Genomic DNA, 57,671 nt, shown 5'->3' with positions numbered 1-57,671 from the left:
GTCGTCGTTCGGGTCCAGCTGCCCGGTGACGAACTTCGAGAACGACAGGTTCACCTCGCTCTTCAAGTTCGTCTTCAGCTCCGCCTCCTGCGCCGCCTGGTCCTGGTCCAGCGTGACCGGCGGGAACTGCATCTCCTGCGGCTGCTTGTAGGGGAAGTAGTTCTCCAGCGTCTGCTGGTACAGCGGCTGCTCGAAGGTCAGGTCCTTCGGGTTGACCCGCTCGGCCAGCCGGAAGTCCTGCGACCGGTACATCGTGTTGTCCTGGTCCCAGGTGAGGTTCTTCTCGGTGTTCCAGGTCGCCGAGAAACCGTAGATCGCCTGCTTGCCGTTGATCCCGACCTCACCCTTCTTGGCCCACTCGAACTTCGGGCCGCCGTACCCGCGCAGGATCGCCTCCAGCTCCATCTGCGCATCGGCCCACTGGACCAGGAGCTCGGGCCGCTGGCATTTCTTGGTGATCACCAGCTTGGCCACCTCTACCCCCACGCCGAGGTAGTTCCAGGCGGCGTACTGGACTCCGTTCGGCCCCTTCAGCGGCGGGATCGCGAGGTACTTGCGCCAGCGGGCGTTCGGGTCCTTCTGGTCGATGTCGAGGAAGCCGCCCCAGTAATAGGAGCGGGCGCCGCCGATGATCGGTTTGCCGGGCGCGTTGCCGTAGCGGAGCATCTGGTCCTGGTCGGCGGTGAACACGTCCTTGTTGATCAGTCCCTCGGCGTACATGCCGTGGATGAACTTCAGGCCATCCCGCCACTCGTCCTTGGTGAAGGTGACGTCGACCTTGCCGTCGTCGACGAACAACCACGGGTCGCCCGGGTTGTAGAGGAAGGAGTTCATGAAAAACGTGTCGAACGGCGCGTCCTTGTACCCGGCGAACGGGATGGTCCGGCCGTTGCCGCCCAGATCGGCCTTCTTGAACGCCCGCAGCACCTCGACGAACTCGTCGGTGGTCTTCGGGATGTCCAGGCCGACCTGCTCGATCCAGTCCGTGTTGAGAAACGTGCGGCCGTTGCTGGCCCGGCAGTGGTAGCAGTCGTTGATGTTCGGGAACGAGTAGATCTTCTTGTCCGGCGCCTGCACCAGCTTGCGCGCGTCCGGGTAGTCCTTCATCGCCTGCTGCAGGTTCAGCGCGTACCCGTCGATGTACTGGCCGACGTCGGTGAACAGGCCCTGCTGGCCGTACAGGAACAGCTGCGAGCGGGTGAACGCGACGCCCATGAACGCGTCCGGGATGTCGCCGGCGGCGATCATCGCGTTCACCTTGGTCATGATGTCGTCGTCGGTGCCGCCGACCTGGTTCCACTCGATGTGGATGTTGGTCTTCGACTCCAGCCACTTGGTGAAGGCGTTGGTCTTCCAGTCGCCGATCGTCACGTTCTGCGGGACCACGATCTTGAAGGTGACCTTCTCGTTCGTGATCGGCTTCAGCTCCCGGGCCACCGGGCCGACGTACCCCTCCGGGTACTGCACCCCGGCCAGCTTCGGGCCGAGCGTGACACTGGGTGCGGCCTGACCCGTGCCTCCCCCGCCTGCGCCGCTCGCGGTACTGGAGCCGCTGCAGCCGCTCAGCAGACCTCCCCCGGCTGTTGCGGCGGTCAGTCCGAGCGCCCCCGCGATGAGTGATCGACGGCTGACTCCCGTCGGCCGGGCAGCATTGTTCGGCATGAGTTCCTCCAAGGCGGTATAGGACGGAACGAGACGAAATATCCGATAGGATCTCGGATCTTTCGCCGGAGAATGGCACAGATCCGATGACTTCGGAAGGGGTCGGCGGTAACTTGGCGGGGTCAGTCCGTCACTGTCGGCATCTTGCAAGGGAAGCGTTTGCTGCTTGCTGGACCGGCGCTAAATTTCTTGCGGAAACTAAAGGACTTCCCTGTTTCTATAGGGTTCACACCATGGCGACGCCGAAATTCATCCTCGACCTGCGCGAGAAGATCGGACACGACCTGCTGTGGCTGACCGGCATCACCGGGGTGGTGCTGAACGACGCCGACCAGGTATTGCTGGTAAGGCGCGCGGACGACGGGCGATGGAGTCTGGTCGCCGGAATCCTCGAGCCCGGTGAGCAGCCGGCCGTCGCCCTGGTCCGCGAGATCGAGGAGGAGACCGCGGTCGTGGTCGAGGTCGAACGGCTGGTCAGCATGGAGGCGCTGCCGCCGTCCACCTATCCGAACGGCGACGAGGTGCAGTTCCTCGACCTCTGCTTCCGGTGCCGCCCGCTACACGGCGAACCCCGCGTCAACGACGACGAGTCCCTCGAGGTCGCCTGGTTCCCGCTCTCGGACCTCCCACCGCTGTCCACCCGCGAACAGGAGTCCATCACCAACGCCCTCTCCCCCGACCCCACTCCCCTCTTCACCCGCCCCTGACCGAAGGCGCGAACTGACCAGGCCCCCGACCGACAGGCCGGGGGCAGGTGGGGGGTACGGGTCAGTGGGCGGCTTCGTGCCAGGTGCGGCCTATGCCTACGGAGACGTCGAGGGGGACGGCCATCTCCACGGCGCGGCCCATGTCGCGGCGGACGAGTTCCTCGAGGGCCTCGCATTCGCCGGGAGCGATCTCGAAGACGAGTTCGTCGTGCACCTGGAGCAGCATCCGCGACTTCAGCCCGGACTCGCGCAGCGACCGGTCGACCTTCAGCATCGCCATCTTGATCACGTCCGCGGCCGACCCCTGGATCGGTGCGTTGAGCGCCATCCGCTCGGCCATCTCACGCCGCTGCCGGTTGTCGCTGGTCAGGTCCGGCAGGTAGCGCCGGCGCCCGAGGATCGTCTCGGTGTACCCGCTCTTGCCGGCGTCGATCACGATCGACCGCAGGTAGTCGCGGACCCCACCGAAGCGCTCGAAGTACTCGTCCATCAGCCCGCGGGCCTCGTCCACGCCGATCTTCAGCTGCTGGCTCAGCCCGTACGCCGACAGGCCGTACGCCAGGCCGTAGTTCATCGCCTTGATCTTCGCCCGCTGCTCCTGCGTCACCGCCGACGGCTCGACCGAGAACACCCGGGACGCGGTCACCGAGTGGAAGTCCATCCCGGAGTTGAACGCCGAGATCAGCCCCTCGTCACCGGAGACGTGCGCCATGATCCGCATCTCGATCTGGCTGTAGTCGGCCGACATCAGCGACTCGTTGCCCTCGCCGACGACGAACGCCTGCCGGATCCGGCGGCCCTCCTCGGTCCGGATCGGGATGTTCTGCAGGTTCGGGTCGGTCGAGCTGAGCCGGCCGGTCGCCGCGATGGTCTGGTTGAACGTGGTGTGGATCCGGCCGTCCTTCGGGCTGATCGTCTTCAACAGCCCCTCGACGGTCTGGCGCAGCCGGCTCGCGTCCCGGTGCGCCAGCAGGTACGCCAGGAACGGGTGCTCGGTCTTCTCGAACAGCGCCTGCAACGAGTCCGCGTCGGTGGTGTAGCCGGTCTTGGTCCGCTTCGTCTTCGGCATCTGCAGCTCGTCGAACAGCACCACCTGCAACTGCTTCGGCGACCCGAGGTTGATCTCCTTGCCGATCACCTCGCACGCCGCCGTGGCGGCGTCCCGCACACCGGTGGCGAACCGCTCCTCGAGCTCCTCCAGGTACGGCCGGTCGACGGCGATACCGTCCCGCTCCATGCCGGCGATGACGTCGATCAGCGGCAGTTCCACGTCGGCCAGCAACGTGGTCCCGGCCTGCTTCTCCAGCTCCGCGTCCAGCGTGTCGGCGAGGTCGGCGATCGCACGGGCACGCAGCATGGTCGCGTCCGCGGCCGGACCGCCCTCGACGTCGTCGAAGCTCAGCTGCCCGTTGTCGGCCTCCTCGTTGCGCAGCTCGCGCTTGAGGTACCGCACGGTCAGGTCGGCCAGGTCGTACGACCGCTGGTCAGGGCGCACCAGGTACGCGCTCAGCTGGGTGTCCGAGCTCAACCCGGCCAGCGTCCAGCCGCGCTCGAGGAAGCCGAGCAGCGGGCCCTTCGCGTCGTGCAGCGCCTTCGGCTGCTTCGGGTCGGCGAGCCAGGCCTGCCAGGCCGCGTCGTCGTCCGGCGTCAGCGTGGTCGGGTCGAACCACGCCGCCGCGCCCGAGGCGTTCGCCAGCGCCAGGCCGGTGATCTCGCCGGTGCCGCGGCCCCAGCTGCCCTGCACCGCGACGCCCACCCGCTCGCCGCTGCTGACGTGCTCCTTGATCCAGGCCGCCACCTCACCCGGCTTCAGTTGTACGCCGTCCAGCTCGAAGCCGTGGTCGACGGTCGCGTCGACCTCCTCGTGCTCGGCGACCAGCCGCTCCCGCAGCACCCGGAACTCCAGGCTGTCGAACAGCGTGTGCACCTTCTCCCGGTCCCACGGCTGCCGGACCAGGTCGTCCACCGTGACGTCCAGGGTCAGGTCGCGGACCAGTTCGTTGATCTGCCGGTTCCGGATCACCGAAGCCAGGTGTTCGCGCAGCGACTCACCGGCCTTGCCCTTGATCTCGTTCACCCGGTCGACCACGTCGTTCAGCGAGCCGAACTGGTTCAGCCACTTGGCGGCCGTCTTCGGCCCGACCCCGGGCACACCGGGCAGGTTGTCGCTCGACTCCCCCACCAGCGCCGCGAGATCCGGGTAGAGCCGCGGCGTCACGCCGTACTTCTCCTCGACCGCGGCCGGGTCCATCCGGGCGATCTCGGACACGCCGCGCTTCGGGTACAGCACGGTGATGTCGTCGCTGACCAGCTGGAACGCGTCCCGGTCACCGCTGCTGATCAGCACCTCGAAGCCCTGCTCGGCCGCCTGGGTGGCGAGCGTGGCGATGATGTCGTCGGCCTCCCACCCGTCGATCTCGGTGGTCGGGATCCGGAGCGCCTCCAGCACCTCCTTGACCAGCGAGATCTGCCCGCTGAACTCGTCCGGCGACTTCGACCGGCCGGCCTTGTACTCCGCGTACTGCTCGGAGCGGAAGGTCTTGCGGGACACGTCGAACGCGACGCAGACATGGGTCGGCTGCTCGTCCCGGAGCATGTTGATCAGCATCGAGGTGAACCCGTACACCGCGTTGGTGTGCTGCCCGGTGGTGGTGGAGAAGTTCTCCACCGGCAGCGCGTAGAACGCCCGGTACGCCAGCGAGTGCCCGTCCAGCAGCAGGATCCGCGGCCGGCCGGCGCCCGGCTGCGGAGTGTCCTTGGTCATCGTCGAGGTGTTGGTTTCTGGAGCCACACACCGACTCTAGTGGTTCCCGCCGACACTTTTCCCTTCCCCGCCCCGCCGCCCCGGACAGGCCGTTCCGACCCGCCCGCGTAGTCTGCTTGCGTGACTGACCAGATGAATCTCGGACCGGGCATGGGCGTAGAGGGAACTCTCCTGCAGCTCATGGGAATTGTTGTCACGGAGGCGACCCCGGAGCGGGTCGTCGCGACCATGCCGGTCAAGGGCAACACCCAGCCGTACGGGCTGCTGCACGGCGGCGCGTCCTGCGTGCTCGCCGAGAGCCTCGGCTCGATCGGCTCCGCCCTGCACGCGGCGACGTGCGACAAGGTCGCGGTCGGCGTCGACATCAACGCCACCCACCACCGCGCGGTCCGCGACGGCGTGGTGACCGGCGTCGCCACACCGATCTACCTGGGCCGTACGACGACGTCGTACGAGGTGGTCGTCACCGACGAGCGCGACAAGCGGGTCTGCACCGCCCGGATCACGTGCCAGCTGATCCAGGCGCCGCCGGGTAGCTGACGTCGTCCGGGGTCGCGGTCGGCACCGCGCGGGCGGCTGACTGGGCACGGCGGGCGATCACGGACCGTCGCGACGACAGCAGGGCCAGCAGGTTCGGCGCGTGCTCGGCGGCCAGCCGGCGGCGGACGGTGTGGGTGGCGGCGAACCGCAGTACGCCGGCCTGCCCGAGCCCCAGCCGGGCGAGGAACCGGTTCGCCTCGCGGGCGACCGCGGGCGCGACCGCGGCCAGGTGAGTACAGCTCTCGTGCTCGGCCCAGGCGACCGCCTCCGCGATCAGCGCCTTGCCGAGACCGTGCCGGCGGGCGGTGTCGCTGACGTGCAGGTACTCCACCGTGACCGTGAAGTCGTCGTGCAGCGGGCTGACCGCCGTACGGCGTAGATAGGCCATCCCGTGGACCGCGCCGTCCAGCTCGCCGACCAGCAGCCGGCCGAACGGGTCGTCGAGGTGTTTGCTCACGGCAACCTCGACCGCGGCCACCGTCGGCGTCGCCGGCAACCGCGGCGGGTGACCGGAACCGGTGGACAGCTCACGCCACAACGCGACCAAGGCACCGGCGTCGCCCCGCTGGGCGTCCCTCACCCCGATGGCTGCTGCCACAGCGACCTCCTGGTCTGGTCCACCCCCGAGGTGAACGGGACGTGCGGATACGCTCGTCCTCGCGCAACAGTAGGCCCTTGGGGGTCACTTGCAAAGCTGCCCCCCGGGCTGATCGGAGACCAGGTTTGTTCATCGGAATCGGTACTGTCGTGAACGTCGCGACGGTTCTGCTCGGATCGACACTCGGCGTACTCATCGGCCATCGGCTCAGTCACCGCACCCGTGACCTCGTCACCGACGCTCTCGGCCTGGTCACGCTGCTGATCGCGATCACGTCGGCACTCACCGTCGGCGACCAGGTGCTCAGCGACGCGGTCGGCGACAGCGCTCCGGTGCTGATCGTGCTCGGCGCCATGCTGATCGGCGGGATCGCCGGATCGCTGCTGCGGATCGAGGAGCGGCTCGAGGGCTTCGGGGCCTGGATGCAGCGCCGGTTCGACCGTGGCGAAGGGCAGAGCACGTTCGTCGAGGGGTTCGTGACCGCGTCGATGGTGTTCTGCGTCGGGCCGCTGACGTTCCTGGGCGCACTGTCCGACGGACTCGGTCGCGGCGCCGACCAGTTGTTCCTCAAGTCCGTCCTGGACGGGTTCGCGTCGATCGCCTTCGCCGCGTCGTTCGGCTGGGGCGTGACCGCCTCCGCCCTCGTCGTTCTCGTCGTCCAGGGCCTGATGACCGCGGTCGGTGCGGTGCTCGGCGACGTACTCCCGGAGGCCCATGTGACCGCGCTGGGGGCGACCGGCGGCGTGATGCTGATCGGCGTCGCGCTGCGGCTGCTGAAGCTCAAGCAGATCTCGGTGGCCGACCTGCTGCCCGCCCTGATCGTCGCGCCGCTGCTGGTGCAACTCCTGGTCGTCGTCCGGACCTGACGAGAGCCCCGGTCCCGCCGAGGGGACCAGGGCTCTCGCGGCAACTCCTGCTGCTCAGTCCTCGCCGAGGTAGGCCTTGCGGACCTCGTCGTTGACGAGCAGGTCGTTTCCGGTGCCGGACAACACGATCTTGCCGACCTCGAGCACATACCCGTAGTCGGCCCGCTTCAGCGCCGCCTGGGCGTTCTGCTCCACCAGCAGGATCGTCGTACCCTGCTGCTGCAACTCGGTCACCGTCGACATGATCCGCTTCATCATGATCGGCGACAGACCCATCGACGGCTCGTCGAGCATCAGCAGCTTCGGCCGGCTCATCATCGCCCGGCCCATCGCCAGCATCTGCTGCTCACCACCGGAGAACGTCCCGGCCGGCTGCTTGCGCCGCTCCCCCAGGATCGGGAACAGGTCGTACGCCGCGTCCAGGTCGGCCCGGATCCCGGCCGCGTCCTTGCGGGCGAACGCGCCGAGCAGCAGGTTTTCCTCGACCGACAGCCGGGGGAAGATCCGCCGCCCTTCCGGCGAGTGCGCCAGCCCTCTGGCCACGATGTCGTGCGCGGCGACGTGGTGGATCGGCTCGCCCTGGAACAGGATCTCGCCCGACACCGGCCGGAGCAGACCCGAGATCGTCCGCAGCGTGGTGGTCTTGCCGGCGCCGTTGGTGCCGATCAGCGTCACCACCTGGCCCTGCTCCACGCTGAAGCTGATCTTCTTCACCGCGACGATCTTGCCGTAGGCAACTTCCAGGTCACGCACCTCGAGCATTGCCGTCATGGCAGCCTCTCCTCCCCGCGGGCGTCCTGCGGCCGCTGGTCGTCCGCCTCGTCCTCCTCGCCGGTGCCGATGTAGGCCTCGATCACTCGCGGATCGGACTGCACCTCCTCGGGCGTGCCCTCGATCAGCGCCTCGCCGCGGACCAGGCAGAGCACCCGGTCGCAGAGGTTGAAGATGAACCGCATGTCGTGCTCGATCACCACGACCGACAGACCGGAGTCCCGGATCTTGAAGATCAGGTCCATCGCCTGCCGGGTCTCCAGCGGGTTCATCCCGGCCGTCGGCTCGTCCAGCAGGATGAGCTTCGGGTCGGTGGCCAGTGCGCGGGCGATCTCGAGCCGCCGCTGGTCGCCGTACGGCATGTTCCTGGCCAGGTGCTCGGTCGACCGGCCGAGGCCGACGAACTCGAGCAACTCCTGGGCCCGGGCCCGGGTGGCCGCCTCCTCGTGCCGGTACTTCGGCCCGCGCAGGACCGAGGTGAGCGCGCCCGAACTGGTCCGGCTGTAGCGGCCGACCATGACGTTCTCCAGCGCGGTCATGTTCGCGAACAACCGGATGTTCTGGAACGTCCTGGCCATTCCGGCCCGGACGACCGCCCGCGGCTTCGGCGGCAACGGGGTGAGCGCGCCCAGCGGTTGCACCGGTACCGCCTCCGCCGACTCGCGCTGCTGGCGCTTCGGCGCCTTCGGCTTCCGCGGCGCGCCGGCGAACCGGACCGCGCCGCTGGTCGGCTTGTAGAGCCCCGTGAGGCAGTTGAAGAACGTTGTCTTACCGGCCCCGTTCGGGCCGATCAGACCGACGATCTCGCCCTCCCGCACGGTCAGGTCCACGTTGTTGACCGCCAGCAGACCACCGAACCGCATGGTCACCCCGGAGGCCTCCAGCACCGGCTGCCCGATCGGCCGGGTCGTCGTCGACGGCGTATCGGTGACGGTCATTTCGCCTCCTCGACGATCAGGCGTTCTTCCTCGACCGCGACGGCGAGGTCCTCGTCCTCTTCGTGGAACTCCAGCATCCGCCGCCGGTTCGCGACCAGGCCCTCCGGCCGGAACCGCATCATCAGCACCAGGGTCAGACCGAACAGCAGCAGCCGGTACTCCGAGAAGAACCGCAGCTTCTCCGGCAGCAGCTTCAGAATCGTTGCTCCGAGCAACACACCGGCGATGGTGCCCATACCGCCCAGCACGATCGCCGCGAGCAGGAACGCCGACTCGAGGAAGATGTACTGGTCGGGGCTGACGGCGACGTCCTGGTGCGCCTTGATGGTGCCGGCCAGACCGGCCAGGAACGCGCCGATCGCGAACGCCAGCAGCTTCAGGCCGAAGACGTTCACGCCCATCGCCTCGGCGGCCTTCTCGTCCTCCCGGATCGCGACCCAGCCGCGGCCGATCCGGCTGTCGTTGAGCCGGGCGAAGACCAGGATGACGAAGGCGATCAGGATCAGCAGCAGGAAGTAGTAGTTCGAGAAGCGGCCCAGCTCCAGCCCGGCGACCGTGTGCTCGTCACCGAAGTTGAAGTTGCCGATCTGCAGCTCCGGGATACCGGGGATGCCGTTCGGGCCGTTGGTCAGCAGCGGGCCGTTGATGCCGTCCAGGTTGAACATCGCCAGCCGGAAGATCTCACCGAAGCCCAGCGTCACGATGGCCAGATAGTCACCCGAGACCCGCAGGGTCGGTGACCCGATGATGAGACCGAACGTCGCCGCCACACAGGCGCCGATCAGCACCACGACCGGGAACGGCGGGTGCCAGTCGATCGTCGCGAACGCCGACTCCGACAGCATCGCGGCCACGTAGGCGCCGGACCCGAGGAAGGCGATGTAGCCGAGGTCCAGCAGGCCGGCCAGGCCGACCACGATGTTCAGCCCCATCGCGGTGGCCGCGAAGATCAGCACCTGGGTCGCGATCGACATGTTCGCGTCCGACCCCTTCTGGGTGAAGGGGAAGAAGAACGCGACCACGAAGGCCGCCAGTGTCAGCACGTGCTTGTGCCGCTGGCCGACGTGGCCGAACCAGCTGATCACGCCGGTCCGGAACAGTGCCAGGATCACGGTGGCGATGAAGAGCAGGCACAGGATGAACGACGCCGCGTCCGTCAGGCCCAGCGCGTACGCCGAGCCGAACAGGATCGCCGCCATCGTCACGGCGATGGCGAGGATCTCCGACCAGCCCGGCAGCCTCGCCTGGCTCAGGTCACGCAGCTGCCGCAACGGCAGCATCCGCGACGAGACCAGAAGCAGAGCGGCGCCGGCCAGCGAGATGTAGGCGCCCGGGTTGACGTTGATCAGACCGTCGGACTCGACCGTGATCGCGACGACGATCCCCACCATGTACAGCGTCAGGCCGAGACCCAGCGCCCGCAGGCCGAGGGTCGCGTCCAGCCAGGTGCCCAGCGTCGTCAGCGGCCCCCGCTCCGCGAGCAGCAGGACCAGTGCGAGCACAGCCCCGATGATCGCGAGGATCTGCAGGCCGCCCGGGTAGAAGTTGATCGACAGATTGTTCAGGATCGAGCGGTCGTAGCTCCAGGACAGGAAGGAGCCGGCGATCACCAGCGCCGCGCCGGCCACGCCGGCCGGCCACGCGATCGGTTTCGCCGGCGGCTGGACGACCGCCTCCGGAGTCTCCGGAGTCGTCTTCACGTGACTCATGCCCGGTCCACCACCCTCGCTCCGAGCAGGCCCTGCGGCCTGAAGACCAGTACCAGGATCAGGATGACGAACGCCCAGACGTCCTTCCAGGAACCGCCACCGAACTGACCCGGCACGTACTGCGTGGCCAACGCCTCGACCAGTCCGAGGACCAAGCCACCGACGACGGCGCCGTAGATGTTGCCGATACCACCGAGCACAGCCGCGGTGAACGCCTTCAGACCCGCCAGGAAGCCCATCCGGAACTCGATGTTGTTGTTCTGCAGGCCCTGCGAGACACCCGCGACGGCGGCCAGTACGGCGCCGAGCGCGAACGCGACCACGATGATCCGGTCGACGTTGATACCCATCAACCGGGCGGTGTCCGGGTCCTGCGAGACCGCCTGCATCCCGCGGCCGAGCCGGGTCCGGTTGATGAAGAACCACAGCAGTACGGCGCACACCGCCAGCGCCGCGACGGTGAAGATCGCGGACCGCTGGATCGTCACGCCGCTGACGTCCAGCGCGCTGCCGGTCACCAGTTCGATCTGCGGGAACGGGATGCGCTGCTTGGCGCTCGGCCACTCGATGCTGCTGATGATCGTCCTGAAGATCACCCAGCCCAGTTCCGCGGCCGCGACCGCGATGGCCGCGGCCTGGACGACCGCGACCGTGCCGGTCTCGGTGCGCGCCCTGCCCCGTACGGCGATGGACAGCAGCCAGCCGGCCGCCGCACCGACCGCGGCGCCGACGATGATGACGCCGGGCACCAGGACGACGGACAGATCCCGGTCGATCAGCCGGGCCACGACCCAGAGCGCGACCGCGCCGGTCGCGGCGCCGAGCAGCGGGGCGCGGTCGTACCACTTGGTCACCGGGTTGTCGAGCTCGGCCTTCGACAGCAGCGCGGCGACGAAGTACCCGAGCGCGATCGCCAGCATCGCGAACACCACGACGGTCCAGCCCGGCCGCTCGTAGAACAACCGGATGAACTCCTGCAGGAAGACGGAGATGCCGATCGCGGTGATCAGCGGTGCGAGTCGTGGCGCGTGCCGCAGGGGACGGTACGCGACACGTTCCATCAGCACCGCCGTGCCGACCGACGCGACGATGGCACCGACGATCATGATCGGCAGGATCCACACGCCGGTCTGACCGTCGAAGAACAACAAGTACGTGGTCAGTGCGCCGAACGCACCGATCATGAACACCTCGCCGTGGGCGAAGTTGATGAGCTGCACGATGCCGTAGACGACGGTGTACCCGACCGCGATCAGGGCGTACAGCGATCCCAGCGTCAGCCCGTTTACGAGCTGCTGGAAGAACTGGTCCACGTCGACCTCCCAACTGCCTCGGTTCCGACATGCCGCGGGGGCGGGAGGATCAGCTCCCACCCCCGAGGCATGAGGTCGACCTGCTTACTCGGACTTGAATTCCTTGGTCTCGACGGTGGACCACTTACCGCCGGAGACCTTGTACACGGTCAGCACCTTCGAGGTGGTGTCGCCGTACTGGTCGAACGCCACCTTGCCGGTCACGCCGTCGAAGGAGACCTTGCTCATCGCCTCCACGGTCTTCGGGCGGGCGGACTCGACGTCGGACGCGTCCTTCAGCGACTCCTTCAGCGCGTTGATGATCGCGTTGGCCGCGTCGTAGGAGTAACCGCCGTACGCCGCGTACGGGTCCTTGAACCCGGCCGCGTTGTAGTCCTCGACGAACTTCTTCGCCGACTCCAGCTGGTCGATCGGGGCGCCGACCGAGGTGGCCAGGTCGTTCTCACTCGTCTTGCCGGCCAGACTGATGAACTTCGGGTCGTAGATGCCGTCGCCACCCATCAGCGGGACGTTGAGGCCGGCGGCCTTCATCTGCTGCGACAGCGGACCGGCCTGCGGGTACTCACCGCCGTAGTACACGGCCTGCGGCGCGGACGGCTTGATCGCCGAGATCACGGCCTGGTAGTTGGAGTCGTCCGGGTTGATGGTCTGGGCCGCGACGACCTGACCGCCCAGCTTCTTGAACTCCTCGGTGAAGGTGCCGACCAGGCCCTGGCCGTACGCCTTCTTGTCGTGGATCGTCGCGACCTTGGTGATCTTCGCCGTCTCGTACAGGTAGCGAGCCGCGAAGGGACCCTGGACCGCGTCGGTCGTGCAGGTGCGGAAGTAGTGGGGGTACGGCCGCTTCGGGTCCGTCTGCCAGTTGGCGCCCTGGGTCAGGCCCGGCCCGGTGTTGGCCGGCGAGACCTGGACGATGTTCTTCGGAGCGAGGACGGGCTGGACCTGCTGGCTGACGCTGGTGTTCAGCGTGCCCACCACGCCGATCACGTCGGCGTCACCGGCGAGCGCGGTGGCCGCGTTCTTGCCCGGCTCCGGCTTGCCCTCGTCGTCCTTCGGCACGACCTCGAGCTTCCAGCCCGGGATCGCGTTGGATTCGTTCGCCTGCTTCACGGCCAGCTCGACCGAGTGCTGGATACCCAGACCCAGCGCCGACAGGTCTCCCGACAGAGGCGCGATCACGCCGATCTTGGCGGTCTTCGTCGCTTCTCCGGAGCCCCCGCCAGAGTCGTCGCCACTGCGTGAACCGCAGGCAGTCAGGGCCAACGACGCAACGATCAGCGACGCGCCGACCCGTACTACGGAACGCTGCTGCACTGTTCCTCCCATGTCTGGATAGTCCGGCAGATCCCCGGACTCCCGCGAATGCCGCGAGCACCCGCAGGTTAGACCTCTGGCGGCTTCCGCGGCGACGTCACCGAGCGTGTGTTGTGAGGTCGTTACAGCGGTAAGCAGCGTGGGAGGTTGTGATTGCTGTACGCCCGCTCAGCGCCGCATGCGGAGAGTGAGTCAGTCCTTACCGCCCGCCTCGTCAACGACCAACTCCGCGACCTGACGCATGGAAACTCTTTTGTCCATGGCGGTTTTCTGGATCCACCGGAACGAGTCCGGCTCGGACAATCCGAACTTCGTCTGCAGGATCGACTTGGCCCGGTCGACCAGTTTGCGGGTCTCCAGCCGCTCGGCCAGGTCGGCGACCTCACGCTCCAGCTCGGCCAGTTCGACGTACCGGGACGCGGCGATCTCGATCGCGGGCAGCAGGTCGGCCTTGGAGAACGGTTTCACCAGGTACGCCATGGCGCCGGCGTCGCGGGCCCGCTCGACCAGCTCGCGCTGCGAGAACGCGGTCAGCATCAGCACCGGCGCGATCCGCTCGCCGGCGATCTTCTCCGCGGCGCTCAGCCCGTCCAGCTTCGGCATCTTGACGTCGAGGATCACCAGGTCGGGCCGATGCTCGGTCGCCAGCCGGATGGCCTCTTCCCCGTCCCCGGCCTGCCCGACGACGTCGTACCCCTCCTCGGCCAGCATCTCGGCCAGATCCATCCGGATCAACGCCTCGTCCTCAGCGATCACCACACGCTTAGCAGTCACGCCCACACCTTATCGACCCTCCACCTGCCGGCGGGCAGGGTGATCACGACACGGCAACGCGCCGAAGACCGGAGGGCCGCAAGGCCAGCAGATCAATGCGGTCGACGATCCACCCGCGAATGCGCCCGGTGCTCCGCGTGCCCCCGCCATGGCCGGCCCGATCGATGAGCTAGGATTCCTGGCGCAACGCCCTGGTAATCCAATCGGCAGAGATAGTGGTCTCAAACACCATACAGTGTGGGTTCGAGTCCCACCCAGGGCACAGAATCTGTCGGCGGCGTCCGCGAAGCTTCCGTCATGTACGGCGATCAGACGCGAGAGATCGCGCGTACGGCGATGGGTGCGGGCGAGAGTCTCAACTCGATCAGCAAGCGGCTCAAGGTAAGCCGGGCCGCGCTCCGTGACTGGCGTGATCGACCGGATCGTCGGTCCTACCTGAGCGCCTGCCCCCTGTGTGCCAACGGGAAGCTGACGCGTTCGCCGTACGCGTATCTGCTCGGCCTGTATCTCGGCGACGGATGCCTGTCGAAGCACCGCAGGGATGTCTACGCCCTACGCATCGCCTGCGACGACAGGTACCCCCGTCTCATCGACGAAGCGGAGTCTGCGATCGCGGCGGTCCATATGAGCCGACCGGTGTACCGGGTCCAGGCTGTTGGCTACACGTCCGTTGTTGCTTACTGGAAGCACTGGCCGTGTCTGTTCCCTCAGCACGGCCCCGGGCGGAAGCACCAGCGCACGATCGCGCTTGTGGGCTGGCAGCGGGAGGTTGTAGTCGAGTACCCCGCACAGTTCCTGCGCGGCCTGTTCAACTCCGACGGCTGCCGAGTCATGAACTGGACGACCCGAACGGTCGACGGCCGACTGAAGCGGTACGAATACCCGCGCTACCTGTTCTCCAACCAGTCCGCTGACATCATGCGCCTGTGCCAGTGGGCGCTGGACCTGCTCGACATCCCCTGGCGGATGCCCCGACCGAATGCCTTGTCCGTCGCCCGGCGCGATGCGGTCGCCAGACTGGACGCGTTGATCGGCCCGAAGTCCTAGTCCGCACACATGAAGAGGCGGGCAGCTCGCCGGCTGCCCGCCTCTTCATGTGCGGTTCGGTTACGGGTTGCGGTAGGCGGGGGCTATGCCTTGGATGGCGTCGCCCATGCGGTGGACCCGGAGGGCGTTGGTGGAGCCGGGGATGCTGGGTGGGGAGCCGGCGACGATGACGACCAGGTCGCCCTTGTTGAGTTTGCCGAGTTCGAGCAGGCGCTGGTCGACCTGGCGGACCATCTCGTCGGTGTGGTCGACGGTGGGGACGATGTGCGTCTCGATCCCCCACACCACGCTCAGCCAGGAGCTCACCGACGGGACCGGGGTGAAGGCGAGCACCGGGATCTCGGTGCGGTAGCGGGCCAGCCGGAGCGCGGTGTCGCCGCTCTGGGTGAAGGCGACCAGATACTTCGCATCGAGCCGGTCGGCGACGTCCGCGGCGGCCCGGGCGATCACGCCGCCCTTGGTCCGGGGCTCCCAGTCGATCTCCTTGAGCCGGCTGAGGCCGTGCTGCTCGGTGGAGGCGACGATGCGCGCCATCGTGTTCACCGTCTCGATCGGGAACCGGCCGACGCTGGTCTCACCGGATAGCATCACCGCGTCGGCGCCGTCGAGTACGGCGTTCGCGACGTCGGACGCCTCGGCCCGGGTCGGCCGCGGCGCGGAAATCATCGACTCCAGCATCTGGGTGGCGACGATGACCGGTTTCGCGTTCAGCCGGGCCTGGTCGATGATCAGCTTCTGCACCAGCGGGACCTCCTCGAGCGGGAGCTCCACGCCGAGGTCGCCGCGGGCCACCATGAACCCGTCGAAGGCCTCGATGATCTCGTCCAGGTTGGCGACCGCCTGCGGCTTCTCGATCTTGGCGATCACCGGGACCCGCAGGCCCTCCTCGTCCATGATCTTGTGCACCAGCTGGACGTCGGCCGCGTCCCGGACGAACGACAGCGCGATCATGTCGGCCGGCAGGTGCAGCGCCCAGCGCAGGTCCTCGGCGTCCTTCTCCGACAGCGCCGGCACGCTGACCGCGACACCGGGCAGGTTGATGCCCTTGTGGTTCGACACCGGCCCGCCGACGGTGACCCGGCAGACCACGTCGGTCTCGGTCACCTCCTCGGCGACCAGCGCGATCCGGCCGTCGTCGATGAGCAGCTGGTCGCCCGGCTTCACATCACCCGGCAGACCGTCGTACGTCGTACCGCAGATGGTGGCGTCGCCCGGGACCTCCCGGGTGGTGATGGTGAAGCGCTCGCCGTAGGTCAGCGTGACCTTGCCCTCGGCGAACTCGGCCAGCCGGATCTTCGGGCCCTGCAGGTCGACCAGGATGCCGACGTTCTGCCCGGTCTCCGCCGCGGCGGTGCGGATCCGCTGGTAGATGCGCTCATGCTCGGCATGGGCGCCGTGGCTCAGGTTGAGCCTTGCGACGTCCATACCTGCTTGGACGAGTTCAAGGATGCGCTCGGGGGCGGCCGTAGCCGGGCCGAGCGTACAAACGATCTTTGCGCGACGCACGTCACAAAACCCTACTCCTACAAACCACTGTGTCCGCTGGTCCACCCCTCTTACTGGACGGTTAACAGCTGGAGGCGATCCGGTACGACGCCTGCCGCGACAGCTGAATCGTCAAGAAGGCAAGGGGGTGTAGGCGCCGACAGTGACCTCGCCGCCGAGCCCGGCGGTGACGGTCTGCAGGCCGATCGGCCGGCCCTTCGAATACGTGATCAACGTGACCTGGCCCGGCCGGCGCAGCGTGTACCCGAGGGCGAACGCGTACGCCGCTCCCCCGGTCGTCCCGTTCGTGTACGTCGTGACCGGCCGCCCGTCGACGACCTTGTGTTCCGGCCCGACCTGGCGATGCAGATGGCCGGACAGCAGCAGCGTCGCGCAGCCGCGGGCCGCGGTGTCGGCGAACGAGGACGGATCGTGCACGACGAAGGTGGAGATCTGCTTGTCCTCCGGCTGGCTGCACGCGACGTCGGCGAGTCGCTCGGACTGTTCCGCGATCGTCTCGTCGCCGGCCGAGTCCGCGCTGCCGAGCCCGGTGCGGGTCGGGTCGCTGTCGCCGAGGAACCGGATCCCTTCCACCTCGACCGGTTTGGAGTCCAGCACGGTGAACCCGTTCTTGCGCATCGCGTCCTCGATGTGCCCGCCGGCGTCGTGGTTGCCGGCCACCGCGACGACCTTCAGGTCCCGGAAGTGCTGCGCCAGCGAGTGGATGCTGAACACCTCCCACGACTGCCCGGACGAGGAGTCGTCGCCGGCGTCGATCAGCACCTTGGCGCCGGCCACCTTCGCCACCTCGGCGGCGAACGGGTCCATTCCGATGTTGTCGTGCCGGTCCGACACCAGCAACGCGACCGTCTCGCCCTCGGCCGCCTGGTGGATCCGGCCGCCGACCCGGCTGACCCGCTCCCGCAACCGGCCGTAGAACTCGGTGGATCGCTCGTACGTCTCCACCGCCGTACGGATGACTCCGACACCTCCGGTCGTGGAGAACCCGGACGCGACCTCGACGTGCTTCAGCCGTTCGTCGAAGGACAGCTCCGGCAGCAACTGGTGCAGCGGACGCCATTCGGTCGGCGGTACTTCGGCCGGCCGGATCCGCCCCGGGCCGAAGATCGACGCGATCGTGATCAGCATCGCGACCAGGACGACGATCGCCCGGTGCTCGACCCGGCGTTCGTGCTTGTGTACGAGGTCCCACAGCTCACGTCGCCGGCGTGGGCCCAGTGCGGTCCAGACCGTTGCGACCACGACCGCGACCAGCAGACCGGTGCCGGCGCCGGCGACCGCGTTGTCGACGGCCATCTCCCCGACGACCTGCTCGATCCGCGCGATCTCACCGTCGGGCTGGGAGGCGATCAGCGCGTCGCGGTTGAGCAGTTCGGTGAGGTTCTCGGCGTCGGTCTCCTGGATGTCGATGTTGACGCCGATGCCGAGCGGCGCGTCGGTGGGGATGCGCAGCCGCGGCAGTACGGCGCCGAGGTCGAGGGTGGCGTGGTCGTCGAACGTCGGCGAGATGGTCGCGGCGTGCGCGCCGATCGTCACCCGCTCGGAGTCGTTGGCGAACCCGAACAGGCCGACCGACAGCGACGTGACCAGCCAGAGCAGGCTGAGCGCGGCCCACGGCGCGATCGCACGGAGCCGGGCTCGGGTCACCAGGCGGCGGCTAGCCATGGGTCAACCGTATTGGGCCGGGCAAGGCATTGCATCCCGAACGACGGCGGGCCGCAGACGACTTTCGTTGCCTGCGGCCCGGTTCATCCGCCGGTCAGACCGCCAGCGGGCGGGCCGTCGGCGGGATGGGGGTGGGCAGGGTGGACGATCCGGTCAGATAGGTGTCGACGCCGTTGGCGCAGGAGCGGCCCTCGGCGATCGCCCAGACGATCAGCGACTGGCCGCGGCCGGCGTCGCCGCAGGCGAAGACGCCCTCGACCGAGGTCTGGTAGTTCTTGTCCCGCTTCACGTTGCCCCGCTCGTCCAGCTCGACGCCGAGCTGCTCGAGGAAGCCTTCCCGCTCCGGGCCGAGGAAGCCCATCGCGAGCAGCACGAGCTGCGCCGGGATGGTCCGCTCGGTGCCCTCGATCGGGGTGAACTTCCCGTCCTTGAACTCCACCTCGACCAGGTTCAGCCCGGACACGTTGCCGTCGGCATCCGCTTCGAAGTTGACCGTCGAGACGGAGTACACCCGCTCGCCGCCCTCCTCGTGCGCTGACGCGACCCGGTAGATCATCGGGTACGTCGGCCACGGCTGCCCGGCCGGCCGGTCGTCGCCGGGACGCGGCATGATCTCCAGCTGGGTGACCGAGCGGGCGCCCTGGCGGTGCGCCGTGCCGAGGCAGTCCGCACCGGTGTCGCCGCCGCCGATGATGACCACGTCCTTGCCCGTGGCAACGATCTGGTCCTCGACGGTCTGGCCGAGCGCGACCCTGTTTGCCTGCGGCAGGTACTCCATCGCCTGGTGGATGCCGCCGTACTCACGGCCCGGCACCGGCAGGTCCCGCGCGGCGGTCGCGCCGGTCGCGATGACGACCGCGTCGTACCGCTGCTTGAGCTGGGTCCCGGTGACGTCCACGCCGACGTTGACGCCGGAGCGGAAGACGGTGCCCTCCTCCTTCATCTGCTGGATGCGGCGGTCGACCTGCACCTTCTCCATCTTGAACTCGGGGATGCCGTAGCGCAGCAGCCCGCCCGGGGCGTCGGCCCGCTCGTAGACCGCGACGGTGTGGCCGGCGCGGGTCAGTTGCTGGGCCGTGGCCAGGCCGGCCGGGCCGGACCCGACGACCGCGATCGTCTTGCCGGTCAGCCACTCCGGCGGCTGCGGCTTGACGTCACCGGTCTCCCAGGCCTTGTCGATGATCGCGACCTCGACGTTCTTGATCGTCACCGGCTCCTGGTTGATGCCGAGCACGCAGGCCGGTTCACACGGCGCCGGGCAGAGCCGGCCGGTGAACTCCGGGAAGTTGTTGGTCGCGTGCAGCCGCTCGATCGCACCGGACCAGTCGTCGCGCCAGACCAGGTCGTTCCACTCCGGGATCAGGTTGCCCAGCGGACAGCCGTTGTGGCAGAACGGGATACCGCAGTCCATGCAGCGGCCGGCCTGCTTGGTGATGATCGGCAGCAGTGCCTTGCCGGGCCCACCGGGGTAGACCTCTTTCCAGTCCTTGACCCGCTCCTCGACCGGGCGCCGCTCGGCGACCTCCCGCGGGGTGGTCAGGAATCCCTTCGGGTCAGCCATCAGATGGCCTCCATCATCGCTCGCGTGGTGGCGTCCTCGTCCAGCCCGTCCCGCTCGGCGGCCGCCTTGGCCGCCAGCACCCGGGCGTAGTCGCGGGGCATCACCGTGGTGAATCTGGCGGCTGCGGCGGGCCAGTCGGCGAGCAGCTTGGCCGCCCGTTCCGAACCGGTCTCCTCGTGGTGCCGCCGGACCAGGTCCTGCAACAGGTCGGACTCCTCCTCGGTGGCCGGATGCAGGTCGACCAGCTCCGGGTTCACCAAGGCGGGGTCCAGGTCGAGCACGTGGGCCACGCCGCCCGACATGCCCGCCGCGAAGTTCCGGCCGACCGCGCCGAGTACGACGACGCGCCCACCGGTCATGTACTCGCAGGCGTGGTCGCCGACCGACTCGACGACCGCGGTCGCGCCGGAGTTGCGGACGCAGAACCGCTGCCCGGCGCCGCCGCTGATGAACAGTTCGCCGGAGGTCGCGCCGTACGCGATGACGTTGCCGGCGATGATCTGGTCGGCCGCGTCGAACCGGGCCCGGCGGTCCGGCCGGATCACCACCCGGCCGCCGGACAGACCCTTGCCGACGTAGTCGTTCGCGTCGCCCTCGAGCCGCAGCGTCACACCGCGCGGGACGAAGGCGGCGAACGAGTTGCCGGCCGACCCGGTGAAGGTCAGGTCGATGGTGCCGTCGGGCAGGCCGGCGGCCCGGTACCGCTTGGTGATCTCGTGACCGAGCATGGTGCCGACGGTCCGGTTGACGTTGCGGATCGGCAGCTGCGCCCGGACCGGCTCGCCGCTGTCGAGCGCCGGCCGGCAGATCCGGATCAGCTCGTTGTCGAGCGCCTTGTCGAGACCGTGGTCCTGGTCGACGGTCCGGTGCCGGGCAGCGCCGTCCGGCAGCGCCGGCACGTGCAGGATCGGCGACAGGTCGAGACCGTCGGCCTTCCAGTGGTCGACCGCGCGCCGGACGTCCAGCACCTCGGCGTGCCCGATCGCCTCGTCCAGCGACCGGAAACCGAGCTCGGCCAGGTACTCGCGGACCTCCTCGGCGATGAACTCGAAGAAGTTCACCACGAACTCGGGCTTGCCGGAGAACCGCTCGCGCAGGACCGGGTTCTGCGTCGCGACACCGACCGGGCAGGTGTCGAGGTGGCAGACCCGCATCATGATGCAGCCCGACACCACCAGCGGCGCGGTGGCGAAGCCGTACTCCTCGGCGCCGAGCAGCGCCGCGACGATCACGTCCCGGCCGGTCTTCAGCTGACCGTCGGTCTGGACGACGATCCGGTCCCGCAACCCGTTCAGCAGCAGGGTCTGCTGGGTCTCGGCCAGGCCGAGCTCCCACGGACCGCCCGCGTGCTTCAGCGACGTCAGCGGGGACGCACCGGTCCCGCCGTCGTGACCGGAGATCAGCACCACGTCCGCGTGCGCCTTGGAGACCCCGGCCGCGATCGTGCCGACGCCGACCTCGGACACCAGCTTCACGTGGATCCGGGCCTGCGGGTTGGCGTTCTTGAGGTCGTGGATCAGCTGCGCCAGGTCCTCGATCGAGTAGATGTCGTGGTGCGGCGGCGGCGAGATGAGGCCGACACCGGGCGTGGAGTGCCGGGTCCTGGCCACCCACGGGTACACCTTGGGACCGGGCAACTGCCCGCCCTCGCCGGGCTTCGCGCCCTGCGCCATCTTGATCTGGATGTCGTCGGAGTTGGTCAGGTACTCCGCCGTCACGCCGAACCGGCCGGACGCGACCTGCTTGATCGAGCTGCGCCGGTTCGGGTCGTACAGCCGATCCGGGTCCTCGCCGCCCTCACCGGTGTTCGACTTGGCGCCGAGCCGGTTCATCGCGACCGCGAGGGTCTCGTGCGCCTCGGCGCTGATCGAGCCGTAGCTCATCGCACCGGTGGAGAACCGCTTGACGATCTCGCTGACCGGCTCGACCTCCTCGACCGGGATCGGCTGCCGGTCGGACTTGAAGCCGAACAGGCCGCGCAGCGTCATCAGCCGCTCGGACTGCTCGTCGACGCGGGCTGTGTACTGCTTGAAGATGTCGTAGCGCCCGGTCCGGGTGCTGTGCTGCAGCCGGAACACCGTCTCCGGGTCGAACAGGTGCGGCTCGCCCTCACGGCGCCACTGGTACTCGCCGCCGATCTCGAGCTTGCGGTGCGCGGTCACGATGCCGTCGGCCGGGTACGCCCGCAGGTGCCGGCGCCGTACCTCCTCGGCGATCGTGTCCAGGCCGACGCCGCCGAGCTTGGACGACGTACCGGTGAAGTAGGTGTCGACCAGCTCCGGCGCCAGACCGGTCGCCTCGAAGATCTGCGCACCGGTGTACGACGCGACCGTCGAGACACCCATCTTCGACATGACCTTGAGCACGCCCTTGCCGAGCGACTTCACCACGTTGCGCACGGCCTGCTCGGGCTCGATGCCCGGCAGGTAGGTGCCCTGGCGGCACAGGTCCTCGACCGACTCGAGCGCGAGGTACGGGTTGACCGCGGCCGCGCCGTACCCGATCAGCAGGGCGACGTGGTGGACCTCGCGCACGTCACCGGCCTCGACGACCAAGCCGACCTGGGTGCGGGTCTTCTCCCGCACCAGGTGGTGGTGAACCGCGGAGGTCAGCAGCAGCGACGGGATCGGCGCCTTCTCCGCGTTCGAGTGCCGGTCGGACAGCACCAGGATGCGGGCGCCGTCCTTGATCGCCGCGTCGGCCTCGGCACAGATCTCGTCGAGCCGCGCCTTCAGCGCCTCGCCGCCGCCCTCGACGTCGTACACGCCGCGCAGCACCGTGGTCGCCAGGCCCGGCATGTCGCCGTCCAGGTTGATGTGGCGCAGCTTGGCGAGCTCGTCGTTGGTGATCACCGGGAACGGCAGCACCACCTGACGGCAGGACGCCGGGCTCGGGCCGAGCAGGTTCGACTCCGGTCCGAGGGACGACGACAGCGAGGTGACGAGCTCCTCGCGGATCGCGTCCAGCGGCGGGTTGGTGACCTGCGCGAACAGTTGGGCGAAGTAGTCGAACAGCAGCCGCGGCCGCTGGCTCAGCACCGCGATCGGCGTGTCGGTACCCATCGACCCGATCGGCTCGGCGCCGGTCTTGGCCATCGGGGTGAGGATGACCCGCAGCTCCTCCTCGGTGTAGCCGAACACCTGCTGGCGCCGGGTCACCGAGGCGTGGCTGTGGACGACGTGCTCACGCTCGTGCAGGTCCTCGAACCGGATCAGGCCGGCGTGCAGCCATTCGTCGTACGGGTGCTCGTTGGCGAGCGCGTTCTTCACCTCGGAATCGGTGATGATCCGGTGCGCCTCGACGTCGACCAGGAAGATCCGGCCCGGCTCGAGCCGGCCCTTCTCGGTGACCGTGGCCGGGTCGATGTCCAGCACACCGGCCTCGGACGCCAGGACGACCAGACCGTCCTCGGTCACCCAGTACCGCGACGGGCGCAGGCCGTTGCGGTCCAGCACCGCGCCGACCTTGGTGCCGTCGGAGAAGACCACCGACGCCGGGCCGTCCCACGGCTCCATCAGCGTGGAGTGGAACTCGTAGAACGCGCGCCGCTTCGGATCCATCGTGGTGGCGTTCTCCCACGCCTCCGGGATCATCATCAGCATCGCGTGCGGCAGCGACCGGCCGCCCAGGTGCAGCAGTTCCAGCACCTCGTCGAACGACGCCGAGTCGGAGGCTCCCGGCGTACAGATCGGGTAGAGCTGCTCGAGGTCACCCGGGATCAGGTCGCTGGCCAGCAGCGCCTCGCGGGCCCGCATCCAGTTCCGGTTGCCCTGGACGGTGTTGATCTCACCGTTGTGGGCGATGTACCGGTACGGGTGGGCCAGCGGCCAGGACGGGAACGTGTTGGTGGAGAACCGCGAGTGCACGACACCGATCGCCGAGGCGAGGTCGGGGTCGGTCAGCTCGGGGAAGAACTTGTCGAGCTGGTCGGTGGTCAGCATCCCCTTGTAGGTGATGGTCCGGCCGGACAGCGACGGGAAGTAGGTCTCGGTCTCCCGCTCGGCCCGCTTGCGCAGCCGGAACACCATCCGCTCCAGCGCCAGGCCGAGCACCCGGCCGGCCTTGGCGGTCACGAACAGCTGCTTGAACGTCGGCATCACCGAACGGGCGGTGGCGCCGAGCAGGTCCGGGTTGGTCGGGACGTCGCGCCAGCCCAGGACGGCCAGGTTCTCCTCCGCGGCCAGCTCCTCGATCCGGGCGATCGCCTTGGCCGCGTCGTCCGCGTCGGCCGGCAGGAAGGCGATACCGGTGGCGTAGCTGCGCTGCACCGGCAGCTCGAAGTCGCACACCTTGCGGTAGTAGGCGTCCGGGACCTGGATCAGGATGCCGGCCCCGTCGCCGGAGTCCGGTTCGGCGCCGGAAGCGCCGCGGTGCTCGAGGTTGCGCAGGGCGGTCAAGGCCTTCGCCACGATGTCGTGGCTGGGTTCACCGGTCAGGGTCGCGACGAACGCGACACCACAAGCGTCGTGCTCGTGCTGTCCGTCGTAGAGACCCTCGCTCGGGAATGGGGGGCGACCAAACATTCAGGAGCTCCCGTCGTCCTACGGTCAACAACTGGCCGCGGGACAACATTGGCCCAAGCCGGGAGTCCCGAGACTACCTCATGACGCCCGACAGATGGACTCCCATTCCACCGTCACAACGCCTTCTCACGCACAGTAAGCAAACGCTCACTACCTGGTCTCCCATCTTCCCAACAAGACCCCTCCGCAACCACCCACAGCACCCAAAATTCACCTGATGAGACCGGCCGCGCCTGGTAGTTCAACACTATGACTTGGCAGCCTTCTCCCGATTGGACTCCACCACCGCCGGCACATGGCCCACGTGGAGCCCGCGGAGTGGTCGCCGTTGGCCTTGGCTGCCGCTCTAGGGCGGTTTGCACGCCACCAGCTGGCCGAGCCTGCCTGGGGTGCCCGCCACGTACTCCGGGACCGTCTGGCGACCGTTGAGCGCCGCGGAGGCTGGTCGGCACTCCCCCGCCACCCTGCGATCGAAGCCTTGTGGGTACGGCGGAACGACGCGCTGGCCGCTCTGGACGCGCTACCACGTGTGCCGGCCCACGGCGATGCCCATCCAGTGAACCTGCTGGGTCGCGACGGGGACGATGTGGTCGCCATCGATTGGGAACAGTTCGGACTCGGGTCGGCCGGCTTCGACCTCGGATACCTCTTGCTGGCCGTCGAGACCCCGCTGGACGAGTTGGTGGCGGCGCACGGGGGCGACGTGGACGTCGTACGGCGTGGGGCCGTGCTGGTGGCGGCGTACACGGGCGTGTCGCGGGCAGCGTGGGCTTTGAGCCGGCCCGACCCCGGAGATCACGTGGAGCGTTTGGAGAGGCTGATGCCGCTCGTTGAGGAAGCCGTGAGCCACGCGTCGTGGACGGCATAGCTCGGGTTGCGGGTGGACGCCTTACGAAATGTTGCCGGAGTCCTGGGTGTCGGCGCCGAAGCGGGCGAAGATGATCCCGAGGTCTTCGAGATAGCTCGACGTCGATCTCGCCGGGGAACATCCGGCCGACCCTGGTCAGCACACCCGCCGCCAGGCGACCCAGTTTCGGAGGAACGATGGCACTGGCCGACTTCCCGCGCTACCCACTGCTGTTCGGGCCGAGCCCGGTGCACCCGCTCGACCGGCTCAGCGACCACCTCGGCGGCGCCCGGATCTGGGCGAAGCGCGAGGACTGCAACTCCGGACTCGCGTACGGCGGCAACAAGACGCGGAAACTGGAGTACCTGGTCCCCGACGCGCTCGCCCAGGGTGCGGACACGCTGGTGTCGATCGGCGGGTATCAGTCCAACCACACCCGGCAGGTCGCCGCCGTCGCCGCGAAGGCCGGGCTCAAGGCCGTTCTGGTGCAGGAGAACTGGGTCGACTGGCCGGACGCGCTCAGCGACCGGGTCGGCAACATCCTGCTCAGCCGGATCATGGGTGCGGAGGTCCGGCTCGACCCGGCCGGGTTCGGCATCGGCTTCAAGGAGAGCTGGAAACAGGCACTGGCCGACGTCGAGGCGCGCGGAGGTACGCCGTACGCGATCCCCGCCGGTGCGTCCGACCACCGGCTCGGCGGGCTCGGATTCGCCCAGTGGGCCTACGAGGTCGAGCAGCAGGAACGTGAGCTCGGGGTCTTCTTCGACACCGTCGTCGTGTGCGCGGTGACCGGGTCGACGCAGGCCGGGATGATCGCCGGCTTCGCCGGGCAGGACCGGCCGCGCCGCGTCATCGGCATCGACGCGAGCGCGAAACTGGCGGAGACCCGCGACCAGGTGGAGCGGATCGCGCGCGCCACCGCGGACCTGATCGGGCTCGGCCGGGACCTGCGCGACGACGAGATCACCGTGCTGGAGGGGTGGGCCGGCGACCTGTACGGCATCCCGGTCCGGTCGACCCTGGACGCGATCCGCCTGACCGGTCGGCTCGAGGGGATGATCATCGACCCGGTCTACGAGGGGAAGTCGATGGCCGGCCTGATCGACCTGATCGGCAACGGCGACATCCCGAAGGACTCCACCGTCCTGTACGCCCATCTGGGTGGCCAGCCCGCCCTCAACGCCTACAGCGGGTTGTTCAGGGCCTAACCGATGCCCGGACCGACGAGGGTGCCGACGAAGTAGGTGAGGCCGGCCGCCGCTGCACCGAGGATCAGCTGGCGGAAACCGGAGTACCACCAGGACCGGGTGGTGACGCGAGCGACGACGGCACCGCAGACGAAGAGCGCGGTCAGGGACAGGATCAACGCCGGTACGACGTTGCCGGCACCGAGGAGGTACGGCAGCAGCGGGACGAACGCGCCGATCGCGAAGCAGATGAACGACGAGGCGGCCGCGACGACCGGGTTCGGCAGGTCGTGCGGGTCGATGCCGAGCTCTTCGCGGACGTGTTCCTCCAGCGCCTGGTCCGGGTCGGTGTGGAACTGCTTGGCGACCTTGCTGGCCAGATCCGGGTCGAGGCCCTTCGCGCGGTAGGTCTCGGCGAGCTCGATCTCCTCGTCGATCGGGTGGCGCTGGATCTCCTTGCGTTCCACCTCGATCTCGGCCCGGGCGAGCTCGCGTTGGGAGGCGACGGAGGTGTACTCCCCGGCGGCCATAGAGAACGCGCCGGCGGCGAGGCCGGCCAGCCCGGCCAGCACGATGACGCGCGAGCCGGGCTCGGTGCCGCCGTCCATGCCGGCGATCAGGGCGAAGTTGGAGACCAGGCCGTCCATCGCGCCGAACACGGCCGGGCGCAGCCAGCCGCCGTTCACGTCCCGGTGCGTGTGGTCCCCGTGGTGCTCGGCGGAAACCTCCGGTCCCTCAGTCACGAGACCTGTCTGCGTCGCCCCCGTTGGCCGCCTCGACCTTCGCGCGCCCGGCCTCGCCGCCCGACGCACCGGCCGGCTCCGCCTCGGCGGTGGTGGCCGGGTGAGCTGAGTCCTGCTCGGACGAGGCGGCGGACTGAGCCGGGTCCAGGTCTGAAGAGGTGCCGGGGCGAGCCGGGTCCTCATCCGACGAGGTGGTGGCGGGCGCTGGGTCGGGGTCGGAGGTGGAGGCCGCGGTGTCGGCGTCGGTGGCGGTGGGCGTCGTGCCGGGCTCCGGTTCCGCCGGCTCGTCCGAAGGCTTGGCGTCCTCGGAGGGTTTGCCGGCGGCGGGGCCGGTGGAGATGTCCTCCTGGCCGGGCCACCTGCGGGCGCTGATGACGAACGCGACCACCCCGAAGACGAAGAGGACGATCGAGGTCCAGACGTTCAGCCGGAGGCCGAGGAAGTGGTTGACGGTGTCGATGCGGAGGTTCTCGATCCACGCGCGGCCGGCGGTGTAGGCGGCGACGTAGAGGAAGAACGCGCGGCCGTGGCCGAGGTTGAAGCGGCGGCCGGCCAGGATGATCAGCGCGATCACGCCGAGGTTCCAGATCGCCTCGTACAGGAACGTCGGGTGAAAGGTGGCGAAGTCCTTGAACCCGGCCGGCCGGTTGTCGAAGGCGATCTCCAGGCCCCACGGCAGGTTGGTCGGCCTGCCGAACAGCTCCTGGTTGAAGTAGTTGCCGAACCGCCCGAAGATCTGGGCCAGCGCGATCCCGGGCGCCATCGCGTCCGCGACCGCCAGGAACGGCACCTTGGCCCGCCGGCAGGCGATCCACGCGCCGAGCGCGCCGAACCCGATCGCGCCCCAGATGCCGAGCCCGCCGTGCCAGATCTTCAGCGCGTCGATCGGGGTGCCGGGGCCAGCACCGAAGTACAGCTCCGCGTCGGTGACGACGTGGTAGATCCGGGCGCCGACCAGACCGAACGGGATGGCCCAGAACATGATGTCGGCGAGCACCGTCGGCGAGCCGCCGCGAGCGACCCAACGGCGGCGGCCGAGCCAGTACCCGGCGAAGATGCCGGCCAGGATGCACAGCGCGTACGCGCGGATCGGCAGCGGACCGAGATGCCAGACACCCTGGCTCGGGCTGGGGATGAACGCCGGAACCATCACGGCGGGAATCAGACTAGACATGGCAAGCAGGAACGCTACTCGACCGGCGCAGGCGCGACCAGAAACTCGCGGTCACGATGGGGACTCGGTGCGTCAGCGTGGCCCGGCATCCGGCTCAGCCGGCCGCCACGGCTTCGTCGACGGCCTTCTGCAGTCCTTCAGCGGTGAGGTTGTCGGCATCCAACTGCTTGTTGTTGACGTACACCGTCGGCGTTCCGGTCACACCGCGGTCGTCGGCGGCCTTCGAGACCGTCTCCAGCCAGCTTCCGTAGGTGTTGTCCCGCAACGCCTCCTCGAACTTCGCGTCGTCGATGCCCAGCTGCTTGCCCAGCTCGATCAGCTGGTCGGTGGTCCACGACTTGGAGAAGTCGGCGTACATCTCGTCGGCGTAGCTGAGCGCCTTGCCGTTCGCGGCCGCGGCGGCGAACGCGTTGGCCAGCCGCGGCGAGGCGTCCGGGTTCACGAACGTCAGCGGCCAGTAGGTCAGCGTCGCGGTGCCGTCCTGCACCAGCTTGTCCACGGTCGCGCCGGTCGCCTCCTCGAACTCCGCGCAGTGCGGGCAGCGGAAGTCCAGGTAGATGTCGATGTGCGCCTTGGCGCCCTCCTTGCCGACCGTGACGCCCTTGCCGGGCGTGCCCGGCCCCTGGATCACCGCGGGCTCGGGGCGCCCGTTCGAGCTGACCTCGACCTTGGAGTGGCTTCGCCAGTACTGCACGCCGACACCACCGGCCAGCGCGAGCACCAGCACGATCACCACGACGATCCCGGGCGAGATCCGCCGCTTGTTCTGCTGCAGCAGCGGGTTCACGGGGGTTTTGGTCTTGCTCACGACGCGGTGACTCCTGTCGGGACGTGCGGATCGGACTCGAGGGCGAACTTGCTCACCGGGCTCAACCACAGCCAGGCCGCCAGCAGCAGCAGGCCGACGTCCCGCAGGATCTCCTGCAGGTACTTCGTCTCACCCGGGGCGACCTGCCCGCCGCCGCCGAAGCAGCCGCAGTCGATCGCCAGGCCGCGCGCCCAGGCGGAGGCCACCGCGGCGATGAACAGGACCATGAAAACACCCGCGGCCACCGCCGCGGCGCGGACACCGAAACCGACGATCAACAGCAATCCGATCGCGATCTCCAGGAACGGCAGGCCCCAGCCGACCGGGGCGACCAGCGCGGACGGCAGGATCTCGTAGGCCCGGACCGCCTGGGACGCGGTCTCCGGGTCGGTGACCTTCAGGGCGCCGGCCACCAGCATCACGCCGCCGAGCACGAGCCGGGCCACCAGCGACACCCAGGGAAACCACGGCCGCGACTTCGCCAGAGAGGGTGGAACCTTCACCGGTTGTCCTCCACCAGCTTCCCGAAGTCGTGCGCCAGGTCGCCGATGGCGGCGTTCGACAACCACAGCACGTTCGCCTTGTCGTCCTTGCCGAAGCCGAGCACCTGGGCGCCGTGGCCGACCTCGTAGCCGCCGGACGGCAGCTTCTTCATGCCTTCCACCGGTACGCCGACGGCCTTGGCGATGTCCTTGATCTCGCTCAGCGACCCGGTCAGCCCCACGAACGACGGGTCGAAACGGTCCAGGTACTTGCGGATCACCGGCCCGGTGTCGCGGGCCGGGTCCGTGGTGATGAACAGCAACTGCACCTGGCCGCGAACCGACTCGTCCAGCTTCGTCAGCGCGGACGCCACGTCGGCCAGCACGGTCGGGCAGACGTCCGGGCAGTTGGTGTAGCCGAAGAACACCAGCGTGACCGGCTTCTTGGTGGACGTGACCAGGTTGAACTTGTTGCCGCCGGTGTCGGTCAGGGTCTTCGCCGGCAACGAGTACGGCCGGTCCAGCGTCGCCCCACGCAGCCCGTTGGGGTTCTGCGTGGTGCGGATGACCGCACCACCGGGGTTGTCCGCTTCTGGCTTGTCGTTGCCGCCGCTGCACCCCGCGAGGGCAAGCAGAGCCACCGCGGCTAGCAGGACGGCCGCGTTCCTGGTACTCACGGCGTGTCTAACGACCGGCGGCGGCGCTGGGTTCCCGGCGAACGCCCTCGGACAAGGCTTCGGCGAGGCTGCGGACGCCGGCCGGGCCGCCGTCCTGGAGCGCCTTGACGAGCGCGGCACCGACGATCGCCGCGTCCGCGAACGCCGCCACACCGGCCGCCTGGTCCGCGTTCGAGATTCCGAGGCCGACGCCGACCGGCAATGCGGTTGCCGCTCTGGTCCGGGCGACCAGCGGTGCGGCCAGGTCGGACGGCTTGTCCCGGGCACCGGTGACACCCATCACCGCGGTCGCGTAGACGAACCCGCGGCAGGCGGCCGTGGTCAGCCGGATCCGCTCGTCGGTCGACGACGGCGACACCAGGAAGACCTTATCCAGGTCGTACTTGTCCGCGGCCGCGATCCACTCCGCGCCCTCGTCCGGGATCAGGTCGGGCGTGATCAGTCCCGCTCCCCCGGCCGCCGAGAGATCGGCGGCGAAGCGGTCGACGCCGTACCGCTCGATCGGGTTCCAGTACGTCATCAGCAGCACCGGGACGTCGGAGTACGACGCGACCTTCTCGACCGTGCTCAGGACGTCGCGGGTCCGCAGTCCGCCGGCCAGCGCGACCTCGGTGGCGCGCTGGATGGTGATGCCGTCCATCACCGGGTCGCTGTACGGCAGGCCGATCTCGATCACGTCGCACCCGCCGTCGACGAGCGCCTTGATCCCGTCGACGCCGCCCTCGTACGTCGGGAAACCGGCCGGAAGGTACCCGACCAGGGCGCCGCGGCCCTCGTCGTTGGCCTTCCGGATCGCGGTCCCGGCCTTGCCCAGGGCAACGAGTTCACTCACGTCCGGTCTCCTTGCCGGAAAGGCCGAACCAGGAAGCGGCCGTGTCCATGTCCTTGTCACCGCGGCCGGACAGGTTCACCAGGATGGTGGCCTCCGGCCCCAGCTCCTTGGCGATGTCGACCGCGCCGGCGACCGCGTGCGCGGACTCGATCGCCGGGATGATGCCCTCGGTGCGGGACAGCAGCCGGAACGCCTCCATCGCCTCCGCGTCGGTGATCGGCCGGTACGACGCCCGGCCGGTCTCGGCCAGCCACGCGTGCTCCGGCCCGACCCCGGGGTAGTCCAGCCCGGCCGAGATCGAGTGCGACTCGATGGTCTGCCCGTCCTCGTCCTGCAGCAGGAACGACCGTGCGCCGTGGAGTACGCCGACCTGTCCCGCGCTGATCGTGGCCGCGTGCCGGCCGGTGTCGAACCCGTCGCCGCCGGGCTCGATCCCGTACAGCTTCACGTCCTCGTCGGGGATGAAGGCGGCGAACAGGCCGATCGCGTTCGAACCGCCGCCGACCGAGGCGACCGCGGCGTCCGGGAGTTTGCCGAGCAGTTCGAGCGACTGGGCCCGGGCCTCGTCACCGATCCCGCGGACGAAGTCGCGCACCATCGCCGGGAACGGGTGCGACCCGGCCGCGGTGCCGAGGATGTAGTGGGTCTTGTCGACACTGGCGACCCAGTCGCGCAGGGCCTCGTTGATCGCGTCCTTCAGCGTCCGGCTGCCGGTCTTGACCGAGATCACCTCGGCGCCGAGCAGCTTCATCCGGGCCACGTTCAGCGCCTGCCGCTCGGTGTCGACCTCGCCCATGTAGACCACGCACTCGAGGTCCAGGTAGGCGCAGGCGGTCGCGGTCGCGACGCCGTGCTGGCCGGCGCCGGTCTCCGCGATCACCCGATGCTTGCCCATCCGCTTGGTCAGCAGCGCCTGGCCGATCGCGTTGCGGATCTTGTGCGCACCGGTGTGGTTCAGGTCCTCGCGCTTCAGCAGGATCCGGGCGCCGGCCGCGTCCGACAGCCGGGTCGCGTCGTACAGCAGGCTCGGTGCGCCGACGTACTGGCGCAGCATCCGCTCGAACTCGGCGGTGAACGCCGGGTCGGCCATCGCCTCCCGCCACGCGGTGGTGAGCTCGTCGAGCGGCGCGATCAGCGCCTCGGGCATGAACCTGCCGCCGAAACGGCCGAAGTGCCCGAACTGGTCGGGCAGCACAGTTGTCATCCGTAACAGCCTTCCAAGGACCCCGGCCGCCGGCGCGGGGTGTCGTTGCCCGGCCTGTGGCGCGGGGTCTTCTGCCCGGCCCGAGTACGGCGCGGGTGCTAGTGCCGCTGCTGGATGGCGGGGTGCGATCCGGCAGCGACGAGGTCGGCGACCGAGGCGCGGGGATCGCGGCCGGTCACCAGGGTTTCACCGACGAGGACGACATCGGCCCCGGCGCGCGCGAACTCGATTACATCATGCGGGCCCCGGACGCCGGACTCCGCCACCCGGACCAGGTTGGTCGGGATGCTCGGAGCGACCCGGGCGAACGTGTCCCGGTCGACCTCGAGGGTCTTCAGGTTGCGGTTGTTCACGCCGATCAGCTGGGCACCGGCGTCCACCGCACGCCGGGTCTCCTCCTCGTCGTGCACCTCGACCAGCGGGCAGAGGCCGATCGAGTGGGCCCGCTCGATCAGCGAGACCAGCGCCTCCTGCTCCAGCGCCGCGACGATCAGCAGCACCATGTCGGCACCGGCCGCGCGGGCTTCCCAGAGCTGGTACGAGGACACGATGAAGTCCTTGCGCAGCACCGGTACGTCGACCCGCTGGCGGACCGCCTTCAGGTCCTCGAGGCTGCCGTTGAACCGGCGCTGCTCGGTCAGCACCGAGATGGCCGCCGCGCCGCCCTCCTCGTACTCACCGGCCAGCGCGGCCGGGTCGGTGATCTCGGCCAGCTCGCCCTTGGACGGGCTGGACCGCTTCACCTCGGCGATGATCGCGATCCCGTCGCCGCGGAACACCGGCATCGGGTCCTTGGCGTCGGGCTTGCGCTGCGCCTCGAGTTTCAGGTCGTCCAGGCTGACCCGCGCCTGGCGCTCCGCGAGGTCCTCCCGGACCCCGGCGAGGATGTCGTCAAGCACAGTCATGTCGGTCCGCCCCTCAGTGCCGGTCGTCAGTCGGTACTCCGAAGCCCAGCAGCTGCATCACCTTGCCGGCCAGCGCGCCGACCAGGGCGATCGCGACCGAGATCCAGAACAGCAGCCAGTTCGGCCCCAGCACCATCGCGATGGCGCCGAGCGTGAAAGCGATCAGCACGATGGTCACGGCGGTCCAGGCCGCCGGGCTGTTGCCGTGCAGGTCGTGAGCCTCCTCGCTCACCTGCGTCGCCGGTCGATCCGCCCCTTGATCAGCCATCGTCTTGTCCATGGTTGGCGCCACTCCTCGTCGTCGTCCCGTCCTATTGTGGCGGTAACCCGCCGCGATCACAGAGTCGGGTCCTCCCCGGCGTCGATCGCCTTCCACTGATCGGCCCCGGAGCCAGGCACCCGGCCGGACCCTGGGGCGGCCCGATCACGCTCGTAACGGGCCGTGGCCCGCCGCCAGCGCTGCGCTGTCAGTACGGCGGTCAGCCCGGCCGCGACGAGTGCCACACCCCCGGCCAGCGCGAACCAGGGCGCCGCTCCGGCGCTCAGGACGACGCGATCGGTCACCGCCTGGCTGAGCTCGGGCCGGATCCTGCTCAGCTCGTCCAGGTCGGGGCGCACCTGCAGCGCCACACCGACCGCGGCGACGCCCATGAGCAGCACCAACGCACCCAGCACCCGGCGCAGCGTCGTACCGGCGAGCTTGGTGACGACGACGGCGACCACGGCGGCCAGGGCCAGCGTCACCGGGGCCTTCGTGACCGTGTAGCCGCTGAAGTCGACGACCGGGCGGCCGCCGCCCGGATCGGCCGACGACCAGGTCAGGTACGCCGACAGCGCGAGCAGGGCCAGCGCCGCCACGGTGAGCAGGTCAACCAGTCGCTGTGACCGCATCAGACGTCACTGAACGTTCCCGCGACCGCGATCGCGTCGAGCACGGCGGCCGCCTTGGTCCGGCACTCGGCATCCTCGGCGGCCGGGTCGGAGTCGGCCACGATGCCGGCCCCGGCCTGCACGTACGCCGTCGTGCCGCGCAGCACCGCGGTCCGGATGGCGATCGCGGTGTCGGCGTCACCGGCGAAGTCGAGGTAGCCGACCACGCCGCCGTACACCCCGCGCCGGGTCACCTCGAGCTTGTCGATGATCTCCATCGCCCGCGGCTTGGGCGCCCCGGACAACGTCCCGGCCGGGAACGCGGCGGTGAGCGCGTCGAACGCGGTCTTCCCGGCCGCCAGTTGCCCGGTGACGGTCGACTCCAGGTGCATCACGTGGCTGTAGCGCCGGACGTCCATGAAGTCGACGACCTCGACGGTGCCCGGTGCGCAGACCCGGCCGACGTCGTTGCGGCCGAGGTCGACCAGCATCAGGTGCTCCGCCCGTTCCTTCGCGTCGGCCCGCAGCTCCTCCTCGAGCGCGTGGTCCTCCTCGGGCGTGGCACCGCGGCGGCGGGTGCCGGCGATCGGGTGCAGGATCACCTTGTTCTCGGTGACCTTGACCAGCGCCTCGGGGCTGGAGCCGACGATGTCGAACCCGTCCAGGCGGAGCAGGTACATGTACGGGCTCGGGTTCGACCGGCGGAGCACCCGGTAGATGTCCAGCGCGCTCGCGGTCGTCTGCAACTCGAACCGCTGGGAGACGACGATCTGGAAGGCCTCGCCCGCGCGGATCTCCTCCTTGGCGTGCTCGACCGCCTCGCGGTACTCCGCGCTGGACCGCTGCCGGTGCGGCTCGGGCTGGGCGTCCCGGTCGGCGCGGACGACGTACGACGGGGTGGGTCGGGCCAGGTCGGCCTCCATCGCGTCGAGGCGCCGGACGGCGTCCGCGTAGGCCTCGTCGACCCGCTCGTCGGAGTCGTCCCAGTTGACCGCGTTCGCGATCAGCCAGATCTCGCCGGTCTCGTGGTCGAGCGCGGCCAGGTCGGTGGCGAACAGGAACGTCAGCTCGGGCAGGCCCAGGTCGTCGGTCGTTGTGTCCGGCAACCGCTCCAGCCGGCGCACCGCGTCGTACCCGAGGAAGCCGACCATGCCGCCGGTCAGCGGGGGCAGGCCGGGCAGGCGCGGCGTGTGCAGGATCTCCAGCGTGTCCCGGAGCACGTTCAGCGGGTCACCGGTCTGCGGCAGGCCGACCGGTGGGTTGCCGGTCCAGATGGCCTGGCCGTGCCGCTCGGTCAGCGTCGCGGCGGACCGGACGCCGATGAACGAGTAGCGCGACCAGACACCACCGTTCTCGGCCGACTCGAGCAGGAAGGTGCCCGGGCGCTCGGCGGCGAGCTTGCCGTACACCCCGATCGGCGTCTCGGCGTCCGCGAGCAGCCGCCGGGTCACCGGGATGACCCGGCGGTCCTTGGCGTACTCGCGGAAGATCTCCAGGGACGGGCTGTTCACGGCGGTTCCGGTCTCCACGGGCGGGCTGTCAACGGTGGTGGTGATCTCCGGGCTCACGGCTTGACCTCGATCTGGCCGTGCTCGAAGCAGCTGCGGGTGCCCGTGTGGCAGGCCGGGCCCTCCTGGTCGACCAGGACGAGCAGGGTGTCGGCGTCGCAGTCGACGAGGATCTGCTTGACGTGCTGACGATGGCCGCTGGTCTCGCCCTTCACCCAGTACTCCTGCCGGCTGCGGGACCAGAACGTGCTCCGCCCGGTCTCCGCGGTACGGCGTACCGCCTCGGCGTCCATCCAGCCCACCATCAGGACCTCGCGCGTGTCGTACTGCTGGACCACCGCCGGGATCAGCCCGGCCGCGTCGAAGGTCAGCTCGTCGATGCTCACCCGGCTATTGTCGCCGATGACAACACCTGTCCCGCACACGGTGCGCCAGGATGAACACCGGGGGCAGCGTGCCTGACAAGATGACCGCATGACGACGAGTGAGGCCCGGGTCCGGGACCTGTTGCGCGAGCACCCGGTGATCGACGGTCACAACGACCTGCCGATCGCCTTCTACGAGCTGTGCGGCTACGACCTGGACGCACACGACCTGAGCGGCTCGGTCCCGCAACTGCACACCGACCTGCCCCGGCTGCGGGAAGGCCACGTCGGCGCCCAGTTCTGGTCGCTGTGGGTGCCGCAGGACGACGACGCCGTACGGCGGACCTTCGAGCAGATCGACTTCGTCCGGCGCCTGGTGGAGCGCTTCCCGGCGGACCTCGAACTGGCGTCGTCGGCGGACGACGTGGAGGCTGCGATCAAGGCCGGCCGGGTCGCCTCCCTGATGGGGATGGAGGGCGGCCACTCGATCGGTGAGTCGCTCGGCGTCCTGCGGGTGACGCGTGAACTGGGCGTCCGCTACATGACGCTGACGCACAACAACAACGTGTCGTGGGCGGACTCGGCGACCGACGACCCGGTGCTGGGCGGGCTCAGCGACTTCGGCGAGGAGGTCGTCCGGGAGATGAACCGGATCGGCATGCTGGTCGACCTGTCCCACGTGTCGGCGGACACCATGCGGCACGCGCTCCGGGTGACGAGCGCGCCGGTGATCTTCAGCCACTCGTCGGCCCGAGCGGTGTGCGACGTACCGCGGAACGCACCGGACGACGTCCTCGAGACCCTCGCGCGGAACGACGGCGTGTGCATGGTCACGTTCGTGCCGTACTTCGTCTCCCAGGCGTACGTCGACTGGGTCGCCGGAGCCCGGGAGGCCGCGCCGGAGCTGAACCCGCTCAAGCCGGAGGACCAGGTCAAGCTGGCCGACGTGTACTCCGTACCGAAGCCGGTCGTCACGCTGGACGACGTGGTGGAGCACGTCGACCACGTCCGCGGCATCGCCGGTGTCGACCACATCGGGATCGGCGGCGACTACGACGGCTGCCCCGAGTTCCCCGACGGGCTGTCCGACGTGGCGTCGTATCCGAAGCTCTTCGAGGCGCTGGCCGACCGCGGCTGGAACGACACCGAGCTGGCGAAGCTTGCCGGCGGCAACATTCTCCGCGTGCTCCGGGCGGCCGACGACGTCGCGAACCGGTCCTAAGCCTTGCGGTAGACATCCCGCTTGTCGGGGAGTTGCTCGAAACCGGCGGACTTGTAGGTGGCGACCGCGCCACCGTTGAAGGCCGGTGTGCAGACGATCGCGCTGGACGCGCCCAGCTCCTGCAGCGCGCGGGCCGCGGCGACCGTGATCGCCTGACCGTAACCGTGGCCGCGGTGAGCCCGGTGCACACCCATCGGCTCGAGCAGCCCGGGCTTGCCGGCACCCGCCGACCAGACCGTCACACCGGCGACCGCCTCGCCCTGTTCGTTGCGGGCGATCAGGCAGCGGGCGTCGTCGTACGGCGCACCGGCCGCCATCGCGTGCCAGCGCTCATCGGTGAACGTGGACCCGTCGAACGAGGCCCGCTGCACCGCGGTCCGCTCGGCCGCCTGCTCGGGACCGACGACCTCGACGCGTACACCCGGGTCCGGCACCGGCGGGCCGAGGTCACACCGCAACGGGATCCACGGATCGTCGAGCGCCCAGCCGTCGTCGAGCAACAGGTCCTGCACGGCCGCTCCCATCGGCGCCTCGACGTACACCTTGCCCTCGATCAGTACGTCGCGCTCCGGCGCCGACACGTCCTCGGCCAACTGCCGCGCCAACTCCTCGTCGCGCTGCAACTCCGGCGCGATCGCGAGGCGTAGCAGCTCGGGGTCGTCGAGCATGCCGACCGCCACGAGCTCCCCGTCCCGGCTCCACGTCCGCACCGCCGCCGCGGTCCGCTCGTCGCCGAACCGCCAGAACCACCCCAGGTCGCCCGGGTGCAGCTGCATCGGCGCCGCGTCGTCCTGCCACTCCCGCAGCGCCCGCACCACGTCGCCGAGCCCACCGACCCCCGGCCTACCCATCTCGATCGCCATCCTCCGATCACACACCACGGGCCCGGCCGGTCGCACCCCACTTTCCCGCGAGCCGGAGCGTGACCTGGGACACGCGGTGTTTGGAGATGGACCGATCGGGCACGGGGCGGGCTCAGTGACGTCTAGAGGTTGGAGCTGTTGTGCTGACGCTGACCGAGAACGCGACTCTGGTGATCAAGAGCATCACGGGGGTCGAGGGAGCGCCGGACGGAGCCGGTGTACGGATCTCGCAGGACGATCCGGCCAACCCGGCGCTGGCGGTGACGACCACGGAGGCGCCGCGCCCGGGTGACCAGGTGGTCGAGGAGAGCGGTGCGCGGGTCTTCCTCGAGCAGAACGCCGCGAACGCCCTGGACGACAAGATCCTCGACGCGGCGGTCGACGACAAGGGCGGTGTCGAGTTCCTGCTGGTGCCCCAGCCGGGCGCCGGCCGGGAGAACGGGGCTGCCCCGACTCCCTGAGTCGACCGCCTGATGTGAACGGCCGGGACCGCCCCTTTCCACGGTCCCGGCCGTTGCATGTCTAGAGTGCGCTGCGCTGTGCGATCCAGCTGTCGTGCAGTCGCGTGTACACCCCGCCTGCGCCGACCAGCTCGGCGTGCGGACCGCGCTCGACGATCTCGCCGTTGTCGAAGACCAGCACCTCGTCGGCCGCCTCCGCCGTCGACAACCGGTGCGCGATGGTCACCGACGTACGCCCGGCCATCAGCCGCTCCAGCGCCGCGTTGACCCGGACCTCGGTGCCCGGATCCACCGCCGACGTGGCCTCGTCGAGCACCAGCAGATCGGGGTCGGCGATATTCGCCCGGACCAGCGCCACCAGCTGGCGCTCACCCGCGGACAACGACTCACCACGCTGGCCGACCGGCGAATTCAGGCCGTCGGGCAACGACTCCAGCCAGTCGGTCAGCCCCAGCGACTCGAACGCCTGCAGCAGCTGTTCGTCGGTCACCTCGGGCCGCCCGAAGCGCACGTTCTCGGCCAGCGACGCGTCGAACAGGTACCCGTCCTGCGGCACCATCACGACCCGCTCCCGCAACGACGCGAACGAGATCTCCCGCGCGTCCACCCCGTCCAGGAGTACGGCCCCGGACGTCGGATCCATCAACCGGGTCAGCAGCTTCGCGAACGTGGTCTTGCCCGACCCGGTCTCCCCCACCACCGCGACCCGGCGATGCGGTTCGAGTCGTACGTCGACGTCGCGCAGGACCAACTCGCCGTCCGGGTAGGCGAAGTTCACGTCCCGGAACTCCACCGAGACCGGCCCGCGCGCCTGGACGACGCCCGACTCCCCCGGGTCGACGACGTCGGCCGGGGTGGCGATCACCCCGAGCACCCGGCGCCAGCCGGCGAAGGCGCTCTGCGCGTCGGTCAGCACCTGGGTCGCGATCTGCACCGGGTCCGAGAACAGCGCGACCAGGAACATGAACGCGAGGATCTCCCCCAGCGTCGCCTGCCGGTCGACGCCGAGCAGGACGCCGGCCGTCAGCACCCCGGCGTTGGCCAGACCGGCCGCGAGACCACCGATCGAGAAGGTCAGGCCGGTGAACGCCTGCGCCCGGGTCGCCGTCCGGCGGTAGTCCTCGATCGAGGCGTCGATCCGCTGCTGCGTGCGCTTCTCGATCGCGTACGCCCGGACCACCTGGGCGCCGACCACCGGCTCGGCGATCGCGGACAGCATCTCGCCGACCTTCGCCCGCACGACGCCGTACGCCGCGGACATCAGCCGCTGCAGGTACTTCAGGCTGGCGAACAGCGGGACGAAGCAGAGCAGCACGACCAGCGCGAGCTGCCAGGAGTACACGAACATGACCACGGTGGCGAGCAGCATCTGCCCGATGCTGACCAGGAAGATGAACCCGCCGAACTGCAGGAACTGCGACACCGTGTCGACGTCCGACGTGACCCGACTGACCAGCGCGCCGCGCCGCTCGGTGCTCTGGGTCAGCACCGGCAGGTCGTGCACGTGCCGGAACGCCTTGATCCGCATCGTGGCCAGACCGCGCTCGGAGTTCGTCGCGAGCCGCACGGTCGTCAGGTACGACGCTCCGGCGGTGACCAGCACGCTGACCGCACAGATCGCGCACATCCACGCCACGTACGACATGTCCGGCCCGCCCGGCCCGGACAGTCCCTTGTCGATCGTCTGCTGCACCGCGATCGGTACGACGATCCGACCGGCCGTCATCAGCAGCGCCAACAGGCCGGTGATCCACCACCCCTGAGCCAGCTCCGGCGAGACCTTCAGCCCTTGCCGCAGTGTTTCCAGACCACCCGCGTCGTCGCCGTGGTCGAGACGAGTCGCTTCTCCGGTGCTCACGCGGACGCTCCTTCCGCGTCGAGGTCGTCGATCTCGGCGGCCAGGTCCGCCTCTTCCTGGCGCCGGGCCGCGTCCTTCTCGTAGGCGTCGACCAGCTCGCGATACGCGGCCGACGTCCGCTGCAGCTCCGCGTGCGTGCCCTGCGCCGCGATCCGGCCCTCGTCCAGGAACACCACCTCGTCGGCGAGCGAGATCGTCGCCTTCCGGTAGGCGATCACCAGCACGGTTGTCGCTGCGTCCGAGTCCTGTACCGCGGAGCCCTGGACGGCGGATCGCAGGCCGGCCAGGATCCGCGCCTCGACCTGCGGGTCGACCGCGCTGGTGGCGTCGTCCAGGATCAGCAGCCGGGGCCGCCGTACCAGCGCACGGGCCAGGGCTATTCGTTGCCGTTGGCCACCGGACAGCGTCGTACCGCGCTCACCGACCTTGGTGTCCAGTCCTTCGGGCAGACTCTTCACGAATCCGTCGCCCTGGGCGATCCGCAGCGCGTCCCAGATGTCCTCGTCGCTGTAGTCGCCGCCGAGCGTGATGTTGCCGCGGATCGTGTCGTCGAACAGGAACGCCGTCTGCGCCACCAGCGCGACGGAGCCGGCCAGCTCGTCCCGGGCCAGCTCGCGCAGGTCGATGCCGTCGACCTTGACCGCGCCCTCCTCCGGATCCACCAGCCGGGTCAGCAGCGTCGTCAGCGTCGACTTGCCCGCACCGGTCGGCCCGACCATCGCGACCGTCCGGCCGGGCTCGACGGTGAAGTCCACGCCGGACAGCACGTCCCGCTCGGGCAAGTAGCCGAACCGTACGCCGGACACCTCGAGCCGGGCCGCCTTCGTCGACGTCAGCCGCTGATCGCCGTACTCCATGCCGCCCTCGGCGGTGAGCACCCGCTGCACGCGGTCCCACCCGACGACCGATCGCGGCAACTCGCCGAGCACCCAGCCGAGCGCCCGGATCGGGAACCCGATCAGCGTGAACAGGAACGCCACCTGCACGACGTCACCCGCGTCGGCGGCGCCCGACCGAACCCGGCCGACACCGACCAGCAGCACCGCGAGCACACCGAGCCGCGGCAGGCCGTCGATCACCGGGTCGAACATGCCACGGGCCTTGTTCACCGCGATGTTGGCGTCCCGGAGCGCGTACGTCGGGGCGCGGAAACGCTCGGTCTCGGCGGCCTCCCGGCCCAGCGTCTTGACCACCAGCGCGCCGTCGAACGACTCGTGCGCGACCTCGGACACGTCCGCGCGGAGCTGCTGTGCCCGGGTGGCCAGCGGTTGCAGGTAGCGCTGGAAGATCACGTTCGCCACGAACACCAGCGGGAACACCAGGCAGCCGACCAGCGCGAGCCAGAAGTCGGCCATGAACATCGCCGCGGTGGCGAAGCCCAGCATCGCGAGCACACCGATCGCCATCGGCAGCGGAGCGATCACGAACCAGATCGACTCGACGTCCGCGTTGGCATTGGACAGCAACTGCCCGGTCGGGTGCCGGTGGTGCCATTCCAGCGGCAGCTTCAGGTACTGCCGGGTGACGCGCCGGCGGTACGTCGCCTGCAGCCGGAACTGCATCACGCCGGCCCCGAGCCGCCGCCCGATCACGCCGATCGCGCGCAGGATCGCGATCCCGAGGAACAGCGAGATCAGCGCGGCGACCGCGCCGAACGTGGTGTCACCGCGATCCAGCGCCGGCCGGACCACGTGGTCGGTCGCCCACCCGAGCGCCCACCCGTCGGCCACCGTCATCGCGCCGTACAGCATGCTCGCCAGCACGGACAGGGCGAAGACCCACGGCTCCTCCCAGATGGCGACCTTCAGGACCGCGAAGCCCCGGCGGGTCACGCTTCCCTTGTCTGGGACTTTCGGCGGCACGGGCAACACGCTCCAGGACAGTCAGGTGCATCAACCAGGCACAGGCATGACAACGATTGACATTCTGCCATTCCGCCCCGACAACTACGATCGAACTGTGACCGACTACAGCCGGGTAGAACGACTCGCTCTGTGTGACCTCTTCGACCAGGTGGGGCCCGATCAGCCGACACTGTGCGAGGGGTGGACGACGTACGACCTGGCCGTGCACCTCCACGTCCGCGAATCCGACCCGATGGCCGGTCCGGGCATCATGATCTCCGCGCTGTCGGACACCACCGAGAAGCGGATGGCCCGGGTGAAAGCGCAGTACAGCTTCGCCGAGGTCGTCGACAAGGTCCGCAGCGGACCGCCGACGTTCTCGATCTACTCACTGCCGAAGGTCGGTCAACAACTGAACACGACCGAGTACTTCGTCCACCACGAGGACGTCCGCCGCGCGCAACCGTCGTACGACGTTCGCGTCCTTCCGGCCGGGCAGCAGGCAGGGCTGTGGAAGGCGGTCCGGCTGGCCGCCAAGTCGTTGACCCGCAAGGCGCCGAGCGGGGTGATCCTGCGGTTGCCCGACGGTACGACGTCGGTCGCGAGGAAGCCGACCGAGCTGGGGTCGGTCACGGTGACGGGCGAGCCGTCCGAGCTGGTGCTGTTCTGCTTCGGCCGGCAGCGGGTGGCCGACGTACGACTGGACGGCGACGCGGAGACCGTCGAGCGGCTCCGCAGCGCGTCATTCGGGGTGTGACGCGCGGTTTCGCCGCCGGCGCCGGATCAGGTTGCTGACGACGGTCGTGAGGATGACGAGGACGATCGCCGCCAGCACGCCCTGCCACGGCTCGTCGAACAGCGCGTAGCCAAGCAGCCCGATCGCCATGTAGACCGCGGCCCACAGCGACGACGCGGTCAGGTCGACCAGCGCGAACCGCTCCCAGCGGTACCCGGCGAGCCCGGCCGCGAGCAGCACCGGCACGCGCCCACCCGGGATCAATCGGGAGGTCAACAGCACGGTGATCTCGTGCTCGGCCAATCGGTCCCTTAGCGCGTCCAGCGATGCGTTGTCGCGCAACCACCCGATGCGTTTCGCGAGCCGCTCACCGCCGAACCGGCACCCGGCGTACACGATCAGGTCCCCGACATATGCCCCGCCCGCACCCGCGATCAGTACGCCGACCAGTCCGATCGGACTGTGGTGCGACGCGATGACCGCGCCCGCCGACACCGCGGCACCGGTCGGCAGCACCGGCAGTACGGCGCCCAGCAGCACAGCACCGGCCAACGCGAACAGGTACCAGACGTCGAAGTTCGGTTCTCCGGTCATGGAGCCACCTCGGTCGACTCGCCCGGCTGCAGGACCTCCACCTTCACCGCGGGGTCCACCTCGGCCATCGCGTCCTTGAACCTGTCCCCCGGTGGCAGGAACAGCTCCGGCTTCAGCCAGTCGCACCCGATCGGCCAGAACGTCCCGAAATGCACGGGGATCGCCACCCGAGCCCCGACCCGCCGCACCGCCTCCGCCGCCCGCACCGGATCCAGGTGGCCAGGACCGAGCGAGGGTCCCCAGCCTCCGACCGGTACCACCGCCAGGTCGACCGGACCGGCTTCCGCGGCCAGGTCGTCGTACAGGTCCGTGTCACCGGCGAACCACACACTGGGCGAGCCCTCGACGCGGTACCCGAGGGCCGGCCCGCTGAACGACGACCATGGCATCCGGCGGCCGTCGTGGTGAGCCGTCACGGCGGTGATGTCGAGTGCGCCGATCCGGACCTGGTTGCCGGGCGCAACCTCGATGCAGCGGTCCGCGATGTCAGTCCCGCACTCCTGCCGGATGAGCCGGGCCGCGCCCCGCGGCACGACCAGCGCGGCGCCCGGCGCGACCAGGGGGATCGACGTGACGTGCAGATGATCGGCGTGCATGTGCGACACGAGTACGGCGTCGCACTCGGCCGCGGCCGGGAGCGGAGCCGGTCCACGACGGCGGCGCAGATGAGCGATGCGCGACGTCAGGACGGGATCGGTGAGCAACCGCGTGCCGTTCTCCTCGATGGTGGTGGTGGCGTGCCCCCACCAGGTGATCCGCACGCGTCAGGCCTCCACCCTCGTCTCGACCGCTTCCCGGAGATCCTTGCGATGCCCGAGCTGTTCGAGCCAGTCGACCAGCAGCGCATGGACCGCGTCGGAGCCTACGGGAGGTTCGTGCACCTCCCAGCGACTCGGGTGCACCAGCACCGCCTCGGTCTGCCAGCCGCCGATGCCGCCGTGGCACCCGACCAGCTCCTCGAACGCCGCCACCTCGTGCGTGTACTCGTCCAGGCGGCTGATCACCACGATGTCCCCGTTGTGCGGCATCTCCGCCTGCCGCAGCAGTGACGCGGCCGCGAACGGCCCGTACGGCGCCAGCGGGTCGACGCCCTCGATCCGGCCGGTCCTCAGGACGTGCACGCCGGCCCGCCCGATCGCGACCGGGCCCTCGGCCAGCGAGTCGACCACGACGAACCCGATACCCGGGTGCGTCGCCAGACCCGGGACCAGCTTCGGGTGCAGCAACTCGATCTCCTCCAGCGGCACCCGGCCCGGGGTGGTCGCGAGGTAGATCAGCGCCAGGTTGCCCGACGACGTGACCACCACCTGCTCGTCGGCGGCGATCTGCGGCTCGCAGTCCTTCGGCCCGAGCTCGACCTCGCCGTCCTTGGCCTTGCCGTGCAGTGCCTTCCGGGTGACCGAGCCCGCCACGCTGCGCCGCAGGCTGATCTCGGTCAGGAACGCGTTCACCGGACCCCAGCCCTCGGTCTTGCCGACCGCCGCGACCGGCTCCTTGGTGGTGTCGACCAGGTCGTCCACCACGTCGGTGAGCGTCCGGCCGTACCGCTGCAGGAAGGTCGCGCCCTGGCTCTGGCCGTGGTCGGACAGCACGACGATCTCGTACGAGTGCGGCAGGATGTCGATGATCCGCTGCAGCGCACCGAGCACCCGGTCCAGGCCCTCCAGGGTCTGCAACGACTCCGTCCGGGTCGGCCCGGCGTAGTGCGCCACCTCGTCGTAGTCGACGAAGTCGCAGTAGATCACCGGCGTACCCTTCACCAACTCGTCGGTGATCAGCGAGACGTTCAGGTCCCGCAGCAGGACGTTGGTGATCGCCCGCAGGAAGATGTAGGCGCCGCCGCGCTTGACCCGCGGGATCAGGTGCCGGACCCGCTGGCGCCGGGCCTGGTGCAACTCCTTCACCATCTCGGCGACGCACAGCACCAGACCGCGGGCGGCACCCTGCGGGCTGGAGAAGAACCGGACGTACCCGCGGCTCCGGTTGCTCGGCAGCGCGGCCCGGCTGAACACCAGCTCGGACCGCTCCGCGTCACCCGACCAGTTGTTGCTGATGCTGACCCCGCCGTCGGCGAGCAGGCCGCGCCCGGTCGAGATCCGCGTCTCGATCTCGGCGGCGTCCCGGCCCCGGTTCGTCACCATCACCCGGCCGGTCTCCTTCTCGTACCACCGGAACGCCGGGATCTGCCGCGAGCCGCCGTGCAGGATGCCGGCCTGGCTGGCCGGGGTGGTCGACGGTACGCCGGTGTGCCAGCCGACCATCGAGTGTCTGCCGTCGCGGATCCAGCCGCCCAGGTTCGGCAGGTTGCCGGCCAGCACCATCCAGTTCAGCAGCGGCGCGGACAGGCCGTCGATCTGGACGATCAGCAGACCGGTCTTCGGCGCCGGCGTGATCTTCCGGGCCCGGCGGTGCACGACCCGCATCACCTCGGCGACGTACGCGTCGTCACTGCCGGCGTACGCGACCCAGCCGACGAACGCGCTCACCGACGCCATCACGACCGCCACCAGGACCGGCGCCTCGACGCCGCCGTGCAGGTTCACGCCGGGGTCCACGGTGATGCCGAGGTAGATCACGCCGAACTGGGACAGCAGACCGCCGACGAGGACGCCGAGCGAGCCGATCAGGATCGCGACCCCGGCCAGCACCCAGCGCATCAGCATGCTGAACACGGCCAGCAGCACGACCAGCCGCAGGATCGGCACCCGGCCGTCGCTGCTGATCTGCGGCAACGTCCAGAACGTGATGATCAGCGAGACCAGCGACGCCAGGCCGCCGAACAGCATCGCCTGCAGACCCCGGCCGGTACGCCGGCGCAGGTCCAGCCAGACCGGACGTCGCCGACGCCGGTCCCCGGACACCTGCTCAGGTGGTTTCGCCATCTCGTGCTTCGTGCTCCCCGTCGACGCCGTTGTGCTGTGACGAGCCTACGAGCCATCATCCAGCCCCACCGCATCCTGCCACGCCCCCACAGGGCCCACCCCGGGCCCACTCCGGGCTCCCCCAGGCAATTCCCTGACCCCCACCCGCCGCCGGAGGCGGGGTTACTGGAGTTCTAGGTAGTCGACTTCGGTGTAGAGGGTGGCTTTGGTCAGGCGGATGGTGTTCCAGCCGGCGTTGAGGGTGATGGAGACGGAGGTCTGGCGCCAGTTGTCCCAGCCGGTGGCCGGGTAGCTCACCGTCCCCTGGCTGTTGCCGTTGACAACGAGCCCGTGGCTGGCGGTGGCACCCGAGCCGTTCGCGTACCCGACATGCAGCGTGTAACCGCCCGCGACCGGCGCGAACACGGAGTTCTCCACCCACGAGTCCGCGTAGTCGATGTACGCGACCACCTTCCCGTCCGAGGCGCCGGCCGCGTTCGACCGGACGACACAGTGGTTCAGCGTCCCGCGCTCCGCCTCGTACCGCACCCGGCTGCCGCGCACCACCGGGTAGTCGTTGGCCCAGCCGACGTCGGCGACGTACAGATGCCGCGACCCGCCGACCCACCCGTGGACGAACACCTTGTTGCCGACGAAGTCCGCACCACCCGGCCCGCAGATGTGGTTGTCGAACGTCGCCGTCGTCATCAGCGGCCGGTACGCCGTCGTCCACGGCCCGCTCAGACTGGTCGCCGTCGCGTACGACGTCAGGTAGTTGCAGTCGGTGTACCCGCCACCTGAGAAGAACAGCACGTACTGGCTGCCACGCTGGACCAGATCCGGCGCCTCGATGATCCCGCTCGAGGTGAGCAGGGCGGCGTTCCCGCCGGCCAGGGTCGTGCCGTTGTTCGCGGTACGCGTGAGCCAGAGGGTCGACGGGCGGCCGATCGCGTTGCCGTCGTTCTTCCAGACCAGGTATCGGGTGCCGTCGTTCGCGACGAACGTGTTCGCGTCGATCGCGCCGCCGAGGTCGAGCGGGCAGATCAGCGGCTGGCTGCCGAGCGGGGTGAACGGGCCGAGTGGTGAGCCCGCGGTGGCGACACCGATGCATTGCCGGCCCGACGCCTTGTGCCAGGCGGTGTAGGTGAGGGTGTAACTGCCGTCCGGGTTCGGGTGGACGTCCGGTGCCCAGGTGCGGCCCGGTTGCGCCCATCCGGACGACGGCCCGCCGGGCATCGCGTCGCCGCGGATCGTCCACGGCCCGTTCGCGCTCGGGGCGGTCGCGACCGGCACGTGCCCCCGGCCGTTGTTGGTCGAGTACGCGTACCAGGTGCCGTTCTTCTCGAACACGTCCGGATCGGGGAAGTCCTCGCCGATGATCCGGGCCGGGAAGACCGCCGCGGTGGTGGCCGCGTGGACCGGCGGTGACAGGAGGGCGGAAAGGCTGAGCACGGCCAGCAGAGCCGTCAGAAGTCGTCGCATCGGGACTCCTCAGGTCGGGGCGGTTACCTGTGCACCGAACTTTTCCATCGATTCACCTGGAGCGCGAGAGGCTGGAGGATTTTCCGCGATCCCTGGACCGGCGGCCCGTTGAGGTGGAGACTCCCGCCTAGTTGGTTTCCGCCTGGGTTGAGGGGAGTTCTCGTGAGGTATTTACCGAGGGTGTCGGGCCGTGGGGTGGTCGCCGCGGCCGCCGTGCTCGCGACGGCGGTCGGCGGTGTGGTGACACAGTCCGGTACGGCGCCCACCGCCGTACAGGCGACAGCTCTCCAGACGCGGCTGGACACGCTGCTGAACGACAGCCGCTTCAACGGCTCGCAGGTCGCGCTGGTGGTCCGCGACGCGACGACCGGCGAGACCTTGTACGACCGGAACGGCGGCCAGCGGATGCTGCCCGCCTCGAACACCAAGCTCTTCTCCTCGGCGGCCGCGATGGACGTCCTCGGCCCGTCGTACCGGTTCCGCACCGACGTCCTCGCCACCGGCCAGGTCCACCGCGGGACGCTGCTCGGGGACCTTTACCTCAAGGGGTACGGCGACCCGACCGCTCTCGAGTCCGATTACGCCGGGCTCGCCAAGCAGCTCGCCCAATCGGGCGTACGCCGGGTCGTCGGCGACCTGGTCGCGGACGACACGTACTTCGACCGCGTCCGCCTCGGTGACAGCTGGGCCTGGGACGACGAGCCGTTCTACTACTCGGCGCAGATCTCCGCTCTGACGCTCTCGCCGAACACCGACTACGACTCCGGTACGGCGATTGTCGAGAGTTCGCCCGGCGCGTCGGTCGGGGCGCCCGTGCAACTCGAACTGGTTCCGGCGAACGGCGTACTCAAGCTCGTCAGCACCGCGACGACCGGCGCGGCCGGGTCGGCGAACACGCTGAACATCGAGCGTGAGCACGGCACCAACGTCGTCCGGGTGACCGGATCCGTGCCGCTCGGCGCGTCGACCGGCCAGGAGTGGGTGACGGTCTGGGAGCCGCAGCTGTACGCGGCCGACGTGTTCCGGCGGGCGCTCGCGGCGCAGGGCATCAGCGTGATGGGAAAGATCAAGGACGCGGCCTCCCCGTCCACCGCCCGGGTGCTCGCCCGGGACGAGTCGATGACGGTCGGCGAACTGATGAACCCGTTCATGAAGCTGTCCAACAACATGCACGCGGAGACGCTGGTGAAGGCGATGGGCGCGGTGGCCGAGGCCGAGGGCACCTGGCCGGCCGGTCTGGGCGTAGTCACGGACTACGCGAAGAGCGTCGGCGTCGAGACCGGCACGATCCGCCTCTCCGACGGCTCAGGCCTGTCCCGCAAGGTCAACGTCACGGCGGACAGCATCACCGATCTGCTCATCGGGGTGCAGAAGGAGCCGTGGTGGCAGCAGTGGTACGACGCTCTGCCGATCGCAGGCAACGCGGACCGGTTCACCGGCGGCACCCTGCGCAATCGGATGCGCAACACCCCGGCCGCGAACAACCTGCACGGCAAGACCGGCTCCCTCACCGGCGTCACGTCGCTGTCCGGCTACGTCACCAACGCCGACGGCCGCAAGCTGGTGTTCTCGATGATCAGCAACAACTACCTGGTCAGCCCACGCTCCGTCGAGGACGCCGTCGGAGTCACCCTGGCCTCCTGGTCCGACCAGGCCCCGGCCGCCGTCTCCCCCAACACCTTGAGGAGCACCGCCGAACAGTGCGACCTCGAATGGGAGAAGGCCTGCTAAACCGTTAGACAGTACGGCGGTCATCTCCCGACGATGTCGGAATGACCGCCGTACTGCCGCAGGCTTTCACCGTTCGCCCGCCGACCAAGGCCGACGCCGAGGCGGTGCTCGGACTGGTGTCCGCCTACAACACCGCAGTGGTGGGGTTCGCCGATTACACCCTCGACGATGCTGTCGATGCGCTCGGCGAGCCAGGGTTCGAGCCGGAGACGGACGGCTGGCTCGTCTTCGAGGGCGAGACCCCGGTCGGCTACGGGTGGGTCTTCGGCAAGGGTGATCGCCGGCAGCTCGACATGGACCTGTTCACCGCCGATCCGGTGGTCGAGTCGTACCTGCTCGGGGAGATCATCCGGCGCGCCGGCGAGATCGCCCGGGCGCACGGGCACTCGGCGGTGCAACTCGATGCGGTCGTCTATCGCGCCGACGACGCACGGCGGCGGCGGTTGTCCGGCGAGGGGTTCGCCGCGGGTACGACGTACCATCGCATGCGGATCGACCACGCCGGGCCGGTCGAACCGCCTGAGGTTCCGGCCGGGGTCACGGTACGGCGAGGGGCTCCGGACGAGGCGAGCCGACGGGCAGCACACGCCGTGATGACGAGGAGCTTCGAGGGGCAGTTCGGGTTCACGCCGCGGCCGTTCGAGGAGTGGCATGCGGCTCACGAGAACCATTCGGCCTTCGACTGGTCCGGTGTGACCTTGCTGGAAGAGGACGGGCGACCGGTGGCCCTCCGGGAGACCAATGACCAGTTCCTGGAAGACGAGAACTGCGGTTACATCGGCCGGCTGGCCGTCCTCCCCGAGGCGCGCGGTCGCGGGCTGGCGAAGTACCTACTGCGAGATCAGTTCGCTCTGGACGCAGCCGCCGGACTGGCCGGGACGCTGCTGCACGTGGATACCAACAATCCGACACCGGCGCTTGACCTGTATCTGTCGGTCGGGATGACGGCGGCCCTGGTCATCGACGTCTGGCGCCTCGAGGTGCCGGCCTGATGGACGGCTTCATCGTTCGTCCGATGACTGTTGACGACGCCGCGTTGATCGCTGAGCGGAGCGGGGCCTACACCAGCGCTCTGCTCGGGTTCGCGAAGCACAGTGCGGAGGATGTGGCGAACTACCTGCGGGATCCCGGGTTCGACCCGGCGACCGACGGGTGGGTGGTGCTGGACGCAGACGGGCAGTTCGCGGGGTCGGCCACGGCGATGGCGAACAGCGACCGGTCTCGGGTGAATCTCGAGGTGCTGAGTGAGATTCCGGCCGTGGCCGAGTGGTTGCTCGATCGTGGCGTCGAACGTGCTCGACAGGTCGGGTCCGGCGACGTCGTCGTGAGTGTCGGCGTGATCCGCCAGGACGAGTTCCTGGCGAAGATCGTCGCCGCGAAGGGTTTCGCGATCGACACCTCGGTGCACCGCATGCGGATCACCTTCGACGGTCCCGTCGAGCGGCCGGCGGTGCCGGCTGGAGCGGTCGTACGACGCGGGGCGTACGACGACGCGAGTCGCCGGGCGGCGCACGCCGTCCTGGTGGAAGCGTTCAGCACCCAGCCGGGCGCGGATCCGCGTCCGTACGACGAATGGGCGGAGTCACGGGAGAGCCGCTCGACGTTCGACTGGTCGCAGCTGACCACGGTCGAGGTCGACGGGCGGGCGGTCGCGGTCCGCGAGTGCAACGACAACTTCGTCGGCACCGAGAACTGCGGCTACGTCGGACGATTGGCCGTCGTACCGGATGCTCGCGGCAAGGGTCTGGCGAAGTTCCTGCTGTACGACGCCTTCACCACCGATTCGGCCGGCGGCCGGTCCGGCACGATCCTGCACGTGGACAGCTCCAACCCGACACCGGCCGTCGGCCTCTACACGTCGGTCGGTATGCGCCCCGACCTGATCAGCGACATCTGGCGGCGGACCGTCAAGTCCTAGGTCTCCTCGCCCGGCTCGTTGCGGTCCCCTGGGCGCCAGGCCTTGCCGTAGCGAGATCTGAGAGATTACTCTCGAAACATGTCTCTCAGAAATCCGTACGGCGACTTCGAGATCACCGACCCGCAGGCCATGCGGGCGCTGGCTCACCCGGTCCGGCTGGCGGCGCTGAGCTGGCTGCAGAAGAACGGCCCGGCCACCGCGACCCAGCTCTCCGAGCACGTGGGCGCCTCGCCGTCGGTCACGAGCTGGCATCTGCGGCACCTCGCCACCTTCGGTCTCGTGGTGGACGAGCAGCCGCCGAACGCGGACAAGCGGCAGCGCTGGTGGCGGGCGGTGGCCCGAGGGTTCCGGTACGAGATGCCCGGCACCCCCGAAGGTGCCGAGGCCGGCCGGCTGCTGCGCGCCGAGCTGATGAACCAGGCCCTCGAAGCTGCCCAGCAGTGGCTGGTCGAGACCGAGCCCGAGCTCGACCCCGAGTGGGACCGGCTGGCGGGCTCGGCGAACACCCGGCTGAGCCTCACGCCCGCCGAGGCCGAGGCGATCGAGGACGCCATCGAGCAAGTGCTCGCGCCGTACGTCCAGCGCGGGGAGGAAGGCGCACCGGCGGGTGCACGCCATGTCCGCTTCCTCCGCCTGTCGTTGCCTGAAGCACCGAGCTGACCGGGCCGGACCATGAAAACTCTTTCCGCCACGAGTCTCTGGCGTGACCGGCGGTTCCGGACCTTCTGGTCCGCGCAGACCGTCTCCGAGTTCGGCGACCGCGTCACCGAACTGGCGCTGCCACTGATCGCCGTCCTGCTGCTCGACGCCTCTCCGGCGCAGGTCGGCTTCCTGACCGCCGCGGTCTGGCTGCCGAACATCGCCTCGCTGTTCATCGGCACCTGGGTCGACCACCGGACGGACAAGCGCCCGTTGATGATCGCGGCCGACCTCGCCCGGGCGGTCCTGCTGCTGAGTCTTCCGGCCGCGTACTGGCTGGACGCCCTGACGCTGGGCCAGCTGTACGTGATCGCAGTACTGGCGGGGACCGCTCACGTCCTCTTCAACACCGCCTATGCGTCGTTCTTCGTCACTCTCATCGGCCGTGACCACTTCCTGGAGGCGAACAGCAAGCTCTCGGCGACCAGGTCGATCTCGTTCATGGGCGGTCCCGCCGTCGGCGGTCTGCTCATCCAGTGGCTGACCGCGCCGGTCGCGATCTTCGTCGACGCGCTGTCCTTCGTGGTCTCGGCCGTCCAGCTCAGCCGCGTGAGGACGCAACCCAGCCGGAACGACGAAGCCGACGAGCCACTACTCCACCGCGCCCGGGCCGGCATGCGGTACGTGCTCCGGCATCCGTACCTTCGCCGCAGCCTCGGCTGCGCGACGACGGTGAACTTCTTCAACCTGATCAGCATGGCGTTGCTGGTGCTCTTCGCCAGCCGCAACCTCGGGCTGTCCGCGGGCACGATCGGCCTGGCCTTCGGCATCGGCGCCAGCGGCGGCCTGCTCGGCGCACTCGCCGCCTCGCCGCTGAGCCGGATCTTCGGTGCCGGCCGGCTGATCGCGGTCAGTTCGGTCGTCTTCCCGGGTTCGGTGACGATCGCGGCGCTGGCGGACGGGCCGACCTGGGCCCGGGCCGCCGCGCTCGCCGCGGCCGAGTTCATCGGAGCGTTCGCGGTGATGTGTTTCGACGTACCGCTCAACTCGATGCAGGCCGCGCTCATCCACGACCACATGCGCAGCCGGGTCGCGGGGGCGTTCAGCAGCATCAACTACGGCATCCGTCCGCTCGGTGCCGTGGCCGGTGGATTCCTCGGCACCTGGATCGGCGTCCGCGAGACCCTGCTGGTCTCGGCGGCCGGCGGGTTCCTCGCCGTACTGTGGCTGATCCGCTCCCCCATCATCCGCACCCGCGACCTCGACGGCCTGCGACCACCGGAGCTCTAGTCGTCCACGTCCAGCTTGGCGACCGTGCGGCGGAGCGGGACCTCGTTGATAAAGAAGACCGCGATCAGGCTGACCAGCGCACACGCTGCCGCGATCAGGAAGATCCGGCCGGTCGCGTCGCCGTACGCGTGCCGCACCAGCTCCGCCAGCTGGGGCGGCAGGTGATCGACGTCGAGCAGGCTGGTGCCGGATCCGCCGTCCCGCACCTTCCGCGCGGCCTCCGCCCCGCCGGGACCGGCGAGCAGGCCCTGGACGATCAGATCCTTCACCCTGACCGCGAGTACGGCGCCCAGCACCGACACACCGACCGCACCGCCGAGGCTCCGGAAGAACGCGACCGTCGCACTCGAGGCACCGATCTCACTCACGTCGACGGTGTTCTGGACGGCGAGCACCAGGTTCTGCATCGTCATGCCCATGCCCAGACCCATCGCCAGCATGCCGATCCCGACGTACCAGTACGGCGTGGTGTGGTCGATCGTGCCGAGCACCACCAGGCCGGCGACGAGAAGGATGCCACCGGCAATCAAATAGCGCTTCCACCGGCCGAACCGGGTGATCATCTGGCCCGAGCCGACCGAACCCAGGAACGACCCGAGCATCATCGGGATTGTCAGCAGGCCGGCCTCGGTCGCGCTGTAGCCGCGGGCGAGCTGGAAGTACTGACCGAGGAACAGCGCGCTGCCGAACATCGCGACCCCGACGGCGAGGCTGGCCACGATCGCCAGCGCGGTGGTGCGCTCCTTGACCACCTTCAACGGGACCAGCGGCTCCGCCACCCGGCTCTCGACCACGACCGCGACGATGCCGAACAGCAGGGTGCCGCCGACGAACAGCGCGGACTGCCAGGACAGCCAGGCGAAGTCGTGCCCGGCGAAAGTGACCCAGATCAGCGGCAGGCTCGCCGCGATGCCGATCAGTACGGCGCCCAGGTAGTCGATCCGGACCCGGCGCTTGATCAGCGGCAGGTGCAGGTACTTCTGCAGGATGACGAGGCTGATCACGGCGAGCGGCACGCAGACGTAGAAGCACCAGCGCCAGCCGAGCCACGCCGTGTCGACGATGACACCGCCGATGAGCGGGCCGCTCACGGTCGCGACAGCCATCACGGCACCCATGTAGCCGGAGTACCGGCCGCGGTTGCGGGGCGGGATCGCCGCGCCGATGATCGCCTGGGCCAGCGCCATCAGGCCGCCCATCGCGAGGCCCTGCAGAACCCGCGCGCCGATCAGGAACGGCACGGTGTGGGACAGGCCGGCCAGCGCCGAACCGACCACGAACAGCGAGATCGACAGCTGCACCAGCAGCTTCTTGCTCATCAGGTCGGCCAGCTTGCCCCAGATCGGGGTCGACACCGTGGTGGCCAGCAGGCTCGTGGTCAGCACCCAGGTGTACTGCGTCTGGGAGCCTTCGAGGTCGGCGATGATCGTCGGCAGGGCGTTGCTGACGATCGTGGAGCTCAGCATCGCCGTGAACAGTGCGGCGAGCAGGCCGATCAGGATCTCGAGGATCTCGCGATGGGTGAGTTCCGGCGTACCAGCCGCGGGTGGCCTGGTCTCGGTGACGGTCATCAGTCTCCAGTCGAAGGAACGGGCGGTGTGCGCCGCGGGGATTTGCCGGCCTCGGTGATGGCGTGCGCGATCCGCCGCATGGTGTCGGCTGCCGCGAGCATCGCGTCGTCGTCGAGGTCGGTCAGGGCGGCGCGAAGATGCTGGGTGTAGGACGAGTACAGGGCCTCGAGCTGGGCCTTGCCACGCGGCGCCAGGCTGACCAGCCCGACCCGCGCGTCGGCCGGATCCGGCCGACGGCTCACCAGTCCGTCGGCCTCCAGCGTGGCCAGCTGCCGGCTCACCACCGATGCGTCGACACCGAGTTTGGCGGCGAGCTCACCACCGCGTTGCTCACCGTCCCGCAGCAGAACCTTCAGCACACTCGCGTCCGCCCGCCGCAGCCCGCCGTCGGGCGTCAGGTGCCGATGCTCGACACACCGCACGGCGCGGATCAGCGCGCTGACCCCTTCGAGCACCTCCTGCGCCGCCCGGTCCCGCTCCACCCCCGGGACGAGGGGTTCCTGAGCTAGTTGCATAAACCAACTATATAAGCAGATAGTTGGTTTTCACAACCATATGTGCTGGAAGCAGCAGGTCGGTAACTGAGAGAGATCAGCTCAGGTCGTGGTTGAGGCGGGAGAGGAGGCGGCCGAGGTCGGCGAGGTCGGCGGGGTTCCAGCGCTCGAGGATGGCGCGGAACTCGGTCTGGCGTTGGGTGCGCATCGCGTCGAAGCGTTCGGCGCCGACCGTGGTCAGGCGGAGCAGGCGGGCGCGGCCGTCGCCGGGGTCGCCGACCCGCTCGATCAGGCCGAGGTTCTCCAGCTGGGTGATGCCGCGGCTCACGGTCGACTTGTCCAGACCGAGCGCCTGGGCGACGTCGGACGCCCGTACGCCGGGCCTGCCGCCCGCCGTCCCGAGCTCGATCTGCGAGATCAGCGCGTAGCCGGCCGCATCCATCTCCGGATGCACCCGGCGGGCGAGCCGCAGCGAGGCCGATCGGGAGCGGCGGAACAGCGCGGACAGCTCCTGCTCGATGTCCGCGACCAGCCGCTCGCTCTGCTCCGGGCGCTCGGTTGCGGGGCGCTCGGACTGCTGGTGCACGGTCACCGGACCACGATCCCGGCGTCGCGCAGTGCCTTCTTCACGTCCGCGATCCGGAAGTCGCCGAAGTGGAAGACACTCGCGGCCAGTACGGCGTCCGCACCCGCTTCGACCGCGGGCGGGAAGTGCTCGGGGGCTCCCGCTCCCCCGCTGGCGATCAGCGGTACGTCGACCACTGCCCGGACCGCCCGGATCAGTTCGAGGTCGAACCCCTGCTTGGTGCCGTCGGCGTCCATCGAGTTCAGCAGGATCTCCCCCGCGCCCAGCTCACAGCCGCGCTGGGCCCACTCGATCGCGTCCAGCCCGGCCGACTTGCGGCCGCCGTGCGTGGTCACCTCGAACCCGCTCGGCTGGTCCGGCGCCCGCCGTACGTCGAGGGACAGCACCAGCACCTGGTTGCCGAACCGGTGGGCGATCTCGCGGATCACCTCCGGCCGGGCGATCGCGCCGGTGTTGATACCGACCTTGTCCGCACCGGCCCGCAGCAGCCGGTCCACGTCGCTCGCCTCGCGGACGCCGCCGCCGACGGTGAGCGGGATGAACACCTGCTCGGCGGTCCGGCCGACCACGTCGTACGTCGTCTCCCGCGAACCCGAGGAGGCTGTGATGTCGAGGAAGGTGAGCTCGTCGGCCCCCTCCGCGTCGTACACCTGGGCCATCTCGACCGGATCCCCGGCGTCACGCAGATCGGTGAAGTTGACACCCTTGACCACCCGCCCGGCATCGACATCCAGGCAGGGAATCACACGCACGGCAAGACTCACGCGGCCAAGCGTAGCGTTCAGCCCCGGTACAGCAGCCCGACGACCGCTCCGAGGACGGCGCTTCCGGCGAGAATGGCGAGGATCACAGGCACGTATCTGCTGTCCTGCCCGGCCAGCGGCGCACCGGGGACGGCGGGCAGGTTGAACAGTGGGGTGACTCGACGCGGGAGCACGACGCCGCGCGCCGCCACCGCACTCAGGCCGTCCTTGATCCTCGGGAAGACCTGAGGCGGTACCGGCATGACGAGTACGACGTCGGTCAGGTCGTCCCGCAACCGAAGACTGACCGACCCACCGCGGCCGCGCTGCCAGCGTGCACCGGTCAGCGCGGTCAGGTCCAGCGACTGCCGCCCGATGATGGTCGTCACCTCCAGGTGCTGTCCGCACATCCGCGGCCGGATGCCGAGGTTCCCGACCAGCAGGCTCAGGGCGATCAGCCAGACCGCAGAGCCCACGAGCACGACAGGCTCGAGCGCGCCGCCGACGCCTGACCGAAGCCACAACCACCATGCCGGCACAACGACAAGCGTCATCCCCGCCGCGACGCCGTACCGCGTCCCCCGCGAGATCCGCCGCGGCTTCACGTCGTCCATCCGGGCCACGCTAACCGGCCGGAGGGCTCTTCAGATATCCGCCGACCGACCGTCGCGCCTACCGCCAGGTTCTTACTCGCCAGTTCCACCCGAGGCGGCAATCGTCGCCAGAGCCATCGGGCGGGTGGGCTGGGCACCTCCACATCCCGCAATCCCACGCATCACCTCCAGGCGCGAGTGGGCGTCCTCCACTCCCAGACCCCGCAACCACCCCGTACGCACCACCTCTGGGGGTGGGCGGGCCGACCACTCCACACCCCCCAACCACCCCGTGCGCAGCACCTCAAGGGGGGCGGGTGGGCGG

General features: G+C 69.4%; 51 protein-coding genes and 1 tRNA gene (1 of these 52 running past the window's edge). 15 read left to right on the top strand and 37 right to left on the bottom strand.

Going from position 1 to position 57,671, the window contains the following annotated elements:
- Positions 1–1,662, bottom strand: partial view of an extracellular solute-binding protein gene (locus tag ACYVOK_RS07110; protein WP_460661458.1) — the 5' portion only. Its footprint begins 96 nt before the window's first position; 1,662 of the gene's 1,758 nt are visible here — the first part of the coding sequence; it begins with the start codon at positions 1,660–1,662; its stop codon lies off the left edge, out of view.
- A gap of 233 nt (positions 1,663–1,895) precedes the next feature.
- Between ACYVOK_RS07110 and ACYVOK_RS07105 the strand changes: the two genes are divergently transcribed.
- Positions 1,896–2,369, top strand: coding sequence for an NUDIX hydrolase (locus tag ACYVOK_RS07105; protein WP_460661457.1), 474 nt, complete (start codon positions 1,896–1,898; stop codon positions 2,367–2,369).
- A 61-nt stretch (positions 2,370–2,430) separates the two neighbouring features.
- Here ACYVOK_RS07105 and polA read toward each other — a convergent pair whose 3' ends face one another.
- Positions 2,431–5,133 carry a DNA polymerase I gene (polA, locus tag ACYVOK_RS07100; protein WP_460662178.1) on the bottom strand — a complete coding sequence of 901 codons (2,703 nt, stop codon included), beginning with the start codon at positions 5,131–5,133 and terminating at the stop codon, positions 2,431–2,433.
- A gap of 132 nt (positions 5,134–5,265) precedes the next feature.
- Here polA and ACYVOK_RS07095 point away from each other — a divergent pair, with 132 nt between their 5' ends.
- Positions 5,266–5,673: a hotdog fold thioesterase gene (locus ACYVOK_RS07095; RefSeq protein ID WP_460662177.1), complete on the top strand. Its 408-nt coding sequence runs from the start codon at positions 5,266–5,268 to the stop codon at positions 5,671–5,673.
- Here the strand turns inward: ACYVOK_RS07095 and ACYVOK_RS07090 are convergent.
- A complete protein-coding gene (locus ACYVOK_RS07090; RefSeq protein ID WP_460661456.1) occupies positions 5,636–6,271 on the bottom strand; it encodes a GNAT family N-acetyltransferase in 636 nt (211 codons plus the stop codon). The two genes, ACYVOK_RS07095 and ACYVOK_RS07090, sit on opposite strands and share 38 nt — an antisense overlap.
- 149 nt (positions 6,272–6,420) lie before the next feature.
- On the opposite strand from ACYVOK_RS07090, the gene ACYVOK_RS07085 reads away from it, so the two are divergent.
- Positions 6,421–7,137 carry a DUF554 domain-containing protein gene (locus ACYVOK_RS07085; protein ID WP_460661455.1) on the top strand — a complete coding sequence of 239 codons (717 nt, stop codon included), beginning with the start codon at positions 6,421–6,423 and terminating at the stop codon, positions 7,135–7,137.
- A gap of 54 nt (positions 7,138–7,191) precedes the next feature.
- Here ACYVOK_RS07085 and ACYVOK_RS07080 read toward each other — a convergent pair whose 3' ends face one another.
- From ACYVOK_RS07080 to ACYVOK_RS07055, 6 genes are all read right to left on the bottom strand, one after another.
- Positions 7,192–7,908, bottom strand: a complete 717-nt coding sequence (locus ACYVOK_RS07080; protein WP_460661454.1) for an ABC transporter ATP-binding protein — start codon at positions 7,906–7,908, stop codon at positions 7,192–7,194.
- Complete coding sequence (locus tag ACYVOK_RS07075) at positions 7,905–8,846, bottom strand: ABC transporter ATP-binding protein (protein WP_460661453.1); 942 nt, start codon at positions 8,844–8,846, stop codon at positions 7,905–7,907. The genes ACYVOK_RS07080 and ACYVOK_RS07075 overlap by 4 nt, the downstream gene beginning before the upstream one ends.
- The gene (locus ACYVOK_RS07070) at positions 8,843–10,555 is read right to left on the bottom strand and encodes a branched-chain amino acid ABC transporter permease (protein WP_460661452.1); all 1,713 of its coding nucleotides are present in this window, start codon (positions 10,553–10,555) and stop codon (positions 8,843–8,845) included. Before ACYVOK_RS07070 ends, ACYVOK_RS07075 begins: the two co-directional genes overlap by 4 nt.
- A complete protein-coding gene (locus ACYVOK_RS07065) occupies positions 10,552–11,868 on the bottom strand; it encodes a branched-chain amino acid ABC transporter permease (RefSeq protein ID WP_460661451.1) in 1,317 nt (438 codons plus the stop codon). The genes ACYVOK_RS07070 and ACYVOK_RS07065 overlap by 4 nt, the downstream gene beginning before the upstream one ends.
- 84 nt (positions 11,869–11,952) lie before the next feature.
- Complete coding sequence (locus ACYVOK_RS07060) at positions 11,953–13,194, bottom strand: branched-chain amino acid ABC transporter substrate-binding protein (RefSeq protein WP_460661450.1); 1,242 nt, start codon at positions 13,192–13,194, stop codon at positions 11,953–11,955.
- Positions 13,195–13,374: 180 nt separating this feature from the next.
- A complete protein-coding gene (locus ACYVOK_RS07055; RefSeq protein ID WP_460661449.1) occupies positions 13,375–13,956 on the bottom strand; it encodes an ANTAR domain-containing response regulator in 582 nt (193 codons plus the stop codon).
- A 188-nt stretch (positions 13,957–14,144) separates the two neighbouring features.
- On the opposite strand from ACYVOK_RS07055, the gene ACYVOK_RS07050 reads away from it, so the two are divergent.
- Positions 14,145–14,218, top strand: a tRNA-Leu gene (locus tag ACYVOK_RS07050).
- Positions 14,219–14,253: 35 nt separating this feature from the next.
- The gene (locus ACYVOK_RS07045) at positions 14,254–15,003 is read left to right on the top strand and encodes a transcriptional regulator (RefSeq protein ID WP_460661448.1); all 750 of its coding nucleotides are present in this window, start codon (positions 14,254–14,256) and stop codon (positions 15,001–15,003) included.
- Between the two features lie 60 nt (positions 15,004–15,063).
- Here ACYVOK_RS07045 and pyk read toward each other — a convergent pair whose 3' ends face one another.
- The 4 genes from pyk to gltB all read right to left on the bottom strand — a co-directional run bounded on the left by pyk (position 15,064) and on the right by gltB (position 24,258).
- A complete protein-coding gene (gene pyk / locus ACYVOK_RS07040; RefSeq protein WP_460661447.1) occupies positions 15,064–16,509 on the bottom strand; it encodes a pyruvate kinase in 1,446 nt (481 codons plus the stop codon).
- 111 nt (positions 16,510–16,620) lie between these two features.
- The gene (locus tag ACYVOK_RS07035; RefSeq protein WP_460661446.1) at positions 16,621–18,174 is read right to left on the bottom strand and encodes a metallophosphoesterase family protein; all 1,554 of its coding nucleotides are present in this window, start codon (positions 18,172–18,174) and stop codon (positions 16,621–16,623) included.
- Positions 18,175–18,268: 94 nt separating this feature from the next.
- On the bottom strand, positions 18,269–19,735 hold the full coding sequence (locus ACYVOK_RS07030) for a glutamate synthase subunit beta (protein ID WP_460661445.1): 1,467 nt from the start codon (positions 19,733–19,735) through the stop codon (positions 18,269–18,271).
- Positions 19,735–24,258 carry a glutamate synthase large subunit gene (gltB, locus tag ACYVOK_RS07025; RefSeq protein ID WP_460661444.1) on the bottom strand — a complete coding sequence of 1,508 codons (4,524 nt, stop codon included), beginning with the start codon at positions 24,256–24,258 and terminating at the stop codon, positions 19,735–19,737. Before gltB ends, ACYVOK_RS07030 begins: the two co-directional genes overlap by 1 nt.
- A 295-nt stretch (positions 24,259–24,553) precedes the next feature.
- On the opposite strand from gltB, the gene ACYVOK_RS07020 reads away from it, so the two are divergent.
- Together ACYVOK_RS07020 and ACYVOK_RS07015 are read left to right on the top strand one after the other, a co-directional pair.
- Positions 24,554–25,126, top strand: coding sequence for a phosphotransferase (locus ACYVOK_RS07020; RefSeq protein ID WP_460661443.1), 573 nt, complete (start codon positions 24,554–24,556; stop codon positions 25,124–25,126).
- Between the two features lie 176 nt (positions 25,127–25,302).
- Positions 25,303–26,313, top strand: a complete 1,011-nt coding sequence (locus ACYVOK_RS07015; protein ID WP_460661442.1) for a 1-aminocyclopropane-1-carboxylate deaminase — start codon at positions 25,303–25,305, stop codon at positions 26,311–26,313.
- Here the strand turns inward: ACYVOK_RS07015 and ACYVOK_RS07010 are convergent.
- The 12 genes from ACYVOK_RS07010 to hisI all read right to left on the bottom strand — a co-directional run bounded on the left by ACYVOK_RS07010 (position 26,310) and on the right by hisI (position 35,881).
- Complete coding sequence (locus ACYVOK_RS07010; protein WP_460661441.1) at positions 26,310–27,035, bottom strand: VIT1/CCC1 transporter family protein; 726 nt, start codon at positions 27,033–27,035, stop codon at positions 26,310–26,312. The two genes, ACYVOK_RS07015 and ACYVOK_RS07010, sit on opposite strands and share 4 nt — an antisense overlap.
- Positions 27,028–28,209 carry a prolipoprotein diacylglyceryl transferase gene (lgt, locus tag ACYVOK_RS07005; protein WP_460661440.1) on the bottom strand — a complete coding sequence of 394 codons (1,182 nt, stop codon included), beginning with the start codon at positions 28,207–28,209 and terminating at the stop codon, positions 27,028–27,030. Before lgt ends, ACYVOK_RS07010 begins: the two co-directional genes overlap by 8 nt.
- Before the next feature lie 94 nt (positions 28,210–28,303).
- Positions 28,304–29,017 (bottom strand): DsbA family protein, encoded by a 714-nt coding sequence (locus ACYVOK_RS07000; RefSeq protein ID WP_460661439.1) that lies wholly within the window; start codon positions 29,015–29,017, stop codon positions 28,304–28,306.
- Positions 29,014–29,520, bottom strand: a complete 507-nt coding sequence (locus ACYVOK_RS06995; protein ID WP_460661438.1) for a MauE/DoxX family redox-associated membrane protein — start codon at positions 29,518–29,520, stop codon at positions 29,014–29,016. The genes ACYVOK_RS07000 and ACYVOK_RS06995 overlap by 4 nt, the downstream gene beginning before the upstream one ends.
- Complete coding sequence (locus ACYVOK_RS06990; protein ID WP_460661437.1) at positions 29,517–30,176, bottom strand: SCO family protein; 660 nt, start codon at positions 30,174–30,176, stop codon at positions 29,517–29,519. Before ACYVOK_RS06990 ends, ACYVOK_RS06995 begins: the two co-directional genes overlap by 4 nt.
- 7 nt (positions 30,177–30,183) lie before the next feature.
- Positions 30,184–31,008, bottom strand: coding sequence for a tryptophan synthase subunit alpha (trpA, locus tag ACYVOK_RS06985; protein WP_460661436.1), 825 nt, complete (start codon positions 31,006–31,008; stop codon positions 30,184–30,186).
- Entirely contained in the window at positions 31,001–32,212 is a 1,212-nt protein-coding gene (gene trpB, locus ACYVOK_RS06980) for a tryptophan synthase subunit beta (protein ID WP_460661435.1), read from the bottom strand. Before trpB ends, trpA begins: the two co-directional genes overlap by 8 nt.
- Positions 32,213–32,310: 98 nt before the next feature.
- Positions 32,311–33,117, bottom strand: coding sequence for an indole-3-glycerol phosphate synthase TrpC (trpC, locus tag ACYVOK_RS06975; RefSeq protein ID WP_460661434.1), 807 nt, complete (start codon positions 33,115–33,117; stop codon positions 32,311–32,313).
- 13 nt (positions 33,118–33,130) lie between these two features.
- Positions 33,131–33,385 (bottom strand): HGxxPAAW family protein, encoded by a 255-nt coding sequence (locus ACYVOK_RS06970; protein WP_460661433.1) that lies wholly within the window; start codon positions 33,383–33,385, stop codon positions 33,131–33,133.
- A gap of 68 nt (positions 33,386–33,453) precedes the next feature.
- The gene (locus ACYVOK_RS06965) at positions 33,454–34,008 is read right to left on the bottom strand and encodes a Trp biosynthesis-associated membrane protein (protein WP_460661432.1); all 555 of its coding nucleotides are present in this window, start codon (positions 34,006–34,008) and stop codon (positions 33,454–33,456) included.
- Positions 34,008–35,498, bottom strand: coding sequence for an anthranilate synthase component I (locus ACYVOK_RS06960; RefSeq protein WP_460662176.1), 1,491 nt, complete (start codon positions 35,496–35,498; stop codon positions 34,008–34,010). The genes ACYVOK_RS06965 and ACYVOK_RS06960 overlap by 1 nt, the downstream gene beginning before the upstream one ends.
- A 53-nt stretch (positions 35,499–35,551) precedes the next feature.
- Positions 35,552–35,881 (bottom strand): phosphoribosyl-AMP cyclohydrolase, encoded by a 330-nt coding sequence (gene hisI, locus ACYVOK_RS06955; protein ID WP_460661431.1) that lies wholly within the window; start codon positions 35,879–35,881, stop codon positions 35,552–35,554.
- 88 nt (positions 35,882–35,969) lie between these two features.
- Between hisI and ACYVOK_RS06950 the strand changes: the two genes are divergently transcribed.
- Positions 35,970–37,082 (top strand): dipeptidase, encoded by a 1,113-nt coding sequence (locus ACYVOK_RS06950; RefSeq protein ID WP_460661430.1) that lies wholly within the window; start codon positions 35,970–35,972, stop codon positions 37,080–37,082.
- Here ACYVOK_RS06950 and ACYVOK_RS06945 read toward each other — a convergent pair.
- Positions 37,079–37,945 carry a GNAT family N-acetyltransferase gene (locus tag ACYVOK_RS06945; RefSeq protein ID WP_460661429.1) on the bottom strand — a complete coding sequence of 289 codons (867 nt, stop codon included), beginning with the start codon at positions 37,943–37,945 and terminating at the stop codon, positions 37,079–37,081. The genes ACYVOK_RS06950 and ACYVOK_RS06945 overlap by 4 nt on opposite strands.
- 140 nt (positions 37,946–38,085) lie before the next feature.
- Here ACYVOK_RS06945 and ACYVOK_RS06940 point away from each other — a divergent pair, with 140 nt between their 5' ends.
- The gene (locus ACYVOK_RS06940; protein ID WP_460661428.1) at positions 38,086–38,406 is read left to right on the top strand and encodes a Fe-S cluster assembly protein HesB; all 321 of its coding nucleotides are present in this window, start codon (positions 38,086–38,088) and stop codon (positions 38,404–38,406) included.
- A gap of 61 nt (positions 38,407–38,467) precedes the next feature.
- On the opposite strand, the gene ACYVOK_RS06935 is transcribed toward ACYVOK_RS06940, so the two are convergent.
- Positions 38,468–40,264, bottom strand: a complete 1,797-nt coding sequence (locus tag ACYVOK_RS06935; RefSeq protein WP_460661427.1) for an ABC transporter ATP-binding protein — start codon at positions 40,262–40,264, stop codon at positions 38,468–38,470.
- Positions 40,261–42,096 (bottom strand): ABC transporter ATP-binding protein, encoded by a 1,836-nt coding sequence (locus ACYVOK_RS06930; protein WP_460661426.1) that lies wholly within the window; start codon positions 42,094–42,096, stop codon positions 40,261–40,263. The genes ACYVOK_RS06935 and ACYVOK_RS06930 overlap by 4 nt, the downstream gene beginning before the upstream one ends.
- 127 nt (positions 42,097–42,223) lie before the next feature.
- Here ACYVOK_RS06930 and ACYVOK_RS06925 point away from each other — a divergent pair, with 127 nt between their 5' ends.
- Positions 42,224–42,865 carry a TIGR03085 family metal-binding protein gene (locus ACYVOK_RS06925; RefSeq protein ID WP_460661425.1) on the top strand — a complete coding sequence of 214 codons (642 nt, stop codon included), beginning with the start codon at positions 42,224–42,226 and terminating at the stop codon, positions 42,863–42,865.
- Here the strand turns inward: ACYVOK_RS06925 and ACYVOK_RS06920 are convergent.
- From ACYVOK_RS06920 to ACYVOK_RS06905, 4 genes are all read right to left on the bottom strand, one after another.
- Positions 42,851–43,438, bottom strand: coding sequence for a DedA family protein (locus tag ACYVOK_RS06920; protein ID WP_460661424.1), 588 nt, complete (start codon positions 43,436–43,438; stop codon positions 42,851–42,853). The genes ACYVOK_RS06925 and ACYVOK_RS06920 overlap by 15 nt on opposite strands.
- On the bottom strand, positions 43,435–44,199 hold the full coding sequence (locus tag ACYVOK_RS06915) for an MBL fold metallo-hydrolase (RefSeq protein WP_460661423.1): 765 nt from the start codon (positions 44,197–44,199) through the stop codon (positions 43,435–43,437). Before ACYVOK_RS06915 ends, ACYVOK_RS06920 begins: the two co-directional genes overlap by 4 nt.
- 3 nt (positions 44,200–44,202) lie before the next feature.
- On the bottom strand, positions 44,203–46,320 hold the full coding sequence (locus ACYVOK_RS06910; protein WP_460661422.1) for an alkaline phosphatase family protein: 2,118 nt from the start codon (positions 46,318–46,320) through the stop codon (positions 44,203–44,205).
- A 162-nt stretch (positions 46,321–46,482) separates the two neighbouring features.
- Positions 46,483–47,781, bottom strand: a complete 1,299-nt coding sequence (locus ACYVOK_RS06905; protein ID WP_460661421.1) for a family 43 glycosylhydrolase — start codon at positions 47,779–47,781, stop codon at positions 46,483–46,485.
- Between the two features lie 162 nt (positions 47,782–47,943).
- Between ACYVOK_RS06905 and dacB the strand changes: the two genes are divergently transcribed.
- From dacB to ACYVOK_RS06880, 5 genes are all read left to right on the top strand, one after another.
- Complete coding sequence (dacB, locus tag ACYVOK_RS06900) at positions 47,944–49,512, top strand: D-alanyl-D-alanine carboxypeptidase/D-alanyl-D-alanine endopeptidase (RefSeq protein ID WP_460661420.1); 1,569 nt, start codon at positions 47,944–47,946, stop codon at positions 49,510–49,512.
- A 41-nt stretch (positions 49,513–49,553) separates the two neighbouring features.
- On the top strand, positions 49,554–50,504 hold the full coding sequence (locus tag ACYVOK_RS06895; RefSeq protein WP_460661419.1) for a GNAT family N-acetyltransferase: 951 nt from the start codon (positions 49,554–49,556) through the stop codon (positions 50,502–50,504).
- A gap of 23 nt (positions 50,505–50,527) precedes the next feature.
- Positions 50,528–51,430: a GNAT family N-acetyltransferase gene (locus ACYVOK_RS06890; RefSeq protein ID WP_460661418.1), complete on the top strand. Its 903-nt coding sequence runs from the start codon at positions 50,528–50,530 to the stop codon at positions 51,428–51,430.
- A gap of 78 nt (positions 51,431–51,508) precedes the next feature.
- Positions 51,509–52,090 (top strand): ArsR/SmtB family transcription factor, encoded by a 582-nt coding sequence (locus ACYVOK_RS06885; RefSeq protein ID WP_460661417.1) that lies wholly within the window; start codon positions 51,509–51,511, stop codon positions 52,088–52,090.
- A gap of 12 nt (positions 52,091–52,102) precedes the next feature.
- Complete coding sequence (locus ACYVOK_RS06880) at positions 52,103–53,359, top strand: MFS transporter (protein ID WP_460661416.1); 1,257 nt, start codon at positions 52,103–52,105, stop codon at positions 53,357–53,359.
- On the opposite strand, the gene ACYVOK_RS06875 is transcribed toward ACYVOK_RS06880, so the two are convergent.
- From ACYVOK_RS06875 to ACYVOK_RS06855, 5 genes are all read right to left on the bottom strand, one after another.
- On the bottom strand, positions 53,356–54,930 hold the full coding sequence (locus ACYVOK_RS06875; protein ID WP_460661415.1) for an MDR family MFS transporter: 1,575 nt from the start codon (positions 54,928–54,930) through the stop codon (positions 53,356–53,358). The two genes, ACYVOK_RS06880 and ACYVOK_RS06875, sit on opposite strands and share 4 nt — an antisense overlap.
- Entirely contained in the window at positions 54,930–55,445 is a 516-nt protein-coding gene (locus ACYVOK_RS06870; protein ID WP_460661414.1) for a MarR family winged helix-turn-helix transcriptional regulator, read from the bottom strand. Before ACYVOK_RS06870 ends, ACYVOK_RS06875 begins: the two co-directional genes overlap by 1 nt.
- A gap of 76 nt (positions 55,446–55,521) precedes the next feature.
- Positions 55,522–56,016: a MarR family winged helix-turn-helix transcriptional regulator gene (locus ACYVOK_RS06865; protein WP_460661413.1), complete on the bottom strand. Its 495-nt coding sequence runs from the start codon at positions 56,014–56,016 to the stop codon at positions 55,522–55,524.
- Complete coding sequence (gene hisF / locus ACYVOK_RS06860; protein WP_460661412.1) at positions 56,013–56,774, bottom strand: imidazole glycerol phosphate synthase subunit HisF; 762 nt, start codon at positions 56,772–56,774, stop codon at positions 56,013–56,015. Before hisF ends, ACYVOK_RS06865 begins: the two co-directional genes overlap by 4 nt.
- 17 nt (positions 56,775–56,791) lie before the next feature.
- Complete coding sequence (locus tag ACYVOK_RS06855; protein ID WP_460661411.1) at positions 56,792–57,367, bottom strand: hypothetical protein; 576 nt, start codon at positions 57,365–57,367, stop codon at positions 56,792–56,794.
- Between the last annotated feature and the right edge of the window lie 304 nt (positions 57,368–57,671).

Source organism: Kribbella swartbergensis (assembly GCF_054784135.1).
Note: the sequence above shows the minus strand (reverse complement) of the source record. Positions and strands in the feature narration are given on the sequence as shown.

Coding starts and splice junctions, on each gene's coding strand:
- ACYVOK_RS06885 (WP_460661417.1), top strand. CDS start 51,509: ATGTCTCTCAGAAATCCGTACGGCGACTTCGAGATCACCGACCCGCAG.
- lgt (WP_460661440.1), bottom strand. CDS start 28,209: ATGTCTAGTCTGATTCCCGCCGTGATGGTTCCGGCGTTCATCCCCAGC.
- ACYVOK_RS06875 (WP_460661415.1), bottom strand. CDS start 54,930: ATGACCGTCACCGAGACCAGGCCACCCGCGGCTGGTACGCCGGAACTC.
- ACYVOK_RS07105 (WP_460661457.1), top strand. CDS start 1,896: ATGGCGACGCCGAAATTCATCCTCGACCTGCGCGAGAAGATCGGACAC.
- gltB (WP_460661444.1), bottom strand. CDS start 24,258: ATGTTTGGTCGCCCCCCATTCCCGAGCGAGGGTCTCTACGACGGACAG.
- ACYVOK_RS07070 (WP_460661452.1), bottom strand. CDS start 10,555: ATGAGTCACGTGAAGACGACTCCGGAGACTCCGGAGGCGGTCGTCCAG.
- ACYVOK_RS06970 (WP_460661433.1), bottom strand. CDS start 33,385: ATGGCTGATCAAGGGGCGGATCGACCGGCGACGCAGGTGAGCGAGGAG.
- polA (WP_460662178.1), bottom strand. CDS start 5,133: ATGACCAAGGACACTCCGCAGCCGGGCGCCGGCCGGCCGCGGATCCTG.
- ACYVOK_RS06890 (WP_460661418.1), top strand. CDS start 50,528: ATGACTGTTGACGACGCCGCGTTGATCGCTGAGCGGAGCGGGGCCTAC.
- ACYVOK_RS07060 (WP_460661450.1), bottom strand. CDS start 13,194: ATGGGAGGAACAGTGCAGCAGCGTTCCGTAGTACGGGTCGGCGCGTCG.
- ACYVOK_RS07095 (WP_460662177.1), top strand. CDS start 5,266: ATGAATCTCGGACCGGGCATGGGCGTAGAGGGAACTCTCCTGCAGCTC.
- ACYVOK_RS06910 (WP_460661422.1), bottom strand. CDS start 46,320: ATGGCGAAACCACCTGAGCAGGTGTCCGGGGACCGGCGTCGGCGACGT.
- ACYVOK_RS07015 (WP_460661442.1), top strand. CDS start 25,303: ATGGCACTGGCCGACTTCCCGCGCTACCCACTGCTGTTCGGGCCGAGC.
- trpC (WP_460661434.1), bottom strand. CDS start 33,117: ATGACTGTGCTTGACGACATCCTCGCCGGGGTCCGGGAGGACCTCGCG.
- ACYVOK_RS06920 (WP_460661424.1), bottom strand. CDS start 43,438: ATGACCGGAGAACCGAACTTCGACGTCTGGTACCTGTTCGCGTTGGCC.
- ACYVOK_RS06870 (WP_460661414.1), bottom strand. CDS start 55,445: ATGCAACTAGCTCAGGAACCCCTCGTCCCGGGGGTGGAGCGGGACCGG.
- ACYVOK_RS06855 (WP_460661411.1), bottom strand. CDS start 57,367: ATGGACGACGTGAAGCCGCGGCGGATCTCGCGGGGGACGCGGTACGGC.
- ACYVOK_RS06895 (WP_460661419.1), top strand. CDS start 49,554: ATGACCGCCGTACTGCCGCAGGCTTTCACCGTTCGCCCGCCGACCAAG.
- ACYVOK_RS06880 (WP_460661416.1), top strand. CDS start 52,103: ATGAAAACTCTTTCCGCCACGAGTCTCTGGCGTGACCGGCGGTTCCGG.
- ACYVOK_RS07035 (WP_460661446.1), bottom strand. CDS start 18,174: ATGGCTAGCCGCCGCCTGGTGACCCGAGCCCGGCTCCGTGCGATCGCG.
- ACYVOK_RS07045 (WP_460661448.1), top strand. CDS start 14,254: ATGTACGGCGATCAGACGCGAGAGATCGCGCGTACGGCGATGGGTGCG.
- ACYVOK_RS06905 (WP_460661421.1), bottom strand. CDS start 47,781: ATGCGACGACTTCTGACGGCTCTGCTGGCCGTGCTCAGCCTTTCCGCC.
- ACYVOK_RS06950 (WP_460661430.1), top strand. CDS start 35,970: ATGACGACGAGTGAGGCCCGGGTCCGGGACCTGTTGCGCGAGCACCCG.
- ACYVOK_RS07030 (WP_460661445.1), bottom strand. CDS start 19,735: ATGGCTGACCCGAAGGGATTCCTGACCACCCCGCGGGAGGTCGCCGAG.
- ACYVOK_RS07075 (WP_460661453.1), bottom strand. CDS start 8,846: ATGACCGTCACCGATACGCCGTCGACGACGACCCGGCCGATCGGGCAG.
- ACYVOK_RS06945 (WP_460661429.1), bottom strand. CDS start 37,945: ATGGCGATCGAGATGGGTAGGCCGGGGGTCGGTGGGCTCGGCGACGTG.
- ACYVOK_RS07020 (WP_460661443.1), top strand. CDS start 24,554: ATGGCCCACGTGGAGCCCGCGGAGTGGTCGCCGTTGGCCTTGGCTGCC.
- ACYVOK_RS07080 (WP_460661454.1), bottom strand. CDS start 7,908: ATGACGGCAATGCTCGAGGTGCGTGACCTGGAAGTTGCCTACGGCAAG.
- trpB (WP_460661435.1), bottom strand. CDS start 32,212: ATGACAACTGTGCTGCCCGACCAGTTCGGGCACTTCGGCCGTTTCGGC.
- ACYVOK_RS06965 (WP_460661432.1), bottom strand. CDS start 34,008: ATGCGGTCACAGCGACTGGTTGACCTGCTCACCGTGGCGGCGCTGGCC.